The sequence below is a fragment of the Prevotella sp. LMAG:51 genome (assembly GCF_008680225.1).
Lineage (GTDB): Bacteria > Bacteroidota > Bacteroidia > Bacteroidales > Bacteroidaceae > Prevotella > Prevotella pectinovora.
In genome coordinates, this window is sequence record NZ_NALQ01000015.1 from 1 (window position 1) to 57,671 (window position 57,671).

Below are 57,671 nucleotides of genomic sequence, written 5' to 3' on the forward strand. Positions count from 1 at the left end.
TGATAATTACATCGTTTGCCTTGACGGTGCGTTCCTCGGTGTCTACTGTATAATGTGCTTCTCCGCCGAGACATACGGCGAGGAAAATACAGTCCATACGCTTGGGAATGCCGATAACTGGAAGTTCTTCAAAGTCGTCGAAAACCAGCAGGTCGTGCTCGATGGAGGGCCCGTTGTAAACCTGCATGGCTGACTCTACGGAAATGTGGTCTATTTCGTTTATCATAGGTGAATAGATAATCATTGGCGGTGATAAAGCCGATGATTTTGCAAATCTACAAATTATATCCGACATACGCAAGCGTTTCCGGGCATAGAAATTTCTGAAGACGCAATGGTCGGAGGATATATATACGAAAGCTCCCGCCATGGATTCCTGTTTCGGAACCAAAGCGGGAGCTGGATTATGTCATTATATGCCTGACGCCACGGAGGTGGCCACGGCGTTATAATATCAAGGAATTACTTCTTCATGAACTTCTTGCCGTTCTGGATGACGATACCCTTGTAGTCGTCACCCACCTGCTGACCGGCGAGGTTGAACATGCGGTTGTCTGCCGGCTTCTCGTCAACTATAGCATTGCTGATGCCGTTGGAACCTTGAATCAGACGATAAATCTGGAAGTCACCCTGCATACCGGTGTTGGTAGAGAAGAAGAGTCCGGTAGGACTGAAAGCTAAGTTGTTGTTGTCATATCTTGTCTTGGTGAACTGGATAGTGGCATCACCTCCTTCAATGTTGATAGAAGCGAATACGTTCTTGTCAATCTTCGTTGTAGATCCAACGCCGGAAGATGTGGCGCAGAGATATTTGTGGCCGGTAGTGTTGTAACGGATATACCAGTCTGAAGTGTTCTTGGTGAGCTTGAACTCCTGAACCATGCTGTTGCCATATAGTTTGCCGTCCTCGAACTTGGTGTAAACTGCAGTGAAGAGTGTCTTCTTGGCATCTGCTGTTGCAACGCCTGCTGCCTCATTTGCAAATACCACCACGTCGTCTGTATTAAGCTGGCTTACATCGGTAATCTTCTCATAGACACCACCATCTGCTATTGGCTCCGGCTTGGCGTTCTGGTCCTTGAAGCTGATGACGATGCTTCCGTCCGGCTGCTTCATGATGCCGTATACAGGACGGTCGTTCTCTGTGCCACCGTCAAAGTATCTATATTCTGTCTTGTAGTTCACTCCATTGCCGAAGAGTGTGTACTCACTGCCCTGGTCGTCAGAGAGCAATGCTCCATCTGCAGGAACTACCATCGCACGCTTCTTTGTCTGGTTGGTGTTTACCGAGTTATACATCCATGCTGATGGACTATAAGAGATACGGGTGAGCAGGACTCCTGAACCGGAGTCCTCTGGATACCATGTGCCGGGCTGACGGTTCTCGAAGATGAAATACTCCATGGTGTTTTTAGGATTGCGGAACATTACCGCCATATCGCCCTCTGCAGAATTAGGGTTGGCGAGAGTAACGAGACCTGACTCCGGCACTTCCTTGATGTCGAGCCATCCCATGAAGCTGCGCTCATAGGCATTGTATCCGATTGGAGCGTAGGCATAGTCTACGTATGCTCCACCGTCCATCACTGACCAATAGCCGAAAGCCGAATCGCCCTGGTAAGAATATGTCGGATCGTAGAAATCCGGCAGACCCATGGCATGACCGAACTCATGAACGAGCACTCCGATACCCATTGGCAGATACTGCTCTGTTGTTCCGTAAAGCTCATTGCCCACGAAATATGAGCTGAAGATATGTCCGCTCATGTTACCGTATGACAACGGAAGGTCGAGCTCGTGTGGCCAGATGGTGTTGTCGTCGCCACCTGTTGCCTCACCGCAACCTGCATAATATACAACTACGTTAGGAATCTTTCCATTTACCTTGAACTGGTCGAAATTGGCTCCGTTTGCTGCTGCCAGCGAAACAGCCTCTTTTACCATTGCGAGTGCGTTGACATCGCCGGTTCCATGGGCACCGCCTGAGTTCTTGCCATAGTATGCGTATCCTTTAGAGAGCTGCACCTTGTCCAGCACTACGAATTCCGGAGTGAACATTCCACGGCTCTGTGCCTTGAAATAATCACGAACGGAACCTTTCTCCCATTTGTTGTCTTCGGCATATCCCTCGGCATTGAGCATCTTGTCGAGCTTCTCGGTGGTCATCTCGGGCTGGAACTTGGTGTCGGTGTACTCAACCATAATTACAGGTATCTTGATGTTGCCGATTGTCGGAATAGGGCCAGTAGCGCTGGTGCCATACTTTCCGAGACCGTCAGAAGTAGACGAGCCTCCGACCTTCTGTGCGCCGGCAAGTCTTGGTCTTGCGGAAGCAAGCTTGGCGAGTGCCTGGTCTGTAGGCTTCAGCGTATTCGACTGGACGAAAGCGATTTCATCAGCTGTGCGGCTGGTGATGTCGTGAACTACAACGTCGGTAGCAACAAGGTCTGTTCCCACAAGCTTGGCATAGCAGAGTGTGCCGTCGGCATTGCGTACAACGACCTGATGGTCTTCTGTGGTGTAGAAAGCGAGATGACCGTCACCGTTCTTATAGAGCATCACGGTGGTACCATCGCTTTGTTTTACTGGAAACGCCTTGTGGATAGGGCGGATTGCCTGTGCCGACAATGCAAGAGCAAGCGACACAATGGTCAAAGCAAATGACTTTTTCATATTTTTAATTGCAAATTATTATAGATTGCGAAAATAAATTACTCGGCAATATAACATGTTCTTCATTTCAATTTACAAAGATAGCAAGAAATGAGATACGTCAAAATAATTTTAAGCAAAAATAACAAAGAAGAAGAAAAAGAGCACAAAAAAGCCCGTGACAGACGCCACGGGCAATATACTTTTGCCATTTAAGGCAAATATCAGCAAGACTGATTACTTGTTGAAGAACTTCTTGCCGCCACGGATTACCAAGCCCTTAGTATTAGCTGGAACCTCCTGACCGAAGAGGTTGTAAGTCTTAACGTTCTTTACAGAAGTCTCTGTAACGCCATTGATTCCAGCATAACTTGGATCAGCCTTGAATACTCCCTCGTCGAGAGTGATAACATAGTTCAAGTACCAGAAACCATAAGCACTCTGCTCACCTGTTGCAGGGTCATTCCAGAAGTTTGTGAATACAGGGAATGAGTCCATAATGATCTTGTTACCAGAGAGCTTACCATGAACGTAAGAAGGATCACCAGTATCAACCTCTACATAGCCTTCCTCTGCTGAAGGCTTAGTTCCGCAGATCTTGAAATATTTACCAGCTCCTTCATCCTGGATTCCAAATGGTGCTACAGAGAATGCATTCTGTGGACCTGTAAGGAGAACATTCAAATCCTTGTCAATGTCAAGAGGAGTAACAGTGCTCATACCCATACCGCTTGAAGGCTGGAACCATGCGAAACCGTAAACAGAAACGTTATTAGTATAATCCTCTACGTATGCAGCGTGAACGAAATCGTCATAAGTTCCCTGCTGACGACCCGGTCTGCTATATGAGATAACAGCATTGGCTGGCTTCAACTCGAGGCTGAAGAAGAAGTTCCAGATTTGGTTCACACCCTCGATGATATTTGCGAGAGCACCGCCTTCCTCAACGTCGAGCAGGAGATTACCATCCTCATCAACTGTGAATACGAATGGATCCTCAGAGAATGTGAATTGGTCACCAGAAGGAAGGAGAGTACCAACAATGAACTTATAGTCTACAGGACCCTGAGTAGTATTGCCTGAGTATCCACCGCTGTACTGAGCAGGACAAGTAATTGTACCAGCAGCAGCATCATACACACCATAGAACTCAGTAGGAGCGTTCTCAGAGCAGAATTTGAACTTAGTGTTGTAAGTTGTATTAGTCTCCTCGTCTGTAACATTTACCTTCTCTACGATAACGCTGTCGCAGCTCCACTTGTCATCGAGTTCAGTGTAAGCTGAAATATAAAGACCATAGATACCGTCGTGAGCGATGCGGGCAGGAGCTGCCTTCTTAGCGTAAGACTTAACGTTCTTGATAGCCTTGACAGAAGTCATGTCATCAAACTTAACGTTGTTATTCAACACTGTTTTACAGAGAGGTGTCTGCAAAACCTGTGCGCTTGCTGCGAGTGAAACCACTGCTGCGCAAGCAGATAGTAAAAATTTTCTCATAATACTAAAAATTAATTTAAATGTTTTTTTTGCTTTTTGAATAGAGTGAGCGAAACGCGGGTCTCGCCCACCCTATTGTTTATTCACTGATTATTCTTTCTCTTCCTTGTCGCGGTCGCCGAATGGGTAGCCCTTAGACTGAGCCCAAACCTTAATCACGTTAGTAGGATCGTTCAAGTCTGTCAGGATGAGGTAAGACGGATGACGTACATTGTCTGTAGTGATCTGGAATGTGTGGCCAAAGCCACCGCAGAATGGGTCGATTGCCGACATACCACCATACTTGTCATTCTTGTAGTACTTCTTACCAGGGTTGTTACTCTTACCGACATTTGACTTCATCTCAACACGGTCTCCATAGTAACCACCGTTGCCATCAGAAACGGCATTGAATGTCATACCGATGATAACCTGAGACTCAGTGGCTGTAGCCATAAGTAATCCAGCAGGATACTTGTCAGAAACATAACCTACAGCAGCATAGTAGAGGCGTGCACGTTTCTTGTCATTGTCAGCCTTACCGAGCTTCTCGAAGAGAGTCTCCCACTTGCTCTGGCCGTATGTTCCCATGTCATCGTATGTGAGATACCAGAGACCACGCTTGAATGTATCGAACAATGTAGGAACCTCTGTGAAGAGCTTCACGTTCTCAACACCTGTAGCCACGAAGAAGTCCTGAGTGTCACCCTTGGTGAAACCGTTCAACTTGGTATCCTTTACAGTAACCTCCTTATAGAACTTGTATCCCTCTGGAGTTACGATGTAAGGAGCAGCAACAACCTCAACCTTGCCATCTTTGTCAGTTGTGTAGAAATTCAGACAACGATAGGTAGACTGGGTATAGATAGCGTTTTCTGTATCCTCACCCCACTGCAGAGTGTATGTACGTGAAGTCATGAACTCCTCAGCCTCGTCAACCTGCTTCATATACTCACCCCATGACATGTCAGCAGCCATAGGATACATATAGATGCGGGCGCCATGCTTCTTGCCCTTCAACTCGATCTTCTCTGCAGAAGCAGAAACGACGCGGAACTCGAAGTCACCCTCGAAACCGGTACCTGCAGTACCGAAGTCATCATTGTTAGGCTCTGCGAAGTAATGGAAGATGCTGTTATAGTCGTCGAGAGAAAGAACGACACCCATACTCTGCTCCAGCTTGAAGTGAGACTTGCAAGTCAGTGCATTTCCGTTTGCATCATAACCGGCAGCCTGACCCTTGCCAACCTTCTCGCTTGCTACAGTCACGCTGTCACCCTCGAACTTCATGAATACATTGTATCCACCGTATGTGACATCACCATAATATTCAACTCTCCATCCGTTTGGAGCCGACTCCAAAAGAGTCTTTGTCTCTGTAAGAGCTTTCTGCGCACGGTTTGCCGCGCTGTCGCTGAACACGTCGTCTACATCAGACACACATGAAGAGAACGCGAACACTCCCATGATGAAAGCCAAAAGACTTAAAATCTTCTTCATATTTTTATCCTCCTCCATTAATCAAGTTTACGTAAATCAAGAGAAGTTACCTCGTTTGAACGACGGAGAACGACAGAACGCATCGTATCCAGATCGATATTCCAGCTATTGAGGAAATAACTTCTTACAATATCAAGCTTCTTGTTGATGATCTTTGCTCCATTCTCGCCAGCCTGTTCGATGATCTTGTTCCAACCCTCTTCAGACAGTGTTACATAGTAAGCATAGATCTCGGCGAAGTCCTCGTTGTACTCCTGGCTTGCATATCCAGAAACGAATCCCTCTGTAGCAGCATCCTTATCCTTTACGTTGACCCAGTCAGTTGAGTGGTAACCACCGGCACTGATAGTCTGGAAATCAGTTGAGTAGTTCTTGGTCTGAGTAAGGATATGGCAGAACTCATGGTGCATAGTGTGGAAGAACCAGTAGTTCAGGTCAAGAGGCTTTGTGCCCTTTGACTCGTATGGATCAGTAGTGTTCACACGAACGTTGTCGATATCAAGCTCGTTAACGCCGTAGAACATCACCTTCATACCCTGCTCTGCAGTACCGAGCACGATCTGACCGTTGGTGTCATACTTATAAGAACCAGAAAGCTGGATAACTCGTGGAGTATAGGTCTTCAGGAAGTCAGCGCCGGCTACCTCTACATAAGCTCCGAGCCACATGTGCTGCATGAGCTTTGCGATAGCGATGGCCTTGTCTGTCTGTGCAGGAGTAACGTTATAGTTCTGGTCAGCCTCCTTGTCGTTGTAGTGATAGAGGAAGTTGATGTTGAACTCCTGAACATAGTTCTTGAGCAACCAGTTATCGAATTCGGAACGCTGGATAGGATTTGTATCGAAGATGCTCTTTGAGTCAAGGTCGTCCTCACTACATCCCACGAAAGATGCAGTTGCAGCGAACATCATCAGCAGCATTCCTAAATATTTAATCTTTTTCATATTTCCAATTAATTATTTTAATCAACGTGGGTTTGCTGGCAGACCAGCCTTAATAACATCGTTTGGCAACTGAACGGCACCTCTCAAGTCACCTGTCTGGAAGACGAGTGGGTCCTCACGCTGTACGAGGTGAGAGAATGCGATACCGTAACGCTTCAAGTCAGGGAAGCGGAGTCCCTGGAAGATAGTCTCCAGACGACGCATGTGGAGGATGAGGTTGATCATGTTCTCCTGGGTTCCTGTCTCAATTTCGAATCCCTGTGGGTGAAGCTCCTTGCGGATTGTAAGGTCACTCCAGTACTCCAATGTTACAGGAGTATAGTCGAGCTGCTCCATGAACTCGTTGATCAACTCTTCTGTCATCACAGGACGAACCTCGTCACCGCTCTGAGCACGGCAGTGGTTCTCAATCCAAAGATTGATGTCGGCTACAGCCTCAGTGTACATCTTCTTGCGGGCATAAGCCTCTGCACGGCAGAGAAGAGTCTCGTCACCAGTGAAGATCGGGTCAACAATGTGGAGATAACCTGTCTGATTGATCTTGTCGGTGATTTCCATCTGTGGCAACATCTTTGGGAACTGAACAGCAGTGCTGCTACCGTACATCATGTTAGCATAGTAGAGTAGTGCCTTCTGTGCGTCAGTACCTGAACCCTGGCCCCAAGGAGCCTTAGCCCAGAATGTACCGTAAGAGCAAACGCTCTGGTTATGCTGGAAACGTGGATATACAGGGTAGATTACCATGTAACCCTCAGAAGAGTAAGAAGCCAACAGCATGAGGTTAGCCTTCTCGCCAGACTGGATATACTTGTTACCGATATCCTGAGCACCGAACTGAGTGTACTGCTCGAAGTCACGCAGTACAGAACGTGGGTCAGAGCCGAGAACCTCGTTAGCATACTCGATACACTTGTCCATGTTGTTGTAATACAGGTTGAAGCGAGCTGCGAATGCGTAAGCTGCCTTTCTGTTGAAGTGATACTTAGGAACAGTGTAGATAGACTCGTCAATCTTTGGAAGTGCCTCCTCGATATCCTTGTCGATGTTTGCATAGAGCTGACGGAGAGTTCCGCGGTCATACTGGCCGCCGATGAACTTGGCAGGCTCTTTCGGATAAGGAAGACCCATATACTCATCAGCCTTAGACTCGTCCCAAGCCATACAGAAAGTAGTGGCGAGCTGGAACATAGAGTAAGCACGGATCATCTTAGCCTCAGCCTCTACAGCTGCAGACTCCTCAGTAGGAGTAACCTGTCCGAGATACTCGAGCGCCTGGTTGGCAGTAGCCACCGACTTGTAGAGCTGGTTCCATACAAAATATGGAGAGTCGTTACCAGTATCGTCAACGTCCTCGAAGCGATACAGCTCGTCCTTCAACGGAGTAGAAGCATAAGAAGTACCGTTGTCAGAAACGTTGTCCGACATAAGCTCCATAATGGTATTGTTGTTTCCCTCAGGGTATGCAGACGTAAGCAGCTCTTTAACCTGGCTTACCGTCTTCACCTCTGCGCGGTCGTCTGGCAGTCTGTCGAGATAGTCATTACAAGAAGTAAGTGACATTGCGCAAAGCGCCGACACCGCTAAATACTTTATATATTTCATATTATAATCTTATTAATGTATACTAATTGATTAGATACCAAGACGCAATGTGAATGTGAACTGCTTAGACATAGGAGCTGCAACACCACCGGCGTTGAAGAACTCTGGGTCCTGACCGTTCAGCTTGTCGTCGCAATAGATCAAGAAGAGGTTTGTAGCCTGCAGCTTAGCGCTTGCGCTTGTAAGACCGATCTTGCTAATCCACTTGAGAGGGAAGTCGTATGCGAGAGAAATCTCCTTCATACGGATGAAGTCACCCTTTGCAACGCGCTCTGTAGAGAGGTTGTATGCGTTGTAAGCTCTGTTCAGATATGTATCGCTCTGGATTGTTCTGAGGTCGGCGATAGCTGGGATAGTAGTTCTCAGCTCGTCTCCAGGAACCACCCATCTGTTCTTGAACTCCTTAGGCATAGCCGAGAGGTCAGAATATGAGTAAGCGAATGATGGGTCAAGACGTGTAACGTTACCGAACGAGTATGTCATGAAGATGTTCAGGTGCCAGTTCTTGTAAGAGAACACGTTACCGAGAGATCCGGTGATTGTAGGATCTGTAGGACCCTCATACTTCAGATGAGACAGGTCGTAAGACTGGAAGTCGATGTCGCTTGTAGTGATCTCGCCCTTCTCGTTTACGAATGTTGGGAGACCTGAGTTGTTCAGGCCCTTGAAGTCCATAGAGAACAAAGCTCTGTAAGGATAGCCCTTCATTGTAAATCCGTTACCGTAGATAAGGTCGTAGATACGTGTCTGAGCGTCGAGGTCAGTCACACGGCTCTTAGTGTGAGAGAAGATGAAGTCAGTAGACCATGTGAAGTCCTTGGTCACAATGTTACGTGTACTGAGTGTGAACTCCTCACCATGAGACTTCATGGATGCTACGTTGGCATAGTTGAGGATAGAACCCTCTACACCAGTTGTACGCTTCGGACCGATGAGGTCGTAGTTGTCACGAGTATACCAGTCGAACGAGAAGTTGATTCTGTTGTTGAGGAAACCGAGGTCGATACCGAGGTTGAGCTCGTGCTTCTTCTCGTATGTCAGGTCAGGGTTAGCGAAGCTGTTGATCTGCAGACCAGACTCCTTGTCAACAGTGAAAGGACGCCATACGTTGTAGCTACCGATGATTACGTTAGCATTTGTGATGGCAGGCTTGTCACCGGTCAGAGAGTAACTTGCCTTAACAGTAGCGTGAGAGAGAACCTTGTTCAGTTTCTCGAACCATGTCTCCTCATGAGCGTTCCATGCTCCAGAGATGTTCCATGTAGGCAACCAGCGGGCGCTTGTAGCCTTACCCAGACGGTTAGAACCCTCGTAGCGTACAGTACCGTTGATTGTATAACGGCCCTTCCAAGAATATGTAGCAGTACCGAAGAAAGAAACCTCACGGCTGTAGCCGTTGCCTACAGAGTAGTACATTGAGTTCTCCTCGCTTGCCTGCTTGAAGTAGCGGTAGTCGTAGCTTCCGAGCAGACCATTGCCGAAGTTCATACCAACACCGTTGAAGTATGTGCTGTTACGGTCAACGTTGTTGATCTCCATACCACCATATACGTTGATGATGTGGTCGTCCTTGATTACGTCGTTATAAGATGCTGTAGCACGGAAGTCCCAGCTGTTCATCTTATACTTTGTCTCCTGGTAGAAACCACCAGAAGGCAATACTGTGATAGGCAGTGAGTTTGCGCTGTCCGGGTCTTTGTACAACCATGAGTTGTTGTCACGGATTGTAGCGTCGTCCATAGCACGGAATGCAAGTGCCTGGTTAGAGTTCTCAGTGATTGTCTGCACCTGTGTGGTGGTAGAGAACTTGTAAGCACCCAAAACAGAGAGTTCCACTGTGCGGATAGGCTTGTACTTGAGTTCAGCCTGGAGTTTGATGTCAACAACGTCGAAGTTGAGGTAGTTGTTGTCGAGCTCGTGGAAGATGTTGAACGGAGCGTAGTTTCTCTGATACTCTGCATTTGGATCGAGAGTACGAGAGCTGTTCAAAGCGTATGAATATGGGTTGATGTCGAAGTTACGCGACACGTCACCGGTCACACCGTTGATACCGCTTGAGTTTGTGGTACCAGGAGCCTGCTGCTTACGATAAGCTGCATTACCGATCATGTTCAACGAAACCTTCTTGCTGATGTTGTACAGAGCGTTGATGTTAGAAGTATAACGCTTAACGTTGCTCTTCTTGTACCAACCTGGATCATCCATGAAGCTGAATGAAGCATAGTACTGAGCCTTCTCTGTACCAGAACTCATACTGATAGAGTGGTTCATCGAAATCGAGTTGTTGAACAACAGGTCGAACCAGTCAGTGTTGCGATACTCAGCCTGCTGGAGGTAAGCGTTCATAGCCTCTGGAGTGTTGTCGAGACCGAACTTGCCGGTTGCAGGGTCGTACTGGTTCATGAGGTGGTACATATTACCGAACACACCTGAGTTGCTTGCGCGGTATGAGCTTACGAACGAGAAGAAACCGTTGTTCTGCATCTCCTTGAAGATACCCATCTGCTCCTGAGAGTTCATGATGTTGAACTCCTTGTAGCTTGGCTTCAGGCGATAAGAGAACTCACCGGTATAGCTGATCTTAGAGGTACCTGCCTTACCACGCTTTGTGGTAACAACGATCACACCAGCCATGGCGCGTGCACCATAGATAGATGTAGCGGAACCGTCCTTCAGGATCTGGAAGCTTTCGATATCGTCAGAGTTCAGACCAGCGATGGCGCTTGAAATAAGTGTTGCTGCATCACCAGAAGAGAGAGCGTCGGCGTCTACTTCCGTCACGTCCTCCATGATGACACCGTCAACCACCCACAGTGGCTTTGACGAACCGTAAATAGAGGTAGCACCACGCACGCGGATCTTTGGCGCGGTACCGAACGTTCCGGATACGTTCTGCACAGATACACCGGCTGCACGGCCTTCGAGCGAGCGGCTGATATCAGCCACACCGTCAAGTTTTGCCTTGTTTGCATCAATCTTAGTTGTGGCACCAGTAAACAGACGCTTGTCCATCTTCTGCATACCTGTAACTACGACCTCGCCGATCTCTTGTGCATTAGACTCCAAAACAATTTTCATGTTTTTCTTGCCCTTCATGGTTACATCCTTCATACCGACATAAGTCACTATGATGGTTGGATTACTTTGGGTTGATGTCAGCGAGAATTTACCGTCGATATCCGTAACGGTACCTGTCTTAGTGCCCTTCAACATGATTGTAGCACCAATAACGGGTTGACCATCATCGTGAGATATCACGGTACCCGAGACTTCTGTTTGAGCCAGAGCCATTCCTACGAAGAGGAACAGGGAGGCCAACAGCATTGTTAGTCTTTTTTCCATAAATACTCTCTTCCCTAAATTAATGAATGAATAAATTATTGTTACGTTTTTGCAAATTTATATATTATTTCCATTCCAAACAAAACTAAAGGTAATAAAAACTGCTTTTCCCCAAAAATTTAACTAAAATAGAGGTATAAATGTATATTTACAATCATAATTATTCACATTACGGTCCTATTTCTTACACACTGATAGCAATAAGTGTACAACGATGACGGACATATATACACTTATTAATATAACAGATGTTACACGGCTGTAATGGGTGTGAAACAATTGTTTTTGCAGTGTCACAGACTAACAGAATCCAGCTTACCAAGATATTAAGATGCCACGACAGACTGGAGAAAATATGATGACAGCGAAAAAACAAAAAAAATCGTCAGATTGTCTGGTTTTCAGTATAGCGTATTGACATACAGGCAGTTAGCGACCAGACAATTGTTTTCGATTGTCTGGATGGTTTGATGTCAATGGGTAGTTTGTGCAAATAATATAAGGTATGCGCGCGCATACCTTATATATATAGTCTGTTGAATTGTCTGTCATTTTATTTGGAGCGGGCGCATTCGCCGCTGCTCCCCGCCAACGAAGATACTATCAGAGTATCTTCTGGATTTCAGCATCGAGGTCTTTGATCTGCTCGTCACGCTTATAGAGGGTGTTCGTCTTGTCTACGAGGAAGAAGGTCGGCAACTTCTGGATGTTGTAGAGCATTAGGAGCTTGGAGTCCACTCCATCGGCATCACGCACGGATATCCATGGCAACGCTGCGGTCTGTGTCTTCCAGAAATGTTCCTCTGGATCGAGCGACACCTGGAAAATCTCCAGTCCGCGAGAGTGGTATTTGTTGTAGAGTTCCCTTAGTTTCATGATGCGCTGTGTGGAACCTTCGGATGCGAAGACATGGAAATCGAGCAACACTGCCTTGCCTGCCAGGTCGGTGATGCGGCGCATATTGCCATGGTTGTCAGGCAGAGCAATCTCTATGATATTAGAGGTGTGCACCTTCGAGGGGTCGATGCCCTGCTGGCTTTCGGCGAGCTTGTTCTGCATGATTCTCACATTCTTCATTCCCTCGATGGCAATGTTGTGGAGGTTTTCGCCACGAAGCGAACCGGGATAGTATGTATCCCAGCTTGTGGCAACGGCAGCGAACGCCTTGATGTCTTCCTTGCTCTCACGGGGATTGAAGATGAGTCGCTGTCCCAGAGCCTGGAACAGGGCGAAATATGAGGATGCCTTCATCGGCTGCTTGTAGATATAGTTGCGCTTGATGAAATCCTTATACTGTTCTATCACCTTACGGATGGTATCCTCGGCGGCGTCGTATCCGATGGCTGGGTTGTTCTCGATGCCGATGACAAACGACTGGAGGTTTATCTGCTTGATAGCCAGGTCTTTGATGGTGGCACATTCCTCACTTCCGCTCACGGTATATCCTGTTGACATCTTGGGATAGGATGCCTTCACTGTGATGGTCTCGGTGGAGTCTACGCTGAGGTTTATGATCTGGTTTGCTATGCGCAGGCGATAGAATTCCGGCGCTGTCGGCGCATCGTCGCTAAAGCTGAATGATCCGTCGGCAGAGAGTTTCACGGAGTCTATGGCAACCGGTCCGTCGAGACTCATGTTCTCGAAATAGAGCATTGAGTCTTTAGCTTCCGTTATATTTCCGTTCACATGGAATTTCTTTCCTCCGCATGATGCGAGGAATATCACTGCCATAAGTATTGCGAATGATGATATCGTTTTCTTCATAAGTGTTTTTAGCTGATTAATATACGTGCAAATGTACTACAAATAATGCTAATATCAAAATATCGGGGTTAAGATTTCAAGTTGTCCCGCTCATCTGTTGTACTTCACCCTATACGCCAGATATCCCAAAAGACAGCCCAGGGTAGCTCCCGTGGCGTTGGCAAGGAAATCGAGCCAATCGCCACTCCGCCTGCCTCCCGTGCAGTATGCCTGGAGAAGTTCTATCAGTCCGCTCATCATCACCGGAGCGAGCCAAGCCCAGAGGAGCAGGCGGCGCGGACTGGCAGAGGAGCGGTAGCGGCGCAGGTGTTCGAGCCATATCACACTACACGTTCCGGCATACATTGCGATATGTGTCCATTTGTCAATGAACGGCACATCGTCGAGTGATGTATGTGGCGGAGTGCAGAAGCACGCCACCCAGATTATGGCTATGCAGAGCCACGACAAGGGGTAAAAACGCATTAATTGTGGGATTCGTCTCATTTTAATTGATATTTTAATGCAAAAGTAAAAAATATTTGATACATTTGCGACAATTAACTAAATCAATATTACAATTAGGATAGCATATTCATTTCTAAAACCAAAAGAAAGCACAGTTATGGAAAAAGGGAACAGAGCTAATTTCGGTAGTAAACTTGGATTGATACTCGCCACGGCGGGTTCGGCAGTGGGTCTCGGCAACGTATGGCGCTTCCCGTATATGGCGGGACAGAACGGCGGTGCGCTATTCATCATCGTCTATGTGGTCTGCGTGCTTGCGCTTGGCATACCATGTATCATGAGCGAATTCATAATCGGCAGACATTCCGCCTCAAACACGGCGAGGGCTTACCGCAAACTTGCCGGCAAGACACCTTTCGGACTGGTGGGATATCTGGGAGTGCTGACGGGACTCCTCGTCAACGGCTACTATGCCGTGGTGTCGGGATGGTGTTTCGAATATATCTACGCATCGGCGGCAGGACAGCTGAACGGGGACCCGCAGTTTTTTGCCGACTTCTTCAACACCTTTGAGAAAGACCCCGTAAAACCGATATTCTGGGCTGTGACATTCCTGATTGTCACACATCTTATCATCATCAGAGGAGTGAAAGACGGCATCGAGAAGGCTTCAAAGATGATGATGCCGGCACTGTTCGTGCTGCTGATAGTACTTGTGGTGGCATCCTGCATGCTGCCAAACGCATGGGCGGGTGTGGAATACCTGTTCAAGCCGGACTTCAGCAAGGTAACCAAGGAGCTGTTCCTCGGCGCACTGGGACAGGCATTCTTCTCATTGAGCATCGGCATGGGGTGTCTGTGCACCTTCGCCTCTTACTTTTCGAAAGAAACAAACCTTACGAGTTCTGCGATGCAGATAGGCATTATAGACACGGTGATAGCGATTCTCGGAGGACTGATTATCTTCCCTGCAGCATTCAGCGTGGGCGTAAGCCCCGACAGCGGTCCGTCGCTGATATTCATCACTCTGCCAAACGTCTTCCAGGAGGCTTTCGGGGGCATTCCTGTTGTGGAATATCTGGTGGCACTGTCATTCTATATCCTGCTGTCGCTGGCGGCTCTTACATCACTGATTTCCATCCATGAGGTGAGCACGGCATTCGTAGAAGAGGAGTTCAATGTGTCGCGCAACCGTTCTGCTACCATCGTGACGGCTGTCAGCATGGTGATTGCCGTATTGTGCTCTCTGTCGTTGAGCGACTTGGATATCATTTGTCTGGGCGGCAAGTCGCTGTTCGACTGGCTCGACTCCATCACAAGTCAGATATTGTTGCCGTTGGGCGGATTCTTCACCTGTCTGTTCTTGGGATGGTATGTTCCCAAGAAGATAGTGAAGGACCAATACACCAACTGGGGCACGATGCCGGGCAAGTATTTCGGCGTGTATATGTTCTGCATGAAATTCCTCTGCCCCATCTGCATCCTGCTCGTGTTCCTACACCAGTTCGGAGTGATTTAACCCCAAACGGTCAAAAGATACAAGGGCTGACATTTCTTTGTTATGTCGGCCCTTGTTTTCAACCAAAAACTTCATGAAATGGGCAAGCTGCTTGCCCAAGTGGGGCAACGTGCTTGCCCATCATGGGCAACGTGCTTGCCCCTGTTGGGCAGATTTGCTTTCAGACATCTGCCCAATAAGTTCATATTGTAACACCCATATTCCTGTTTCCTGAATTCTGCCAACGCAGGCAATTCCTGTAGTCTGAATTCCTCACACCTGAGAATTCTTTTCACCTGATAATTCTTTTCATCAGCAAACCATCCAGACAATTGCCTGACAATCGAAAGACTGTCAACTGTCTGTTTGTCAGAATATTACGGCTAAAAACCAGATGGTCTGACGGTTTTTTGGAAATTCTTGGTTTTACTAAGAATCAGCGTTATTGGAAACTTTTAACCCAAAACGGTCATTAGTCCGTTCAATGTATAATTTTAATAACTGCTTGCAGTCTTTTGCTTTTTATAAGGCGTCTTTTGCTTGTTTTTAATTCGCAATAGCTCGCTATTACTCATTAAACCCAAAACGGTCATTAGGACGTTTACTTTATTTTTTTATGACTGCTTGCAGTCTTTTGCTTTTTATAAAGCGTCTTTTGTCCGTTTTTAATTCGCAATAGCTCGCTATTACTCATTAAAAGCCAAACAAAATCCACTCTTCTAAAATAACAAAATCCAAGCAAGCCCTAATAACCGATTTGGGTTAAAAGCCAAACAAAATCCACTCTTCTAAAAAAGCAAAATACAAGCAAGCCCTAATGACCGATTTGGGTTTAATCATATTGACCAACACCAAATAATAAAAGGATTGGACAACCGGAGAGTCTCAGCTTCTCCAATTATCCAATCCTTGTTTTATGTGCAGACACGAGGTCTGAATGGAATGTTTCTGAATGTTACTTCACGAGCTTCTTACCGTTCATCACATAGATGCCAGGGCGAAGAGCGCTGACTGACTTACCCATGTAGCGACCGTCGATAGAGTATATCTCGCCGTTCTTTGGCGACTGGTCGGCAGTGGCAGAACTGATACCGGCAAGGCTCACAGGAATTACGCACACATTGTCGATGAACACGCCCTTGTCGTTGGTCTTGAAGCGGATAGCGGCATCACCAGAACCGGTGACATTAGCCTTTACCTCTGTCCACTGACCAGGAACGAGAGCGAACTCTGTGACATCAAGCACGGCGTCGCAACCATAGTTTGCAGCCAGAATCAGCTTGTTGTCTGAGCTGCCTGTGTATGGGGCTGCGAGGAACGAAATCACTACCGGTTCAGAGATTTTGAACGATGGTGTGACGGCGTTTGCCTTACGTGTAGCGTTACCGAGGAGCGCACACTTGTTGGCACCGGTCTTCGGAGTGCCCGACCATCCGTCATTGTCAGGGAAGAAGTCTGCCAATCCCACGTTGTCGCCATCCCAGATGCCGTCATTACCGCCGATGCCGCTGCAGTTGTCGAATGTTTCATAGAGCAATGCTCCCTCCGGCTTGTCCTGCTTTGTGGCGCTCTTTGTGGTATACTCAAACGAGATTGTGCCGTCGGCGTTCTGTTTGATGTTGAGCAGATATTTGTTCATGTAACCCGTGCCGTCGGTATTGGCGTTGTACACGGTGCAAGCCGGACGGGAATAGTTCGTCAGGCTGTTGTTGCCCTGATAAGGCCATGCGTCGCCAGCCTTGTCCTCATCGGTAGAACCGAGGGTGTTGTCGGCAGGAATCACAGTCATGCGCTGACGGGCAGCGTTGTAGTTTACCTGATTGTCTTCCCAGGCGCCCTTGCTGTAGTCCACGTGGAGCACGATGAGTCCCTCGCCTGGCAATGCGGCGTCCCAACCGGTCTTCTGACGGTTTTCGAGCATATAATACTCGTTCTCGTTTCCGTCGTTATAGAAGATGTATGTATCGCCACCGGCAGCGAGAGCCTTCATGCCTTCGATCTTCTGCGGTTCGGCGTTGAGCACTATAGGCTCCTTCCATCCACAGAACATCTTCTCATAGCTGTTGTATTCAGCAGGGAGGAATGTGTTGCCGTTGTAGCATCCGAAACACATGATGTCCCAGAATCCTGTTCCATATCCCCTACCGTTGATGTCGTAGTGGTCTTTGAGTCCCATACAGTGTGAGAACTCATGGCAGAAGGCACCGATACCGTCGATTGCCTCTGTGGCGCCCAGCTCGCAGCTGCAGGCGTAGACGCTGACCTTCACTCCGTCGGCAACGGTCATAGGGTCGATGGCAGACTTGTGAGGCCATACGAGGTCCGGATCCTGAGGATATGTTGCCTGTCCGTGTCCGGCATAGAGGACGAACACCTCTTCAACGAGGCCGTCGCCGTCCCAGTCATACTGCTTCCAGTCTGTCACCTGGTCCTTGGCGAGGTTCACAGCATCCTCCACCATAGGATATACGAGTGCCGCCTGGTCTCTGCCCGAGGCGTCGTTCTTGCCATATCCGGCATATCCCTTCGGCAGGTCTACCGGACCTACCACGTCGAAGTCGATCTCGAACTGTCCGCCACTCTGAGCCTTGAAGTAGTCACGCACGCTACCCTTGAATCCGAGCGTCTCGTCGGAGTAGTTCTCTCCGTTGATGATCTGCTTGTAGAGGTCGAGCGTATGCTCCGGCTTGAACTTGGTGTCGGCGAAGTTGGCAAGGATGACAAGACATTTCTTCTTGCCCTTGAATTTGCTTCCCTCTACCTTTTTCACCGGCATTGATGTGCGTGCCGACTCCAGGATGGCTTTCTCACGGGCTGCCTTCTGCGCCACCACTGCGTCGTATTCACTCTGCAGAGCGGAAAGCTCCACCTTAGAGAACACGCCAGCTGACGGTGTCTGTCTGTAGCAGGCACCGTCGGCAGTGCGCCAATATGTGAGATGCTCGTCGCCCACGAGCTCTGCTTTGACTACTGTGCCGTCGGCGAGAGTGATGTTGCGACATATTCCCGGCTTCACCGGCATTGCCTGGATGGCGATGGCAGCGAGAACCGCGGATATGGATAATAGGATTCTTTTCATTTTCTGTTATTTTAGGATTTTCTTTCCATTCACGATATACATACCGCTCTTGAGCGCCTTCATGTCGGTGCCGAGGAAACGGCCGTCGAGTGTATAGATGCGGTTGTCTGCCTTAGCCTGTGTAGCAGCGTTGACCTCAGCGATGCCGTCAACAACCAGGTTGTCCCATGGATTCGGAGTGTTGCTCAGCTCCACCTCACGCTTGAAGGTGAATCCCATTGTGCCGTCGGCATTTCTGTGGATATCGGTGATAGGCTTGCCCATGAGTTTCTTGCCGTTCACGTTGGCGTGGTTGAGTGTAGCGGCAGGCTCAGAATTGTCTGTCAGACTGTTCACGCTGCCGTATGGGAAGCAGTTGTCGTCTGGATACTGGTCATAGTTGTAACCGTCGGCACAGATGATGGTGTATCTCGCATAGTCGCCGTTGGCGTTAGGAGCCATTCCGGTCCACACTCTCTCATCGTAGTCTACATAGTTCACGAGCAGACCTGTACCCTTGCGCTTTGCGTCCCAACCTACGTTCTGATGGTTTTCGAGGATATAGAACTCATTCTTGTAGCCTTCGTTATAAACGATGAAGAACTCGCCTCCCTCTGAGATAGGGCCCATATTGTTTACAATGGTGTCGTTTGCCAACACCTTGGCGTTCTGCCATCCGGCAATCATACGCTCCAGACCTGTGTAGCAAGAAGGTGTGAAACCGTTGTCGATGTAAGAACCAACGTCCATGAGGTCCCAAGTGCCCATTCCGAAATGTGTCTTGGTTGGGTCGTAGGTATCAGGGAATCCGAGGCAGTGTGAGAACTCGTGGCAGATGGTACCGATACCGCAGATGGTACTGCCTCTCTGCAACTCGCTACTGCAGGCGTAGGTATCGATCTTCACACCGTCGAGGTTGATGGCCTTCTTGTAGTCTGAAGCGCTGAGCTTAGACTCATGTGGCCATATTGTTGTTGCTGATCCGCCATCGTGCTCACCGAGTCCGGCATAGAGCACGAACACCTGGTCAACTTCTCCGTCGCCGTCCCAGTCGTAGTCGGCATAATTTACATCTGCATCTGCTGCCAATACTGCCTCAGCGATCATCTCTCCTGGCTTGGTGTCGTGGGAATAACCCTGGTTGGTGCCGTAATACCAACGCTTGTGGGCAAGCATGTATGGACCTACAACATCGAACTCGATATCGAGCTTGCCGAGACTCTGAGAGCGGAAATAATCTGCAACGCTACCAGTGAAGCCTAATTCCTTGTTGGTGTAGTTCTTGCCGTTGGCAACTTCCTGGAGGAGTTCTCTGGTGTGCTCCGGCTGGAACTGTGCTGACTTTCCGTCAGGATAGTTGACGAGGATGATGAGTCCCTTCTTCTTGCCTCCGGAGATTGCCTTCTTGTGAGAAGTGCTGGCCTGGAGCTGGTTCTGGTTGTAGAGCTTCTTCAGACGGACGGCACGGTCTTGTGCTCTCTGAAGTCTCATCGGCTCTGTTGCCTTCAGCATACGAGCCACGTCAACCGGTTTGAAAATACCGGTCTCACCGTCTTCCACGTATGTCTTGCCATCGGCTGCCTGCCAATAGCTTCCCCATTCGTCGCCCTTAAGCTCTACTCTAACTTCGGTACCGTCAGCGAGACGTACCGTTTTCCATTGTCCCGGTCTTGCGGGAGAAGCAAATGCCGTGAGAGCGGCAAATGCCAGTGCGCATAGTGTGTATATCTTCTTCATACTAAAAAAAAGGTAATGTTTGGGTACAAATTTACTGTTTTTTTAATTACCCTCCTACTTTTCAGCGATTTTCTTACTAATTATTTGACTTTGAGCTGATTTAGACGGAAGGAATGGAGAAGAAAAGTAGGACGGACTGACGAACCGGAAAGAAGACTGACGGACCGGAAAGAAGGAAAGATGGCGAACAGGACAGAAGCCGGGGCTGTGCAAGGAGAAAAACGTCAAAACAGAGAACGGACAAGCCTTCAAGGAGTTTTGCCAACTACGATTGACAATGGGGATAGGTATATGTCAAGACATTAGGCAGTTAAAGCTATTTAGCAGTTTTCTTCTTGTATAATATAAACAGATATTGTAATTTTGCACTCAAAAGAAACGGGATGTCTACAAGACATGCATTCTGTTATACCCGTTATACGGGGTGATGACAGGGACAAGCCTTCCGGTCAACCCGTCAAACTCATCAACTGTCAACCATTTAATATAACACATAAAAATTATCATGGCAAAGAAAGCTTTATTGATGATACTCGACGGATGGGGTATCGGCAAACATGGAAAGGGAGACGTGATCAACAACACTCCTACTCCTTATCTCGATTATCTTACGGCAGTAAGCGCCCATTCACAGCTCATGGCTTGTGGTGAGGACGTGGGTCTGCCTGACGGACAGATGGGCAACTCTGAGGTGGGTCACCTCAACATCGGAGCGGGCCGCATCGTATATCAGGACCTCGTGAAAATCAACCGCGCCTGCGCCGACGGTTCTATTCTGAAGAACCCTGAGGTGGTGAGCGCATTCTCTTACGCACAGAAGACAGGCAAGCGCCTACACCTCATGGGACTGACTTCCACCGGAGGTGTGCACTCTTCTCTCGACCACCTGTTCAAATTCGTGGAAATCTCAAAGGAGTACGGACTGAAGAACACCTTCGTACACTGCTTCATGGACGGACGCGACACCGACCCTAAGAGCGGAGTGGGATTCATCAAGGAGCTGACTGACCACTGCGAGAAGAACGACGCCCACATCGCAAGCATCGTGGGACGTTTCTATGCCATGGACCGCGACAAGCGCTGGAACCGTGTGAAGGAGGCTTACGACCTGCTCGTAGAGGGCAAGGGAACAAAGGCTACCGACATGGTGAAGGCTATGGAGGAGAGCTATGCTGCCGACGTGACCGACGAGTTTGTGAAGCCTATCTCAAACGCCAACGTTGACGGAACGATACAGGAGGGCGACGTGGTGATATTCATCAACTACCGCAACGACCGCGCCAAGGAGCTTACCCAGGTGCTCACACAGCAGGATATGCCTGAGGAGGGAATGCATACTATCAAGGACCTGCAGTATTACTGCATGACTCCTTACGACGCTTCGTTCAAGGGCGTACACATCCTCTTCCCGAAAGAGAACGTGCAGGACACTCTCGGTGAGTATCTCAGCAAGCAGGGCAAGAAGCAGCTGCACACTGCCGAGACTGAGAAATACGCTCACGTGACATTCTTCTTCAACGGCGGCCGCGAGACTCCATTTGAGGGCGAGGACCGTATCCTCGTGCCTTCGCCGAAGGTTGCCACATACGACCTGAAGCCTGAGATGAGCGCATACGAGGTGAAGGACAAGCTGGTGGGTGCCATCAACACCCAGGAGTATGACTTCATCGTGGTGAACTTCGCCAACGGCGACATGGTGGGACACACCGGTGTCTACAATGCCATCGCAAAGGCTGTTCATGCTGTGGACAACTGCGTGAAAGACGTTATCGAGGCTGCCAAGGCCAACGACTACGAGGCTATCATCATCGCCGACCACGGCAATGCTGACAATGCCATCAACGCTGACGGCACTCCTAACACGGCTCACTCTCTGAACCCAGTTCCGTTCATCTACGTTACAGACAACAATTCGGCTACTGTCAAGGACGGCCGTCTTGCCGATGTGGCTCCTTCTATCCTCCACATCATGGGTCTGGAGCAGCCTGCCGACATGACAGGAGAGAACCTCATCGAGGACAACATCCACTAACAAGACAGACTACACAATATTCCCCAAAAGGCGCATCCGGTAATGTTCCGGATGCGCCTTTGTTTTGCGTTGGGGATTGTGGGAAAATATTGTGACTCAAATAAATATTGATTTCTATATGAAATATTTTGAGAATAGGGAAAGAAATTCTAGCTTTGCAATATAACGATAAAATCAAGACATTATGGCAACTTCAGTTTTAAACCCAAATCGGTCATTAGGGCTTGCATGGATTTTGTTTTTTAGAAGAGTGGATTTTGTTTGGCTTTTAATGAGTAATAGCGGGCTATTGCGAATTAAAAACGAGCAAAAGACGCCTTATAAAAAGCAAAAGACTGCAAGCAGTTATTAAAATTATACATTAAACGGCCTAATGACCGATTTGGGTTAAATCCCACTCAGCAACATTTACTGAAACTGTTTTCCTATGATAACAGTGAAGAATACGCCCGTGAAGTACAAGCTGTTCTGACAAAGCATTTCCAACAAGAACTCGATGCCGAATCAGACAAGTTATGGGACGACGGTGTGCTCGACGCTAAACGACTTGAGGAATTAAGATATACTGATTTTCATAAATAACACCATAATCGGACTTGATGACTTTATAAAACAAATTTAAGAATCATTTTTAAATGAAAATGCGCCAGCTATCGTAATGACAGCCGGCGCATTTTCATTTATTATAAATCAGTATGTAGTCCTGGGGGATTACAGTTTCTGCTTAACCTCAATCTCTGTGAACGTCTCGATGACGTCGCCCACCTGGATATCGTTGAAGTTGACGAGCGAGATACCACACTCGAAGGTGACTCCCACCTCCTTGACATCGTCCTTGAAACGCTTGAGGGCGTTGATGGCTCCAGTATGGATAACGATACCGTCGCGGATAAGACGAGCCTTGTCTGTGCGGTGAACCTTGCCCTCGGTGACCAAAGCACCGGCAACCGTTCCGACCTTCGAGATCTTGTATACCTCGCGAACTTCCACCTGACCGGAGACAACCTCCTTGACAACCTTGTCGAGCATACCCTCCATGGCGGAAGTGACATCCTCGATGGCGTCGTAGATGACAGAATAGGTGTTGATCTCCACACCCTCCTGGTCGGCGAGCTTGCGGGCCGCTGCCGAAGGACGCACCTGGAAGCCCACGATGAGAGCATCCGAAGCGTCGGCGAGAGTAACATCGCTCTCTGAAATCTGACCCACGGCCTTGTAGATGACGTTGACCTTGATCTTCTCTGTAGAGAGCTTGATGAACGAGTCGCTGAGAGCCTCGATACTACCGTCGGTATCACCCTTGACGATGATGTTGAGCTCCTTGAATGATCCGAGTGCGATACGATGGCTGATGTCGCTGAGGGTAAGACGCTTCTGAGTGCGCAATCCCTGCTCACGCTGCAACTGCAGACGCTTGTTGGCAATCTCACGAGCCTCCACCTCAGTGTCGAGAACGTGGAAGGCATCACCTGCCGTAGGAGCACCGTTGAGACCCAGGATGATTGCAGGCTCTGCCGGCTTTGCCTCATCGATACGCTGGTTACGCTCGTTGAACATAGCCTTGATACGTCCGTAGCTCGTTCCGGCAATCAGGTTGTCGCCCACACGGAGCGTTCCGTTGCTCACGAGAACAGTAGAGACATAACCGCGACCCTTGTCGAGCGACGACTCTATGACGCTACCCGTAGCCTTGCGGTTTGGATTAGCCTTCAGTTCGAGCATATCGGCCTCAAGGAGCACCTTCTCAAGAAGTTCGTCAACGCCAATGCCCTTCTTGGCACTGATCTCCTGACACTGGTACTTTCCGCCCCACTCCTCTACAAGGAGGTTCATATTGGCGAGGTCTTCCCTGATCTTGTCGGCATTGGCACCCGGCTTGTCAATCTTGTTGATGGCGAATACCATCGGCACGTTGGCAGCCTGTGCGTGGGCGATTGCCTCACGTGTGGTAGGCATCACGCTGTCGTCGGCAGCGATGATGATGATGGCTATATCGGTGACCTGGGCACCACGGGCACGCATGGCGGTGAACGCCTCATGACCCGGAGTGTCGAGGAATGTGATATGTCTGCCGTTCTGCAACGTCACGTTGTATGCACCGATATGCTGGGTGATACCACCTGCCTCACCGGCGATGACGTTGGTATTGCGGATATGGTCGAGGAGAGAAGTCTTACCATGGTCTACGTGTCCCATCACGGTAACGATAGGAGCACGTGGCAGCAGATCGTTCTCATCGTCAGGCTCCTCATTGATAGCCTCCGAAACCTCGGCACTAACGTATTCTGTCTTGAAGCCGAACTCCTCAGCAACGAGGTTGATGGTCTCTGCATCGAGACGCTGGTTGATAGACACCATGATGCCGACGCTCATACAGGTACCGATGACCTGGTTTACAGAGACGTTCATCATGTTGGCAAGTTCGCTGACGGTAACGAACTCCGTAAGCTTCAGTATCTTGCTCTCTGCCTTCTCCTCGGCGCGCTGCTCCTTGAGATGTTCCTGGGCGGCGTCGCGCTTCTCCTTGCGGTATTTGGCTCCCTTCTTGTTCTGTCCCTTGCTGGTGAGGCGTGCGAGCGTCTCCTTTACCTGACGTGCTACATCCTCCTCGCTTACTTCAGCCGGCTTCTGTCCGCCGCGCTTGCGGTTCTTCTTCTTGTTTGAACCTCCGGCGTTCTTCTGACCGCCCTGGGCGTTGTTCTGCTTGGCAGCTGCAGCGATGTCTACACGCTCCTTGCCGATGCGCTGACGCTTCTTGCGCTCGCCATTGGCGTTTGCTCCGCCATGCTGTGCCTTCTCCTCACGCTCCTTGCGGCGCTCCTCCTTGCTCTTCTTCTTAGGACGAGTGCTCTGGTTCAGAGAGTCGAGGTCAATCTTGCCCAACACGTTAACCTTGGGAGCGAGTTTCTTCTCGCTCTTCAGCGTGAACACCTTTGAGTCGTTGTCGGCAGCAGCAGGCTGTGCCGCATTTGCCGGTGATGCCTCTTTAGGCTCATTCTTTGCAGCAGGCTGTGCTGCTGGCTGTGCTGCCTTCACTTCCGACTTTGATGCCACCGGCTCCGGTTTAGGCTGGGCTGGCTTAGGCTGTTCTTGACTTGGCTGCTCTTTGGCAACCGTTTCCACTGGTTCCTGTGCCACGGGCTTCTCCTCGGCTGGCTTGCTGACGGCAGCAGCATTTGCCTTTTTCTCTTCGGGCTTTGCAGTAGAAGCAGCAGATTTCGCTGATGGCTTCTTGCCCAGACTGTCGAGGTCTATCTTTCCTAATGGTGTGTACTTCTGCTGAGGTCTTGGCTCTGTGCTTCGTCCCTCTTTCTTGTCAGAGCGTTTCTTCTCCTTAGGACGCTTCTGCAAGAGCTTCTCTGCCTGTGTGCGCTCCTCCTTGTCCGACTTGTATGCCTCTACGAGAGCATTATACTGTCCGTCGGTGAGCTTGGAGTTAGGACCCTCTGGAGCCTCTCCCAGTTCGCTTCTTTTTTTCAGGAAATCAACTGCCGTTTGAAGTCCTATATTCAATTCACTAATCGCTTTGTTTAATCTGATGCTCATACTATATGTTTTACCCTTCTTCTTTCTTTTCTGTTATTATTCGGCTTGTCCGGAGCGTTCTGACTGCGGAATATTCGTTCTCCGCCCTTGCTTGCGGTCCGCCAGTTTCCGGAACATGCCATTCCCGAATGCTTACACATGCGGCACACCGTTCTGGGGAGCGGCGTGCCGTATGGACTGTATGTATTATTCGAATTCCGCTCTCAGCACCTGGAGCACGTGGTCTACCGTCTCCTCTTCGAGGTCGGCTTTCTCTACGAGCATTTCGCGTGGTGCCTCAAGCACCTTCTTTGCAGTGTTGAAGCCGATAGACTTGATGGCATCGATTACCCACTGGTCTATCTCGTCGGCAAACTCGTCGAGGTAGATGTCTTCCACCTCCTGGCCATCCTCCATGTCACGGAACACGTCGATGGTGTATTCTGTCAGCATACTTGCCAACTTGATGTTCATACCGCCACGGCCGATTGCCAATGATACCTCTTCCGGCTTGAGGAACACCTCTGCCTTGTGGTTCTCCTCGTCTACATTGATGTTGAGGACCTTTGCCGGACTGAGTGCGCGCTGGATGAAGAGCTTGGTGTTTGCGGTGTAGTTGATCACATCGATGTTCTCGTTGCACAGTTCTCTTACGATACCGTGCACGCGGCTACCCTTCACTCCCACGCATGCTCCTACCGGGTCGATGCGCTCGTCGTAGCTCTCAACGGCGATCTTGGCTCTCTCTCCCGGCATACGTGCTATGCGCTGCACGGTGATGAGTCCGTCGGCAATCTCTGGCACCTCCTGTTCGAGCAGGCGCTGCAGGAACACCGGACTTGTGCGGCTGAGGATGATTTTCGGGTTGTTGTTCTCGTTGTCCACACGCAGGATGACAGCCTTTACGGTCTCTCCCTTGCGATACTGGTCGCGAGGAATCTGCTCTCCCTTAGGAAGGATAAGCTCGTTGTTCTCGTCGTCAACGAGGAGCACCTCTCTCTTCCACACCTGATAGACCTCAGCTGTGATTACCTGTCCCACACGGTCTTTGTATTTGTTGTAGAGGCTGTCGTGCTCGAGCTCGAGCACCTTTGAAGCCAAAGTCTGACGCAGGTTGAGGATGGCACGGCGTCCGAACTTGCTGAAGTCCACCTTCTCGCTCACGTCCTCACCCACCTCGTAGTCTGCCTGTATCTTGCGAGCCTCTGTGAGTGTTATCTCTTTGTTGTCGTCATGCTCCACGCCGTCGGCAACGACGGTACGGTTACGGTATATCTCGAAGTCGCCCTTGTCGGGGTTCACGATGACGTCGAAGTTCTCGTCGCTGCCGAAGATCTTCGCGATGACGTTGCGGAAGCTTTCCTCGAGCACGCTCATGAGAGTCGTTCTGTCGATATTCTTCGTTTCCTTGAATTCTTTGAAGGATTCGAACATGCTTACTGTTTCTTCTTCTTTCTTCAATGCTGCCATAGCTTATTTGAAACTTATTAAGTATTTTGTATATTTCACTGTGTTCATGCCGAAGGTCTTGTCAACGTCTTCTATTACCGGGCGCTTGGCTCCTTCCTTCTTCACTTTCTCTTTCACGGTGATGGTGAAATCGTCTCCATCCACACTCTTGAGCAGTCCTTTCCATTTCTTTCCGTCGGCGTCGAGCACTTCCACTTCTTTTCCGATGAAGTTGAGATACTGCTGTCTCACCTTGAAAGGCTGTCCGAGGCCGGCGCTGCCAACCTCCAATTCGTAGTCCTCGTCATCACGGTTGAGGTTGTCTTCTATGAAGCGGCTGAGCTGCACGCAATCCTCAATCCACACGCCATCTGCATGGTCGATCTCCACGACGATTCTGTCGTCTGGACTAATCTCAATGTCAACGAGGAAATAGTCTTTGTCCTCGAGCCACTGGTTAACTAATTTTTCAACTACGTTTTTGTCTATCATAAATAAAATAACTTGTGGTAATTCCCTTGAGGCGGCAAGAGAATGTCATCCATCAGAAAGTGTCGCCTGTCGGGGATTTAAAATAAAATGAGGAGCTCCTTCGGGGCTCCCCATTCCACTGAACGCTGCAAAGTTAACAATTATTATTAACGTGCGCAAAGTTTTATGCATAAAATATGTGGTTTGCATCTGCTTTTTCTTCGTTTTTTAGCATTCTGCCATGAAGTATAGGCATTACCAACCATCAGATTCCGTCTTATTGCCGTTTTCCGGTCCGTTTCCTTTCCGGGGAACCGGATGTTTCCACGTACCGTCCCGACGCCTTCCGGCTGTTTATGCGTCGATGTTGGCGTATGTGGCATTCTGCTCTATGAACTGGCGGCGTGGCTCCACGTCGTCGCCCATAAGCATAGAGAATATCTCGTCCGCCTCGGCGGCATTCTCTATGTTCACCTGCTTGAGCAGACGGGTCTTAGGATTCATTGTGGTGTCCCAGAGCTGCTCCGGGTTCATCTCTCCCAAACCTTTATATCGCTGTGTGTGGATATTCTTGTCGTCGTCCACGCCGTTGCCGTATTTGTCGAGGAACGCCTGACGCTGCTGCTCGGTGTAGCAGTATTCCTTCACTTTGTTCTTGAAGGTGCAGAGATACAATGGCGGAGTGGCGATATAGAGATGTCCCTCCTGTATCACCTTCGGCATGAAACGATAGAAGAGCGTCATGATGAGCGTGTCGATGTGAGAACCATCGACGTCGGCATCGGTCATGATGATGATCTTGTCGTAGCGCAGCTTTTCGGTGTTCGCCTCCTTGTCGTCTTCGCCGTCCACTCCGAAGCGCACGCCGATACTCTGGATGATGTTCATCACCGACTCGCTCTCGAACACCTTGTGCCACATCACCTTCTCCACGTTCAGGATCTTACCTCTGAGCGGCAGGATTGCCTGGGTGTAGCGGTCGCGGCCCTGCTTTGCCGAACCTCCGGCGGAGTCTCCCTCGACGAGGAATATCTCACACTCCTTCGGGTCACGGTTGGAACAGTCGGCGAGTTTTCCCGGCAGTCCGCCTCCGGTCATCGGGTTCTTGCGCTGCACGCTCTCACGTGCCTTGCGTGCCGCGATACGCGCCGTAGCTGCAAGGATGACCTTCTCGCAAACCTGCTTCGCCTCTTTCGGATGCTCCTCCAGATAGTTTGTCAGCGCCTCCGACACGGCCTGCTGCACGGCTCCGGTAACCTCGTTGTTTCCGAGCTTCGTCTTTGTCTGTCCCTCAAACTGCGGCTCTGCCACCTTTATCGAGATTACGGCGGTGAGTCCCTCACGGAAGTCCTCTCCGGCGATTTCTATCTTCGCCTTCTCTATCTGCTTTGAAATCACCGGGTCGCTGTCGGCGTATTTCTTCAGCGTGCGGGTGAGTGCCATACGGAAGCCCATAAGGTGTGTTCCTCCCTCTATGGTGTTGATATTGTTTACGTATGAATGGATATTCTCGCTATAGTCGGTGTTATACATGATAGCCACCTCGATTGGAATACCCTGCTTCTCGGTCTTCAGATAGATGACATCATCGAAGAGGTGGGTGCGATGGCGGTCGACGTAGCGCACGAACTCCTTCAGTCCCTCCTTGGCATGGAACACCTCCTGACGGGTCTTTCCCTCCTCGTCGGGACGCATATCGGTAAGCGTTATGGTGATGCCGGCATTCAGATATGCCAGCTCTCTCATTCGCTTGGCTATGATGTCGTACTTATACGTGGTGGTGGTAAATATGGTTGGGTCCGGCCAGAACTGCTGACGTGTTCCCTGCTGGTCGGTCTCTCCCACTACCTTCACGGAATAGAGAGGCTTTCCCTTTTCGTATTCCTGCTGATAGATCTTGCCGTTGCGGAACACCTGCGAGAGCATCTTTGTGGAGAGTGCGTTCACACAACTCACACCCACTCCGTGGAGTCCTCCGCTGACTTTGTATGATCCCTTGTCAAACTTTCCTCCTGCGTGGAGCACCGTCATTACCACTTCGAGTGCCGACTTGTGGAGTTTCTCGTGCATGTCCACCGGAATACCACGTCCGTTGTCCTGTACCGTGATAGACTCGTCCTCGTTGATGGTAACCTCGATGTGCGTGCAATAGCCTGCCATCGCCTCGTCGATGGAGTTGTCCACGGTCTCGTTCACAAGGTGATGGAGACCTTTCTCACTGATATCGCCGATATACATGGCCGGACGCTTGCGCACAGCCTCAAGACCCTCCAGCACCTGAATGTTACTGGCGGAATAGTTGTTCTCGTTTATCTGATTGTCTGACATTGTTGATTTCTTGATTTTTTCAAGGGGCAAAGATAGTCAATTTTATTGACATAGGGAAATTTTCGGTTTAAAAAGTGTCGCCGTTCCTCTTCACCCTCGACATATTGGGGTTATTTCCAAACTGGCCATCAGATTCCGCATCTGCCAGGCCTTTGTTTTCATACACATAACGCTGCATCATCCTCACGCCACCATCGGCATGCAAAACGGCGATATGCCATAACATAACGATATGCCATAACGCAGAAATGCCACAATCTTCCGATTGCAGCATTCCGTATGATTCAATAACATTTTACATCGCCCCATAGTGCGACTCTTGACTTAGGCTAGGCTATTGATGTGCTGTGCCAAGCTTGACTTGATGTTAGCAGCCTTATTCTTGTGGATAAGGTTAGTCTTAGCCAGCTTGTCAAGAATCTTCTGTACGCTTGGGTACATCTTAACAGCCTCTTCCTTGTCTGTCATAGCGCGCAGTTTACGAACTGCATTACGCATAGTCTTTGCATAATATCTGTTGTGCAAATTCTTTTTCTTATCCTGGCGGATTCTTTTTAGTGATGATTTGTGATTTGCCATCTTGTTATTATCTTTTTATTTTTTATTGTAGTCCCTAGGAGAGTCGAACTCCTCTTTAGAGAATGAAAATCTCTCGTCCTAACCGATAGACGAAGGGACCATAATCGGATTTTGCGGTGCAAAGTTACGTCAACTTTATCATATACACAAATATTTTCAAGAAAAAATATTGAAATTCGTGCTTTTCTTGTTGTTTTTAAGGATTTTACGCCCTTCGAATGAGGTTTTTTGATAATTTTGCCGACAAATATGACTTTCAACATCAATTGCATAGTGCTCCACGCCTTCATGTTCAACGATTCGAAAATGATGGTAGACGTGCTCTCCAGAGAGGAGGGCAGGCTGTCGTGCGTGCTAAACATAGGGCGGTCGAAGGCGGGCCGCGGGCGCCGCCAACTGTTCCAACCCCTGTCGATTCTCGAACTGACTCTCGACCGCAAGGTACCGGGACTACTCGCCACAGTGAAAGACGCTCATGTGGCAGTGGCATTCGCCAATATCCCCTTCGACCCCTACAAACTCGCCATATCGATGTTTCTCGCCGAATTCATTGCCAACGTCACGCGGTCAGAAAAGGAATCGGAGGTTCTCTTCGACTACATATCTGAGAGTCTGCAGTGGCTCGACGGAGCGAGAAAGGATTTTTCGAACTTCCATCTTGTGTTCATGATGCGCCTGACGAGGTTTGTGGGATTCTTTCCCAACCTTGAGGACTACAGCGAGGGATGCGCCTTCGACATGCAGAACGGATGTTTCGTGGACTGGGCACCGCAGCAGAGGGGATTCCTCACGGGCGACGACGCCACCAAGATGCAGACTCTGATGCGAATGAACTACGACAACATGCGACTCTTCAAGATGTCGCACGCCGACCGCAACCGATGTCTCGACGTTATAACAGACTACTACAGGCTGCACGTGGCTGACTTCCGCGAAATGAAGTCGCTCTCCATTCTGAGGGAATTGTTTGCCTGACCTTCATTCCAAGCACCGGTTTTGCCCTTCTATTACCTATTATATATAGAGACGCACACATGCACGGCAATCGGAAAAGGACGGAACATGACACAGCATCGCTAATGCCCCACCCTTCCGGACATACCAGACAAATACATCTGAAACATAATCGTCAGCACTGAAACCGGACAGGACACAAGACTTGTCACCAATCCCAACCATTGCAGCAAGGGAAAACAAACAATGCTTTGGAATTAGAATATTTTAACTCTTTACGGTGCTTAATTGTTAAATCATACAGTTGACAAATATGTATAAAAGTTATACATATTACTGATTCTTAATGACCAGATGGGACTTCAAGCATTTAGTCCGGACCATCAACAGCCAGAGGAGATCTCACTCCATTTTACTCCAAATTCCATATTGGCAAAAAACAATCGCCACAAAACCATCAGGCCATCTGTTTTCAATGCAATACCTATACAAACAGACTACTGACAACCAGATTGTTAACAGCCAGATGATTATCCGCGAGTTATCCGGATGATTCGCAGACAGGAGAAGCTGCCAGACGACAGGAATCTGATGAATTGAATCCGGATGGCAGAAATCAAAACAAAATTCAAATAAGGCCAAATGACCGATTTGGGTTAAAACCGGAATATGAATATTGTGACATACCCCAATTGGGCAAGGCGTCTGATATGTTAAATAATATATCTTCATTTGTGAACTCTTATTAATTTATTTAGTTCCAAAAGCCTCATCTACCCACCCCACCACCTGCCCTCATTAGACACCAAGTAATGAAGAGAAATCAAAAAAAAATACTGAAAAGAGGAAAATTGTGGGGAAAAGTGGCGGAGTGTGGGGGAAAATGTGTAACTTTGAAGCCCAATAACCCATTAAGATGTACGTATGCGATTTTTAGGTAACATAGAGGCAAAGATCGACGCGAAGGGACGTGTGTTCCTCCCCGCAACTTTCCGCAAGGTATTGCAAGCCGGCGGAGAGGAAAACCTCGTGTTGCGCAAAGACGTGTTCCAGCCATGCCTCGTGCTCTACCCGGAAAGCGTATGGAACGAGCAGATGGACGAGCTGCGATCAAGGCTCAACCGCTGGAACAGGGAGCATCAGCGCATCTTCAGACAGTTCGTGAGCGACGTGGAAGCGATATCGCTCGACGGCAACGGCAGATTCCTGATTCCAAAGAGATACGTCGACATGGCTGCGATAAGCGGACAGGTGAAATTCATCGGCATGGGCGACTCGATAGAGATCTGGAGCGAAGGAAACACCGCAGACCCGTTTATGGAGCCCGACGAATTCGGCGCCGCTCTGGAGAGCATTATGGGTGACCCCTCGCCGGCGGATGCCGACAACGGGAAAGTGAATGACAATATTGCTGGAAACTAAAGAAAAAAACTAAATAAAACAATGGCTACCATCATCGATACATATCACGTGCCGGTATTGCTCGAAGAGAGCGTCGGCGGACTTGACATCAAACATGACGGGACATACGTCGACGTGACGTTCGGCGGTGGCGGTCACAGCCGCAGAATACTGCAGGAGCTGGACGGTGGCGGACACCTGTACAGCTTCGACCAGGATGCGGATGCGGAAAAGAACGTGAGTCCGCAGGACAACTTCACATTCGTGAGGAGCAACTTCAGATATCTCAAGAACTGGATGCGCTACTACGGAGTGGAAGGACTCGACGGACTGCTTGCCGACCTGGGGGTGTCGAGCCACCATTTCGACGACGAGACGAGAGGGTTCTCATTCAGATTCGACGCACCGCTCGACATGAGGATGAACAAAAGGGGCGGAGAGAATGCCGCCGACCTTGTGAACGAGAGGTCGGAAGAGGAACTCGCCGACATGTTCTACCTCTACGGTGAACTGAAGAACTCAAGGCGCATAGCGAAAGCCATCGCCCAAGCGAGGGAGCAGAAGCCAATACTGACGACACAGGACCTGATGGATGCCACGCTGCCACTGTTTCCAAAGGAAAGGGGAAAGAAGGACATGGCGAGGATGTTCCAAGCGCTGCGCATCGTGGTGAACCACGAGATGACGGCACTGAAGGAGATGCTCGCCTCTGCCACGGAACTGCTGAAACCGGGCGGCAGGCTGTCGGTGATAACATACCACAGCCTGGAGGACAGGATAGTAAAGAACTTCATGAAGACGGGAAATGCTGAAGGCAAGACGACACAGGACTTCTTCGGAAGGGTGGAGACACCGTTCAGACTTGTCAACAACAAGGTGATAGTGCCATCCGACGAAGAACAGCAGGTCAACCCGCGAAGCAGAAGCGCAAAACTGAGAATTGCAGAGAAAAGAGAACCGGCCGACAAATAGTGGAGACGAACAAAAGAAATGAAAGAAGACTATACTGACATAAACGCCGAAGAGGGAACGACACCGACACTGACAGATACGGACGGACACCGGACGGAACCTCTCGCCAGCCAACACGACGCCAACACCGACGCCGCAACGACTGACACTGCCGACACGACAGCATCCGCCGACACGACGGAAAAGAGGAAGACGGACGTGGAGGCTACCGGCGAAAACCTGGAAAGCCAAGAGGCAAGAAAGGAACTGAAACGCATTGTGGAGGAGATTGCCAGAGAGGACGAACGGCCGATGTCGTCGAACTTCTCGCTCAAGAAAATCCTCGGCGGCGAATTCCTGCAGGCAAAGATAATAAAGCAGTACAAATGGCTCATCGTGATAATCGTGGGCTTCATGATAGTATATGTGTCAAACAGATACAGCTGCGACCAGAAGAGAATACAGATTTCAAAGCTCAACAAGGAGCTGGAAGAAGCGAAGTTCAGGGCGATGACGACAACAAGCGAACTGACGAAGATAAGCCGCGAGAGCAACGTGCTGCAGATGCTGCAGAACTGCAAAGACAGCGTGCTGCATATTCCTAACCAGCCACCTTATATTATAAACGTACCGGAACAATGAATACAAACAGACAGCAAAACTTGGCCAAATCGGTGAAGAGATACAGGATAATAGCCTGGATTGCCGTGCTTATCTGCCTGTTGATCATCGGAAAGGTGGTTTATGTGGGCACTCTGAAGCGTGAATACTGGATGAAAGTGGCGGAACAGAAAAAGGTAAAGGAAAAGCCGGAACCTGCCGAACGCGGAAACATACTGAGCTGCGACGGAAGGCTGCTGTCCGGAACACTGCCGGAATATGACCTTATAATAGACTTCAGCGTGTGTCAGGAGTGGCGCGACTCCATGTGGAGAGCCGATTTCCCGAAAATCTGCGCCGGGCTGCACCGTATATTCCCTGACAAAAGCGAGGAGTATTTCCGCGACAGACTGCAGGAGGGATACGACAAGAAGAACAAGAGCTGGAAAATAATAAAGAGGCGAGCTACCTTCGAGGAGATGACGGAGGTGAAACGGCTGCCGGTGTTCAGAGAGCCAAGACTGAGAGGAGGATTCCACGAAGTGGAGCATACGACGAGGAAGAAGCCCTTCGGGTCGCTCGCAAGCCGAACAATCGGTGACCTAATAATAAGTAACGGGCAGCCGAAATGCGGACTGGAACAGTCGTTCAACAAATACCTGAGCGGCACACCGGGAAAGAAGCGCATACGCAAGGTGTTCGACAAGACGATACCTGAGATAATCGTGCCGCCGGTGGCCGGATGCGACATCATAACGACAATCGACGTGGGAATGCAGGACCTCTGCGAGAGGGCGCTCCTGGAGAAGCTGAAGGAAATCAACGGCAACGTGGGAGTGGCTATCGTGATGGAGGTGAGCACCGGCGACATCAAGGCAATGGTGAACATGTCGAAACTCGCAAGCGGCGACTATGCCGAGATAAAGAACAACGCCGTGTCTGACCTGCTCGAACCGGGTTCGGTGTTCAAGACGGCATCGATAATGGTGGCACTCGACGACGGAGTGGTGGACACTACTTATATGGTGGACACCGGAGGCGGAGTATGGGACATGTACGGAGCGAAGATGAGAGACCACAACTGGTCATCAGGCGGTTATCAGACGATATCACTGCCTCGCACGCTGGAGGTGAGTTCCAACATCGGAGTGAGCCGGATTATCGACAGATACTACGGCAAGAACCCGGAGAAATTCGTTGAGGGACTACGACGCATCGGAATGGGAGCACCGCTGAACCTGCCGTTCAAGGGAGCGGGAAAGGCGCAGATACGCATGCCGAAGAAAAACAAACGTGGGCAATACACCAACTGGTATGGTACCACGCTGCCGTGGATGAGTATCGGATATGAGACTCAGGTGCCGCCGATATACACGCTGACCTTCTACAACGCCATCGCAAACAACGGAAAGATGGTGGCGCCGAGATTCGTGAAGAGCGTGGTGAAAGACGGACAGGTGGTGAAGGATTTCCCCACCGTGGTGGTGAAGGAGAAGATCTGCAAGGAGAAGACTCTCAAGGAAATGCAGACAATCCTATACCACGTGGTGAGTCAAGGACTGGGCAAAGCTGCCGGTTCGGAATCGTTCAAGGTGGCCGGCAAGACAGGTACTGCACAGATTTCAAAAGGACGGTCGGGATACAAGAGCGGACCGATGAACTATCTCGTCAGCTTCGCCGGATATTTCCCTGCCGACGCTCCACGATACAGCTGCATCGTATGCATACAGAAACCGGGACTGCCGGCATCGGGAGGAAGACAGAGTGGTGCCGTGTTCCACAAGATATCGGAGGGCATAATGGCTCAAAGCCTGAAGCTGCTCGCATCCGATGCACGCACACCGGACGCTCTGCTGACGCCGGAAGTGAAAAACGGCAACATGCTTGCCGCCGACTATGTGCTGGCACATCTCGGTGTGAAGACCAACGAGGGATGGAACGGCAGCTATGCAAACGGAAACCCGATATGGGGAAAGGCCGAGAGCAACAACAGGATGGTGACGCTGACCAAGGGAAAGGCGTATGCCAAGAACCTGATGCCAGACGTGATAGGAATGGGAGCCCGCGACGCCGTGTACATCACGGAGACAAGAGGTCTGAAGGTGACTATCTATGGCAGAGGAAAGGTGTATGAGCAGAGTATAGCGGCTGGCTCGAAGATAAGGAAGGGACAGCGATGCGTGATAAAGCTCAGGAACTGACATTGACACCCTAATGAATGAAGTTTGACACCCTAATGTACAGAAGGGCAGACTACGGAGGGGGAAATCAAGGACAATAAAGAAAACAACATAACATATATAAAGAAAGACTATGGTACTGGAAGAACTTATCAAAGGACTGAAGACGGTCAGCGTCTGCGGTCAGACAGACATAGAGATAACTGGCGTGAACATCGACTCACGCCGAATCAAGGAGGGACACCTGTTCATCGCACAGCGCGGAACCCAGGTGGACGGACACAAGTTCATACCTAAGGCTATCGAACTTGGCGCAAAGGCTGTACTCTGCGAGGTTTTGCCAGAGGAGAAAGCCGAGGGAGTGACTTATGTGCAGGTGGAATCCACTGAGGACGTGGCAGGAAAGGTTGCCACGATATTCTATGGTGACCCATCGAGGAAACTGAAACTCGTGGGAGTGACGGGAACGAACGGCAAGACGACGATCGCCACATTATTATATAATATGTTCCGCAAGTTGGGATACAAATGCGGACTGCTGTCTACCGTGTGCAACTACATCGAGGACGAGGCGGTTCCTGCCGACCACACCACACCGGACCCTATCGAGCTGAACTATCTGCTCAGCAGAATGGTAGACGCCGGATGCCAGTATGCCTTCATGGAGTGCAGCTCCCATGCCATAGCACAGAAGCGCATCGGAGGACTGGACTTTGCTGGAGGACTGTTTACAAACCTGACACGCGACCATCTGGACTACCACAAGACGTTTGAGAACTACCGCAATGCAAAGAAGGCATTCTTCGACCAGCTGCCGAAGACAGCGTTCGCCATAACGAATGCCGACGACAAGAACGGCATGGTGATGGTGCAGAACACGAAGGCTACGGTGAAGACATACTCCACACGCACAATGGCTGACTTCAAGGCAAAGATCCTTGAATGTCACTTCGGCGGCATGTATCTCGAAATCGACGGCAGAGAAGTGGGAGTGCAGTTCATCGGTAAGTTCAACGTCAGCAACCTGCTCGCCGTATATGGTGCTGCCGTGATGCTGGGCGAGAAACCGGAGAACGTACTCCTCGTGATGAGCACGCTGAAGAGCGTGAGCGGAAGACTCGACCCTATACAGTCGCCAGAGGGCTACACGGCTATCGTGGACTATGCACACACTCCTGACGCACTGGAGAACGTGCTCAATGCCATACATGAAGTGCTCGAAGGAAAGGGCCATGTGATAACGGTCTGTGGCGCCGGCGGAAACCGTGACAAGGGCAAGCGTCCTTTGATGGCGCAAGAGGCGGTGAAGCAGAGCGACAAGGTGATAATAACGAGCGACAACCCAAGATTTGAGGAGCCGCAGGATATAATCAACGACATGCTTGCCGGACTGGACGACCAGCAGATGAAGAAAGTGGTAAGCATCGTTGACCGTCGTGAGGCCATCCGCACCGCCTGCATGCTGGCACAGAAGGGCGACGTGATACTCGTTGCCGGAAAGGGCCATGAGGACTATCAGGAAATAAAGGGAGTGAAACATCACTTCGACGACAAGGAGGTGCTGAGAGAGGCTATGGGCATCAAATAAGGATGCGGAAAGCAAAATACTCACATCACCGAAGCAATCCCTGACGCCTGACGGAAGACAGACTACGGGACAAACAAAAAGTGAAACGAATATAATATATCATGTTATACTATCTATTCAGATTCTTAGACCAGTTCGGCATTCCGGGAAGTCACATGTGGGGATACATCTCGTTCCGCGCATTGCTCGCCCTGATTCTCTCGCTCGCCATCTCGGCTTGGTTCGGAGAGAAGTTTATAAAATACTTGAAGAGCAAGCAGATAACAGAGGTGCAGCGCGATGCCAAGATAGACCCGTTCGGGGTGAAGAAAATCGGCGTGCCTTCAATGGGAGGCATCATCATCATTGCCGCCATACTGCTGCCGGTGCTGCTGCTCGGACGAATGAGGAACATTTATCTCATCCTAATGATCATCACGACGATATGGCTGGGATTCCTCGGCGGACTCGACGACTACATCAAGATTTTCCGCCACAACAAGGAGGGACTGCCGGGCAAGTTCAAGATCGTGGGACAGATAAGCATCGGACTCATCGTGGGACTGGTGTTGTGGCTGAGTCCTGACGCCAAAATAAACGAGAATCTGAGCATGAAGAAGATGAACGGCACGGAGGTGGTGGTGAAACACCGCCCTGAAGCACAGAAGTCACTGAAGACGACGATACCGTTCGTGAAGGGTCACAACCTGGACTACTCCAACATCATGTCGTTCTGCGGCAAATACAAGACGGCGGCAGGATGGATTCTCTTCGTGATAATGACAATCCTCGTGGTGACGGCTGTTTCCAACGGTGCTAACCTGAACGACGGAATGGACGGCATGTGTGCGGGAAACTCCGCAATAATAGGTGTGGCGCTGGGAATATTCGCCTATGTCAGCAGTCACATAGAATATGCGGCATATCTGAACATCATGTATATACCGGGCTCACAGGAGCTTGTGGTGTTCATGTGTGCCTTCGTGGGAGCGTTGGTGGGATTCCTTTGGTATAACTCGTATCCGGCCCAGGTGTTCATGGGCGACACGGGATCGCTGACCATCGGCGGCATCATCGGTGTATGTGCCGTAATTATACACAAGGAACTGATGCTGCCGATACTGTGTGGCATATTCTTCGTGGAGAGCCTCAGCGTGATACTGCAGGTCTACTACGCCAAGTTAGGAACAAGGAAAGGCGTGAAGCAACGACTGATAAAGCGTGCTCCTCTGCACGACACGTTCCGCACCACGGACGACCAACTCGACCCGAACATCAAGTATGTGTTCAAAAAGCCTCACACGGCTATCCATGAGTCGAAGATCACCATCCGCTTCTGGATAATGACAATCATCCTGGCTGCAATGACCATCATCACGCTGAAGATGAGATAAAAAGGGAGAAGAAAAGAATAAAATATAAGGTATTATATAGCAAAAGTAATATGAAAAGAATTGTTATACTTGGAGCTGGCGAGAGTGGAGCCGGAGCTGCCGTATTGGCAAAGAAAGAGGGTTTCGACGTGTTCGTGTCTGACATGTCGGCCATCAAGGACAAATACAAGAAGCTCCTTGACGACCACGGCGTGGAATGGGAGGAAGGCCACCACACCGAGGAGAAGATTCTCAACGCTGACGAGATAATAAAGAGTCCGGGCATACCGAAGGAGGCGCCGATGATAAGAAAGTGTATGGAGAAGAACATACATATCATCAGCGAGATTGAGTTCGCCGGAAGATACACACACTCCAAGATGGTGTGCATAACGGGAAGCAACGGAAAGACGACTACAACGTCGCTTATCTATCATATATTCAAGAACGCAGGTTATGACGCCGGACTGGCCGGCAACATCGGAAAGAGCCTGGCGCTGCAGGTGGCGGAGGAGCCTCATGAATACTATATCATAGAACTCAGCTCCTTCCAGCTTGACGATATGTATGACTTCAGGGCAAACATCGCCATCCTGCTGAACATCACACCGGACCATCTGGACCGCTACGACTTCTGCATGCAGAACTATGTGGACGCAAAGATGAGGATTCTGCAGAACCAGACACAGGAGGACTCTTTCATCTACTGGAACGATGACCCTGTGATAAAGAAGGAACTCGACAAATATGACATCAAGGCTGTGAAGTGTCCGTTCTCTGAACTGAAGGAGAAGGGTTCCATCGGTTATATCGAAGAGGGACAGTACAAGATTGAATACCCCACTCCGTTCAACATGGAGCAGGAGGAACTGAGCCTCACGGGCAAACACAACATTTATAACTCTTTGGCTGCCGGTATCGCATCAAACATCGCCGGCATCAAGAAGGAGGAAATACGCAAGAGCCTGAGCGACTTCCCCGGTGTGGAGCACAGACTGGAGAAGGTTGCCACCGTGGGGGGCGTGCTCTACGTGAACGATTCGAAAGCTACCAACGTGGATGCATGCTGGTATGCCCTCGAAAGCATGAAGACACCTACCATCCTCATCATCGGAGGAAAGGACAAAGGCAACGACTACAACGAGATAAAGGATTTGGTGAAGAAGAAATGTGCGGGCATCGTATATCTCGGTGCTGACAACAAGAAACTGCATGATTTCTTCGATGGAATGGGTATTCCGGTGGCTGACACGCATTGTATGAAAGACTGCGTGGAGGCATGCGAGAAGATGGCAAAGCCGGGATATACGGTACTGCTGAGTCCTTGCTGCGCAAGCTTCGACCTATTCAAGAACATGGAGGACAGAGGCGAACAGTTCAAGACTCTCGTCAGGAACTTGTAAATTCCATATATTACACAATAAACTGATAGCATAGGAGACATAGGCAGAAAATGGCAGAAGAGACTACGACAGAGAAAAAAGTTGCCACAAGGAAGATAAAGGGCGACCCTGTGATATGGGGAGTCTTCATCATGCTGTGTATAATAAGCATCATCGAGGTGTTCAGCGCTTCGAGCAACTTGACCTACAAGACTTCCAACTACTGGGGACCGATATGCAAGCATGTGTTCCTGCTCGGATGGGGAGTGTTGTTCATGCTGGCAACGATGAACCTGAAATGCAAATATTTCAAGCTCGTCATGCCGCTGGCATTGCTCATATCGTTCGTATTGCTCATAATCTGCTTTTTCGTAGGTGCCGTGAACGATGGCCACAGATGGATTCCAATACCGGTAATCGGCATGAAATTCCAACCCTCTGAAATGGCTAAAGGAGCCGTGGTGCTCGCCGTGGCAACAATACTGAGCGCCATGCAGACGGATACGGGTGTCGACAAGAGGGCATTCAAATTCATCATCACCGTCAGCGGCGGCTTCATAATTCTCATAGGATTGGAAAACCTCTCTACGGCAGCACTGCTGGGTGCTGTGGTGCTGATGATGATGTGGATAGGAAGAATTCCCAAGAGGCAGTTGGGCAAACTGATGGGATCTCTTGCCATTTTGGCAGTGGGTGGATTGATCATCGTAATGGCCTTCGGACACGACAAGGAGAAAGAGGCTGAAGAGGACCCGAGGATGGCTATGGTGGACAAGAACAAGGTCAAGGCAACAGACAAAGAAGATAGCAAAGAACCGAAATTGTTCCACCGCCTTGACACTTGGAAGAGCCGTATAGACAAGTTCCTCGACGGCAAAGATGTTCCGCCGGAGAAATTCGACCTCAACAATGACGCACAGGAGGGATATTCACAGATTGCCATAGCATCATCTAACATGATGGGCAAAGGACCGGGAAACTCCACGATGAGAGACTACCTGCCACAGGCTTTCAGCGACTTCATCTACTCCATAATCATTGAAGAGATGGGACTGATAGGTGCCGTGGGTGTGTGTCTGCTGTATATAATACTGCTGTTCCGCACCATGACGATAGCGAGCAGATGTGCCAACACCTTCCCGGCACTGCTGATAATAGGAATAGCACTGATGCTTGTCACACAGGCTCTGTTCAATATGGGCGTGGCTGTGGGATGGCTGCCGGTGACCGGTCAGCCGCTGCCGCTGATAAGCAAGGGCGGAACTTCTTCTATAATGAACTGCGTGTATATCGGAATGATACTGAGCGTGAGCCGGTCGGCAAAGAAGAAGAACGAAACAGCTCACATTCCCACAGCAACGCCGATAGCAGCATAAGCATTGAAACGACCGGCAAAGGTCATGAAAAAGATCAAAGGGAAAGATAACCGGTAAAGGTTGATAAAGGAAAAGACATCTGCGAGACAGCATATCTACTGCGGATGAAGTAACAAAGAAACAAAATTTCGGAACAATGGATAATGAACTGAGGATTGTAATCAGCGGTGGCGGCACTGGAGGCCATATATTCCCTGCCGTATCTATCGCAAATGCCATAAAGGCGAAGCGCCCGGAGGCAAAGATTCTGTTTGTCGGAGCACTTGGCAGAATGGAAATGCAGCGTGTGCCGGCAGCAGGATACGAAATCAAAGGTCTGCCCGTCAGAGGACTGATACGTCCACTGTGGTCGCCGAAAAACATCGGTGTGCTCATAGATTACCTGAAGAGCAAGGGTATGGCGAAGAAGATCATCAAAGACTTCAAGCCGATGGCTGCAGTGGGAGTGGGAGGATATGCAAGTGGAGCGACTCTCGACGCGGCACATGCCCTGGGCATCCCAAGTCTTATCCAGGAGCAGAACTCATACGCAGGAAAAACCAACAAGATGCTTTCGACGAAGGCTGACAAGATATGCGTTGCCTACGACGGCATGGAGCGTTTCTTCCCTGCTGACAAGATAATGATGACGGGAAATCCCGTCAGACAGAATATCGTGAATGCGGAGATAAGCCATGAGGATGCGGTGAAACAGTTCGGACTCGACCCGGAGAAGAAGACGATACTCATAGTGGGTGGCAGCCTCGGAGCACGCACCGTGAACGAGAGCGTATTGGCTCATCTCAAGGAGATAAAGGAGTCGGGAGTGCAGTTCATATGGCAGACCGGCAAATACTACCACGAGAGCATCATGCAGAAAATGGCATCCCACAATGACATGCCGATGCTGAAGGTGATGGACTTCATATCCGATATGGGAGCGGCATACAAGGCTGCCGACCTCGTGATAAGCCGTGCCGGAGCAAGCAGTATCTCGGAATTCTGTCTGATAGGCAAACCTGTGATACTGGTGCCATCGCCAAATGTGGCAGAAGACCACCAGACAAAGAACGCCATGGCACTGGTGGAGAAGGACGCCGCGCTGATGGTGAAAGATGTGGAGGCAAAGGACAATGTTATAAAGCTCGCACTGACAACAGTGGGCGATGCGGCAAAACTGGAGAGCCTTGCAACAAACGTGAAGAAACTCGGTCTGCCCCACTCCGCCGACATCATTGCCGACGAGGTGTTGAAACTGGCGGAAAACAAAAAATGACAAACAAATACAAATCCCTGACAATACAGTAGCTGAATCGGAAGGCTAATTCCTGAAAGCAGCTTGGAAAGGCTGACGCTATTGTGGAGAAAAACAAAGAAGCAATGGAACTGAAAGATATAAAAGCAGTATATTTCGTAGGAGCCGGCGGCATCGGTATGAGCGCCATAGCTCGCTATTTCATACATAAAGGACTCGTGGTGGCCGGTTACGACAAGACACCATCGAAACTGACAGAACAGCTGGAGAAAGAGGGTATGCTCATCCACTATGAGGAAAACGTGGACGAGATTCCCCATGCATGCAAGAAACCGGCATCGACTCTCGTTGTTTACACACCAGCCATTCCGCAGGAACACAAGGAACTGGTATATTTCCGCGAGAACAACTTCGACGTGGAGAAGAGAGCACAGGTGCTCGGTATGCTGACACGCACTCACAAGGGGCTTTGCGTGGCAGGCACTCACGGCAAGACAACGACATCAACGATGTGTGCCCATATCATGCATCAGAGTTCTATAGACTGCAACGCTTTCCTCGGCGGCATATCAAAGAACTACGGCACAAACTATATCCTCAGCGAAAAGAGCGACTACGTGGTGATAGAGGCCGACGAGTTCGACCGCAGCTTCCATTGGCTCCGTCCTTGGATGAGCGTGATCACCTCTACCGACCCTGACCACCTCGACATATACGGCACCAAAGAGGCTTATCTCGAAAGCTTCCGCCACTACACCACTCTGATACAGCCAGGAGGCGCACTCATAATCCACAAAAACCTGGAGATGAAGGCTGACGTGCAGGATGGAGTGAAGGTGTATACATACAGCCGCGATGAAGGTGACTTCCATGCGGAGAACGTGAAGATCGGAAACGGAGAAATCACTTTTGACTTCATATCGCCGGTGGAAAGCATCAAGAACGTGAAGCTCGGACAGCCGGTGCCTATCAATATAGAGAATGGTGTGGCTGCTATGGCTATGGCTCAGCTTAACGGCTGCAATGCAGAGGAACTGAAATACGGAATGAAGACTTATCATGGAGTGGACCGCCGGTTCGACTTCAAGATAAAGACCGACAAGCTCGTGTTCATGAGCGACTACGCACATCACCCTAAGGAGATATACCAGAGTGCTAAAAGCATGAGGGAACTATATAAGGACAAGAAGATAACTGTTATCTTCCAGCCTCATCTCTATACAAGGACAAGAGACTTCTACAAGGACTTCGCCGACAGCCTCAGCCTGCTCGACCGCGTGGTGCTCTGCGACATCTATCCTGCCCGTGAGGAACCGATACCTGGTGTGACATCGAAACTGATATACGACAATCTGAAACCGGGAGTGGAGAAGGAGATGATACACAAGGAGGACGTATTGAAGTTTGTAGAAGACAACGATTTCGAGGTGCTCGTCGTACTTGGTGCTGGCGACCTTGACAACTACGTGCCTCAAATAGAGAAGATACTGGAGAAAAGGAAATAAACACTACCTGCCGGCGAGCGTCCCTGACTGTCAAGGAAGCGGCTCGCTGGCAGGCTGAATGGAAATGCGACCAAAATACAAGAAACTAATACTGCTGATGCTCGATGTCATACTCTTGGTGTATGTCTTCGTAGCGATGATCTCGTTCAACAAACCGGACGAGAGCAAAAACGTGTGCACAGAGGTGAACATCGTTATCGCCGACCAGAATGCCAACGGCTTCCTCACCGCCAACGAGGTGAAGAAGATGATGAAGGACAGCAGGATGTATCCTCTGAACTTCAAGATGACGGACATACAGCCAAGGCTGATAGAAGACCTGCTGTGCAAGAGCCCGTTCGTGAAGACAGCGGAATGCTACAAGACGAAAGACAACAAGGTGTTCGTGAGCATCACGCAGCGACTGCCGGTGATAAGGATAAAGAGCGAGAGGGGCGACGACTACTATCTCGACGACAAAGGAGGAATAATGCCCAACACCAGCTATACCTCTGACCTGATAATAGCCACGGGCAACATCAGACAATCGTTCGCACGCAACTACATCGCGCCAATGGCAAATATCATAATGGCAAACGACCTGTGGAAGAACATGATAGAGCAGATCAACGTGCTGTCGGACGGTGGAATAGAAATAGTGCCGCGAATCGGAGACCACGTGGTATTCCTCGGATACATGCCTCAGACAAGATATGCATCCAAACGGAAGGAGAAGATTGCTGCATTCGTGGATACGAAACTCACACGACTGGAGAAATTCTACAAATATGGTCTGAGCCAAGTGGGATGGAACAAATATCCGTATATAAACCTGGAATTCGACAACCAGATAATCTGCAAGAAGGACAGGAACGCCAAAGGCAATCAGGAGACCGCCCCGCAAGCGCCTCAGCAGGAACAAAAGCCTGATGCCAACACTCCTGCCGCCCAGCAGTCTGGCGACAGTCATCAGGAAAAGCCGCAGAACGACAGACAAAAGACTGAAAAGAACGAGGCTGAGAAGAACAGTCATAATACAAAGGACAAAAAGACTGAAAGGAAGGAGAACAACCGGAAAAAGTCGGATAAAGCTGCTGACAAAAAGAAGACCGACGGCAAGAGGTCGGACAGGAAGAAAGCTGCAGACAGGAAGTCTTCCGAGAAGAAAGCAGACAAGAAGAAGTCTGCCGAGAAGAAATCGGGAAGCAAAAAGTCTACCGACAAGAACAGACGGTCATAAACCAAGAAACAAATAAAAGCAACCCCATAAAAAATAAGCAATATGCCAGCAAAGGATTTTATAGTAGCAATAGAACTGGGCTCGTCGAAGCTAAGAGGAATAGCAGGACGAAAGAACAATGACGGAAGCATCAGCGTTTACGCCATGGCCAGCGAAGACTCCTCAACGTATATCAAGAAGGGAACGGCACACAACCTGGAGAAGACAATCCAGGGCATCACCAACATCATCGGAAAGCTGAAAGCCGCCCTCAACAGGGAGATTTCGCAGGTGTATGTAGGAGTCAGCGGACAGTCAATCTTCAGCGTCAAGAACGAAATCGTGCGCGACCTGCCGAAAGACACGCTCATCACACAACAGATGGTGAACGAACTGATGGACACTAACCGCAACAAGACATATTCAGACAAGCAAATCCTTGATGTTGCCATACAAGAATACAAAGTGGGCAATGACTACGAGAACGACCCCGCAGGAATTCAGGCTGACCAGCTGACTGGAAACTTCCTCAACATCCTGTGGCGCAAATCTTTCTACGACAAGCTCACCAACTGTTTCGACAAGGCAGGGATAAAGATTGCCGAACTCGACATCGCTCCGCTGGCACTTGCCGACTGTATTCTCGATGATACACGCAAGAGGGCTGGCTGCATGCTTGTGGATATGGGTGCGGCAACGACCACAATGCTCGTATACCACAAGAACATACTGCGCCACATCGCCGTGATTCCTCTCGGAAGCAGCAACATAACCAAGGACATCGCCTCGGCAAACATCGAAGAGGATGTGGCTGAGAAGATGAAGATAAAATACGGCAGCGCATATACCGAACTGGAAGAGCGAGACAAGACGATGGAATACTCCGTCACACCGGAGCAGACCATCTCAAGCGAAAAGTTCCAGCAGATTGTGGAAGCCCGCATACAGGAGATAATAGAGAACGTGTGGGCACAGGTGCCTACAGAATACAAGAAGAAACTGAACGGCGGCATCGTAATCACCGGCGGTGGTTCCAACATGAAGAACATCACCAAGGCTTTCAGCAAGAAGACGGAGATTGACAAGATAAACATCGTGCAGTTCATCAACGACACCGTGACGACGACCAAGAACATCAACCTCCCCCACGACGGTACGCTGAACACCCTGCTGGGACTGCTCATGAAGGGCGACCAGAGCTGCGACGGAGGCGAGATAAAGACTTCTCTCTTCAATGAAAGCAACCAGCCCGAACAACCTGCTCTGACAAAGACACAGCCTACGGAGCCAAACTATGTGGCTGGTGGAACGGCAGGAGTGAGGACTCCGGCAGAAATTGCCGCTGCTGCGGAACTGCAACGCAAGCAGGACAACGACGAATGGACAAAGGCCGTTGCCGACAACACCATCGGTGCATACCAGAGCTACAAGGAGAAATATCCTAACGGACTGCACACCGAAGAGGCTACAAAGATAATCGAGGAGATTCAGAACAAAGAATCCAAGCCGAAAGACAATATAATCAAGAGGGGCATCTCGGTATTCAAGAGGTGGATTACTGAAGAAAACGAAGAATAATACTACCGACATAAACGAGACATAAGAGAGAGAAAAGACAAAACTGGTAAACAACGAAAGTATATAAGAGATATGGCAGACGATAAGAAAATAGGCATGATGGCATCAGCCTTCGGCGAGCCGGACAAGCCAAGCAGCATAATAAAAGTCATCGGAGTGGGCGGTGGCGGCGGCAATGCCGTAAACCACATGTACCGCGAAGGTATACACGACGTCACATTCGTTCTCTGCAACACCGACAAGAAGGCCCTTAACGACTCTCCTGTCCCCGTGCACCTGCAACTCGGAAAAGAGGGACTGGGAGCCGGAAACAAGCCTGAGAAGGGACGCCAAGAGGCAGAAGACAGTGAGGAGGAGATAAAGCACATGCTCAACGACGGCACCAAGATGGTGTTCATCACTGCCGGAATGGGTGGCGGCACCGGTACGGGTGCCGGTCCTGTAGTGGCACGCATCGCCAAGGAGATGGGTATCCTCACCGTGGGCATCGTGACCATCCCGTTTGAATGGGAAGGCAAGAAGAAGATTCTGCAGGCACTCACCGGTGTTGAGAAGATGGCACAGAACGTGGACGCCCTGCTTGTGATAAACAACCAGCGCCTCTTTGACATCTATCCTGAACTATCGCTCATCGACGCCTTCGGCAAGGCAGACGACACACTGAGCGTGGCGGCAAAGAGCATCGCCGAGATAATCACGATGCACGGAATCATAAACCTCGACTTCAACGACGTGAAGACCGTATTGAAGGATGGCGGAGTGGCTCTGATGAGTACCGGCTTCGGCAAGGGAGAGGACCGTCTGAAGAAGGCCATCGAGAATGCCCTCCATTCTCCGCTGCTCAACGACAACGACGTGTTCAACTCGAAGAAAATCCTTCTCAGCGTATCGTTCTCTTCGGAGGGCGAAGACAAGAAGAACGAGCTGATGATGGACGAGATGAAGGCCATCAACGAGTTCATGGACGGCTTCGACGACGACATAGAGACGAAATGGGGAGTTTCCATCGACCCGGAACTGAAGGAGAACGTGAAGGTGACCATCCTCGCCACCGGCTTCGGCATGAAGGTGGAAGACGGCAAGATGAACATCACCGACAAGAACGAGCAGAGTGTGGAGGAGATGCGCAAGTCCCGACAGAAGAAGGACGCCGAGGATGCTCTCATCGACAGCTATTATGGCAAGGGCAGCAACAACAAGGAGAGACCACAGGTGCGCTGCTTCATCTTCGGCAACGACGATCTGGACAACGACAACCTCATCTCTGCCATTGAGTCGATGCCTACCTACAGCCGCAGCAGAACGCAGAACAACGAGCTGATAAAGCTCTCTAAGGGCGATGTGGACAGCGTTTCGCAGACGAAGGTGGGAACGACAACTTCGGGCACTATAAAGTTTGCATAGAATTCAAACACAAAAAAAGTAATAACAATGTTATACGATCAAGTAAGCAACGACATCAAGGAGGCAATGAAAGCCCGCGACAAGGTTCGCCTGGAAACCCTCCGCAACATCAAGAAAGTATTCATAGAGGCAAAGACAGCACCAGGTGCCAACGACACTCTTGAGGACGCTGCCGCCCTGAAGATTCTCGCCAAACTGGCAAAACAGGGCAAGGAGTCTGCCGACACCTTCATCGCCCAGAACCGTCAGGACCTCGCCGACGAGGAACTGGCACAGGTAAAGGTGATCGAGGAGTATCTGCCTAAGCCTCTCAGCGCCGATGAGATTGAAGGCATCGTGAAGGGCATCATCGAGCAGACCGGTGCTTCGAGCATGAAGGACATGGGCAAGGTGATGGGAATGGCAAGCAAGCAGATGGCTGGCAAAGCCGACGGTAAGGTGATTTCAGACATCGTGAAGAAACTGCTGGCTTAATCACAAAGTCACGTACAAACAGAATATATGAGTTTCCCCTCATATCCCGGACAATATCACAAAGGAAGCATCACTTCCATGGTATCGTCGGGGATATGAGGGGAAATCTGTATCCGGACCATCTATGGACAATCATTAATCTGATTTACTATAGACCATAATTCATCTGATTATCTTATAGACTATAATTCATTTGATTGTCCACTACAATCATTCATTTGTCCTCAAGCCAGAATAACTCTCGCGGAACTCTGCCGGTGTCATGCCATAACGATCCTTGAAAAGGCGCTGGAAGGTGCGCACGGTGGAGAATCCCGATGCCTTGGCAATGCTGTCGATGGTCTGCTTGTTGTCCAAGTCGCGCAGCATACGATAGGCATATTCCAGTCTGTAGTTGTTGATATAGGCTGAGAGATTGGAGAAACCGCTGAAATCCTTTATCACACGCCCCACCCTGTTCCTGTCTGAATGGAACATGTCAACAAGCGTCTGGCGCTGGAAGTCGGGATTAAGATACAATCTTTCGTCGCGGATGGTGCGGTCTATCTGTTCAAAGAGGCTACTTGCATCTTCAGAGTTGTCAGGAGATGCGTCATTTGCGTTTTCAGCCTCTTTGGCAGCCACTGCTGACAATTCCTCGTCCAGACCGGCATTGTCGCCTCTAAGGGCGATTTCCTTGCCTTTTGCGGTTCTCTGTATGGCAACTCTCATCATCTCGCTGTTGCGTTCAGCTTCGCACGCCCTGTTTTCAGCATCTTCAAGTGCCCTTTCTGCCATCTCATACCTGTCTTTATATTCCAATGCCTTCTCTATGGAACTCACAAGAGCCTTGTTCTTGAGCGCCACCACTTGTTTCTGCTTATACAGGCGGAACATATATACCACTACGAATATCACTATTGCCGCGAGCGCCACCAGTGCCACGAGCATTAGCTTGGCGGCAGCCTTGGCATCCTGAGCCTTCATCTGCTCGTCCTGCACCTTGTATACTGACAGTGTGTGTGCCATCAGCGCCATGTTCTGTGCTTCATGCAGCGTGTCTTCAAGATTCAGCGCCCTCCTCAGGTAATGACGCTCCAGCTCGCGGTTCCCCTTGGCAGAAGCGGCACTCGCCTTCAGTTCGAGTTCATCCCTATAGCTTTCGGTTATAGTGTCACCACCGTCTTCCTTGTCAATCTTGGCATATACTGCGAGCATCCTGTCGAAGAGCTTCAGTTCTCCGAGAGCCGGCACTATCATACGCTGGCTGTCGAGGGATTTCGACTGTTCCGACTGGTCAAATTCCTTCAGGCTCTGCATAGCCAGGTCTCTGTTTCCCATTTCGGCATGGGCATTAGACAGGAAAGCCAGCATCTGGGTGCGGTAGAGTTTCAGCATCACGGCGAAGGATTCCTTGTCTTTCTCCCATGCCAGCGGCTTGTCCTTTATTCCTTCCGGATGGGCTATACCCTTGTCGAGCAGGGCAATGACCTTTTCACACAAGTCCACCACATCAGCCGGTCTGTTGAGAATATGCAGTGCCACCACCTTGAGTTTAGATACTATCAGATAACTGTTCAAGCAGTTCCACGAATCGTATTTCATCAGATCGGCAAGAGCCTGGTCTATCATTTTCAGTCCTTCTTCAGAGTTGCCGAGAAGCACCATACCATATCCCACGGTGGCCTTCATCTCGAATTCCTTGTCCTTGCGTCCCAGTTCCTGGGCGAGCGTCTCTGTGGCTGAGGCATACTGCAGCATCGCCGCATTGTTTTCCGAAGCCACTGCCGAGTTTGTCATGAGTGCATAGATGCAGTATGTCAACGTCTTGTCGCCCTTGGTGTCAGAAGCGTCAAGAGCCTGCTGGCAAATTTCCATCACGGAGTCGAAGCGTGCCTCAGCCCGATACACCACGATGGCTTCGAGATATTTCTTCTGTCCCTCGCCTATTCTCTCCTCGTCGTATGCCTTCTTTATCATCCCTTTGGCATGCGACAGGTCGGCGCTGGTCACGATATTTTCATAAATATGGTTGAAATCGGTGTTCACGTCAACATATGGCGACGTTCTTCTGCCGTTGCCTCCGCAAGCGGCAAGAAGCACCATTACCATCGAGAGCACTGCCAGTGGCAACATTCTGAGGTCCATGATCTTCAGTCTGTTGATCATTGCTCAATAATCTCCATAAGTTAATAAAACACTATTGATATCTGATAAAAGGCAAGTCTTGCCTCTGTGGGCATCAACCCAACACTCCGTCGAAGAATGTATGGAGTGCCTGGCGTACGGAGCGTAGTCCGAACTGTTCGGTATGTATCTCCGACAGTGGCAGCCAGAAACATTCGGCGGCATCGTCGGAAGCCTTGAGCTGCGTCTCGTCTGCCACCTTGCAGAGGAAGAACATGTCAAGGGTACGTACGTCGAAACCTGAGAATCTATAGACGTTCGGCTGACTGAACTGGTATTTCATATCCACCACGTCGAGTGCCGTCTCTTCCTTTATCTCTCTTTTCATCGCCTGTTCCACGGTCTCGCCCATGTCGCAGAATCCACCGGGCAGGTCGAGCATCCCCTTGGCTGGCTCCAGCTTGCGACGCTCCACGAGGAGCTCGTTCTTGGAGTTAAGGATGAAGGCGGCAACTGCTGCAGCCGGATTGAGATAGAATTCAAAACCGCAATTTTCACACTTTCTGCTCTTTTCACTTGCTTCCACGAAATGCGAACTGCCGCATTTCGGACAGTATCTGAATTGTTCCAATACGTGCATAATGTATGTTTTTAAGTGATGCTGACAATGGCCGTCGTAGCCTTTGCGACTGCAATATTACAAAAAAAATGTTTAAATCAATGTGAATGGAGGGAGTTTCTTGCGTATGTCAGTTTTTTTTGCGAATATTGCATTAGCAAACTGCTACTCATGTCGTCTTCCGACATGGGGAATAATCAAAATACGACAACTACGGAAATGAAAAGAGCAAGAATGATTCTGACTGCCCTCCTTGTGGCAGGCACGGCTTGTGTGGCCAACGCCCAGAAGGGCATCAGCATGAACTTATGGAACAACAATGCGCCGAACGACAACGGTGACGCCCAGGACACTGCAAAGGTGTGGGTATACAAGCCGGCAAAGGCTGACAACACCGGCAGATGCGTGGTGATATGCCCGGGCGGAGGATATTCGCATCTGGCAATGGAGCACGAGGGACACAACTGGGCTCCGTTTTTCAACAATATGGGCATCACGGCGGTGGTGCTGAAATACCGCATGCCTCACGGCAACTGCGAGGTGCCCATAGCGGATGCTGAAGAAGCGCTGAAACTCGTGCGCAGAAACGCTGCGGCATGGGGAGTGAAGGCTGACCAGGTGGGTATAATGGGATTCTCTGCCGGCGGACACCTTGCCTCCACTATTGCAACTCATTCAAAAGGTGAAGCCAGACCCGACTTCCAGATTCTCTTCTATCCCGTGATAACGATGATGCCTGACATCACTCATCAGGGCAGCCACGACAACTTCCTCGGCAAGGATGCCAAGAAGAAGGATGAGAAACTGTATAGCAACGACGCCCAGGTGTCGCGAACCACACCACGTGCCATCATCCTGCTTGCCGACGACGACAGGGCCGTGCTACCGGCAAACGGAGTGAACTACTATAACGAACTATACCGCCACGATGTGCCGGCAAGCCTGCATGTCTTCCCGTCGGGTGGCCACGGCTTCGGAATAAGGGAGTCGTTCAAATACCACACCGAAATGGAACTCATGCTGAAGGCGTGGTTGAGAAGTTTCTGACACCAACGGCAGGAAACGTCAACCCAGCAGCTGCTTCAGCTGCTCGAAGGAATCTGCAATCTCGATGTGCCTGTGGTAGTCGCCGCGGATCATTCCGCGCTGCTGCAGGTCGTCGAGCAGTGCGATGAGGGTGTTCCAGAAGCCGTTGATGTTATAGAGTATCACCCTCTTGTTGTGATAACCTATAGTTGAAGAAGCTGCCACGGTGAAGATCTCGTCCAAGGTGCCGAGTCCGCCGGGAAGCGCCACCACTACATCGCTCTTGAGCAGCATCAGGTCCTTGCGGTCGCTGAGATTGTCGCAGGGTATCTCCACACTGAGGTATTGGCTCACGTGTCCGTTCTCTTCTATTTTCGACGGCACCACGCCGATTGTCATGCCGCCGGCATCATAGGCTGCCTTGGCTACACACTCCATCAAGCCCATGTCGCAACCGCCAAACACGATGGAATCGCCGTTTTTTGCAAGCCATTCCCCTAACTCTCTCGTTTTCTCAAAATAAACCGGCTCTATATTATCATTTGCCGAACAGAATATCGCTACTTTCATATTTCCGTGATTTTTTCCTTTGTGCCGTCTGCTGATGTGCCCAATATCTCCAAGCGGCAGGGTATCCCACCGGAGAATACTTGCTCCGCATCCCCACAGTAACGGCTAAGATTTTGTTGTCGGGTGTAAAGGTAATACATTTCTTGCTGATATGGGCACGCTTTTCTCCACGTTTTTGTAACTTTGCACAAAATAACCGTTTTCTATATGAATTGGAAAGAACTGATTTCTAACAAGCGCCTCGGACAGGAAGACCGCCACATAGAGCGCCATGACGACCGCAGCGAGTTCAAACGCGACTACGACCGTCTGATTTTCTCTGCTCCCTTCCGCCGCATGCAGAACAAGACTCAGGTGTTCCCGCTGCCGGGAAGCATCTTCGTTCACAACCGTCTCACACACAGTCTGGAGGTGGCGAGCGTGGGAATGTCGCTGGGCAACGACGTGGCGGCGGCGATAATAGGAAAGCAGCCGGAACTGGACAAGACGCTGTTTCCGCAGATCGGCACGATTGTGAGCACGGCATGTCTCGCCCACGATATGGGAAACCCACCGTTCGGACATTCCGGTGAGAAAGCGATACAGACGTTCTTCACCGAAGGAAAGGGGGCTTTCCTCAAAAACGAGATCAGCGAGGGTACATGGAACGACATTACCCACTTCGAGGGTAATGCCAATGCCTTCCGTCTGCTTGCCCACAGATTCAAAGGGCGTCGCGACGGTGGATTCGTGATGACATACTCCACGCTCGCCTCAATAGTGAAATATCCGTTCGAATCGGCTCTCGCCGGAGACCACGGCAAATTCGGATTCTTCTGCACGGAGAAGGAGATATATCAGAAAATAGCCGATGAATTGGGCATTATCCGTCATTCTCAGTCTGGCGCTCCGCTTGCCTATGCCCGTCATCCGCTGGTGTATCTGGTGGAAGCGGCTGACGACATCTGTTATGAGATAATGGACATTGAGGATTCTCACAAGCTGAAGATTCTTTCGTTTGAGCAGACAAAGGACCTCCTGCTCGGATTCTTCGATGAAAGCGTGAAAAACAGTATCGAAAAGCGTATCAAGGACGAAGGTATCACCGACGACAACGAGAAGGTGATTTACATGCGTGCCTGCGTGATAGGCAAATTGGAGAACGTGTGTGCGAGGGCATTCATCGACCACGAGAAGGAGATTCTCGACGGCACTTTCAAGGGATGTCTCATCGACCACATCCCGGAACCTCAGCGAGAAGCATACAAAAGGTGCACAGAGGTGTCGTTCAACAGAATATACAAGAGCAAACCGGTGCTCGACGTGGAACTGAGCGGTTTCAAGATTATGGAAACGCTGATGGAGATAATGACCGAAGCTGCAGTATATCCCGACAGGTTCTACTCCAAGCAGCTGATAAGCAGGGTGAGCAGCCAGTATGACATCACGTCGCCGAATCTGGAGACGAGAATCATGGCGGTAGTCGACTATATCAGCGGCATGACCGACGTGTATGCTCTGGACATTTACCAGAAGATCAACGGTATAAGCCTGCCTATAGTATAGGCATTCGAAAGACTAGTGAATTGGTAGTCTAATGAATATTTTGCACCTTTATATGTAAAAACCAAACAGTTACAAAGATATTACCCCAGTTCGGGATAAGCAACCTCAACCCCATTCATCAGAAGTCTTCAGAAACCATCAGGCAATCTGGTTTCCGGATGATTTCAGAATTCAAAGTCGAGTGTCAGCTCTTCGGGAGGCAGGAGAGTGAAAGAACGGCGATGGAATGGTGTAATACCGCATTCACGGATAGCCTGACGGTGTTTCTTAGTTGGGTAGCCCTTGTTGCTCTTCCAGTCATACTGCGGATAGTCTTCCGCCAGACGGTCCATATAGTCGTCGCGGTATGTCTTGGCGAGGATGCTCGCCGCAGCGATGGAGAGGTATTTGCCGTCGCCCTTCACGATGGTGGTGTATGGAAGGTCGCGGTAGGGCTTGAAGCGGTTGCCGTCTACTATCATCGCTTCGGGACGCACCTTGAGCTGGTCTAAAGCACGGTGCATGGCGAGGATACTCGCATTGAGAATGTTTATCTCGTCAATCTCTCCAGGCTCCACGATGCCCACAGCCCAGTCCACGGCATCGTGTTCTATTATCTCGCGAAGCTGCTTGCGCTTGCGGTCGGTGAGTTTCTTCGAATCATTGAGCAGTTCGTTCTCATAATCGGGTGGCAATATAACGGCGGCAGCGAAAACGCTTCCGGCAAGACAGCCTCTGCCGGCTTCGTCGCAGCCTGCCTCAACGAGACCTTCGTAATAATGATTTTCCAGCATTGTATACTTCTCTTTTTGTTTCGGACAATATCTTTATATCTTTCAAAGTATAAAGGTACAAATTATTTCCGACATATCAAAAAGATACACAGCGAGTTTTATCTTTTAGCCAGAATGACCGATTTGCGTTAGTCTTGTATAAGAAACCTGTAAGATTAGCCAAATAATAAAGGTGACTAAATATATGCCAGAAATCCCCCCACACCGTGGGGAACGGAACCCCCTAATGTGGGGTTTGATTCCCCACGACAGGGGGAGATTTCGAAGGTTATGCTTAAGATGACAAATTATGGCTCTACGTCCCACTGAATAGGCACGTTCTTCATCGTGATGTATCCTCTGATTGCCGCATCAACATACAGTCCGAGCTTCAGCACCTGCATCACCTTGGCGGTCTTCTTCACATTCTCGAATCTTGTATAGGTACCATCGAGCTTCAGTTTAACATAAACTCCCTCACTGACGTCAAAAGAGTCAGATGTAGTGCCGCCGTCTGGCGTATAAGATTCACCGTCTTGGTCAACGAACATTGTTACGCTGCGAAGGTCTGAATTAGGAAAATCTCCAACACCGCCGAGACTGATACGCGACTTGTCGGCTATCATCTTCACTTTCAGCACGAGGGTCACGGTGCCGTAGTTCTCTGAGGTGCTCTTGCCATAGGCACCAACCAACTGGATGTCTACATCCTTGCTGAACGGATTGATGACGGTGGCTCCAGACTCTGATGTGGTGGTAGTACCGACGAACTGTGGCGGCATATCCTTGCTGGCTGCTGGATCTGTCCGTTTGATCTTGGCGTCCTTCTTAGATACCGTGTCCAGAGTTTTTGTCACCTTCTTCAGGATATTCCCAAACTGTGCGTCTGCCGGTTGTGCAGCAAAGAAGAAAGCTGCGAATGCCACGAAGATTCTGAATAGATTTCTTTTCATAATAATATAGTTTTTAGTTTAACAATAAAGCAGTGAAGCTTGCTTGATTTATATTTGATTGTTCTTGTATTGACAATGGGGCATCCATTTCCTGCCGGCAAAATTAACGGAAGAATATGTTTTTCAGGGTTTCAAAGAGTAAATAGATGTGTCATTACGTACAAAGTTCTATGCGTATTGTCCTGTTTTTCTTCTATCTCTATTGAAATATAACGACACCAGCCAACTCATTGACCAATAAATTGACCACAAATGGGCACGATGCTTGCCCAAGTGAGGCAAGGTGCTTTCTCAAGTGGGGCACGCTGCTTGCCCCTGTTGGGCAGATTTGCTGTCAGACGTCTGCCCAATAAGTGAATGTTGTTATACCTATACTCCTGTTTTCTGGATTCTGCCAACGCATACTATTCCTGTAGTCTGAATTACATACCCACAGCTGACATTTCTTTCAGCTGACAATTCCTATCATCTGATAATTCCTCACATCTGACAATTCCTTTCATCAGCAAACCATCCAGA

General features: G+C 49.7%; 41 protein-coding genes, 1 tRNA gene and 1 pseudogene. 20 read left to right on the forward strand and 23 right to left on the reverse strand.

Features of this window, described 5'->3' with window-relative positions; translation table 11 throughout:
• The 9 genes and pseudogenes from CCC32_RS04360 to CCC32_RS04400 all read right to left on the reverse strand — a co-directional run.
• A pseudogene (locus tag CCC32_RS04360) lies at positions 1-226 on the reverse strand (AraC family transcriptional regulator); the annotation flags it as partial.
• 236 nt (positions 227-462) lie between these two features.
• The gene (locus CCC32_RS04365; protein ID WP_287072585.1) at positions 463-2,673 is read right to left on the reverse strand and encodes a M6 family metalloprotease domain-containing protein; all 2,211 of its coding nucleotides are present in this window, start codon (positions 2,671-2,673) and stop codon (positions 463-465) included.
• Between the two features lie 216 nt (positions 2,674-2,889).
• Positions 2,890-4,062, reverse strand: a complete 1,173-nt coding sequence (locus CCC32_RS04370; protein ID WP_287072587.1) for a hypothetical protein — start codon at positions 4,060-4,062, stop codon at positions 2,890-2,892.
• Positions 4,063-4,239: 177 nt separating this feature from the next.
• Complete coding sequence (locus tag CCC32_RS04375) at positions 4,240-5,628, reverse strand: DUF4302 domain-containing protein (protein WP_044073909.1); 1,389 nt, start codon at positions 5,626-5,628, stop codon at positions 4,240-4,242.
• A 17-nt stretch (positions 5,629-5,645) separates the two neighbouring features.
• Complete coding sequence (locus CCC32_RS04380; protein WP_044072906.1) at positions 5,646-6,572, reverse strand: zinc-binding metallopeptidase; 927 nt, start codon at positions 6,570-6,572, stop codon at positions 5,646-5,648.
• 21 nt (positions 6,573-6,593) lie between these two features.
• Positions 6,594-8,174 (reverse strand): RagB/SusD family nutrient uptake outer membrane protein, encoded by a 1,581-nt coding sequence (locus tag CCC32_RS04385; protein WP_042517941.1) that lies wholly within the window; start codon positions 8,172-8,174, stop codon positions 6,594-6,596.
• A 30-nt stretch (positions 8,175-8,204) separates the two neighbouring features.
• On the reverse strand, positions 8,205-11,516 hold the full coding sequence (locus tag CCC32_RS04390; protein WP_287072594.1) for a SusC/RagA family TonB-linked outer membrane protein: 3,312 nt from the start codon (positions 11,514-11,516) through the stop codon (positions 8,205-8,207).
• Between the two features lie 603 nt (positions 11,517-12,119).
• On the reverse strand, positions 12,120-13,280 hold the full coding sequence (locus CCC32_RS04395) for a DUF4369 domain-containing protein (RefSeq protein ID WP_044080361.1): 1,161 nt from the start codon (positions 13,278-13,280) through the stop codon (positions 12,120-12,122).
• Positions 13,281-13,370: 90 nt separating this feature from the next.
• The gene (locus tag CCC32_RS04400) at positions 13,371-13,766 is read right to left on the reverse strand and encodes a VanZ family protein (RefSeq protein ID WP_022316834.1); all 396 of its coding nucleotides are present in this window, start codon (positions 13,764-13,766) and stop codon (positions 13,371-13,373) included.
• Positions 13,767-13,884: 118 nt separating this feature from the next.
• Here CCC32_RS04400 and CCC32_RS04405 point away from each other — a divergent pair, with 118 nt between their 5' ends.
• Positions 13,885-15,246: a sodium-dependent transporter gene (locus CCC32_RS04405; RefSeq protein WP_042517935.1), complete on the forward strand. Its 1,362-nt coding sequence runs from the start codon at positions 13,885-13,887 to the stop codon at positions 15,244-15,246.
• Positions 15,247-16,180: 934 nt separating this feature from the next.
• On the opposite strand, the gene CCC32_RS04410 is transcribed toward CCC32_RS04405, so the two are convergent.
• Both CCC32_RS04410 and CCC32_RS04415 read right to left on the reverse strand, forming a co-directional pair.
• Positions 16,181-18,304, reverse strand: a complete 2,124-nt coding sequence (locus CCC32_RS04410) for a M6 family metalloprotease domain-containing protein (RefSeq protein ID WP_287072600.1) — start codon at positions 18,302-18,304, stop codon at positions 16,181-16,183.
• Positions 18,305-18,310: 6 nt separating this feature from the next.
• The gene (locus CCC32_RS04415) at positions 18,311-20,020 is read right to left on the reverse strand and encodes a M6 family metalloprotease domain-containing protein (RefSeq protein ID WP_287072602.1); all 1,710 of its coding nucleotides are present in this window, start codon (positions 20,018-20,020) and stop codon (positions 18,311-18,313) included.
• A gap of 505 nt (positions 20,021-20,525) precedes the next feature.
• On the opposite strand from CCC32_RS04415, the gene gpmI reads away from it, so the two are divergent.
• Together gpmI and CCC32_RS12775 are read left to right on the forward strand one after the other, a co-directional pair.
• Positions 20,526-22,052 carry a 2,3-bisphosphoglycerate-independent phosphoglycerate mutase gene (gene gpmI / locus CCC32_RS04420; protein ID WP_044074233.1) on the forward strand — a complete coding sequence of 509 codons (1,527 nt, stop codon included), beginning with the start codon at positions 20,526-20,528 and terminating at the stop codon, positions 22,050-22,052.
• Positions 22,053-22,412: 360 nt separating this feature from the next.
• On the forward strand, positions 22,413-22,634 hold the full coding sequence (locus tag CCC32_RS12775) for a DUF8507 family protein (RefSeq protein ID WP_287072826.1): 222 nt from the start codon (positions 22,413-22,415) through the stop codon (positions 22,632-22,634).
• 129 nt (positions 22,635-22,763) lie between these two features.
• Here CCC32_RS12775 and infB read toward each other — a convergent pair whose 3' ends face one another.
• The 7 genes from infB to CCC32_RS04460 all read right to left on the reverse strand — a co-directional run bounded on the left by infB (position 22,764) and on the right by CCC32_RS04460 (position 30,504).
• A complete protein-coding gene (infB, locus tag CCC32_RS04430; protein ID WP_287072603.1) occupies positions 22,764-25,598 on the reverse strand; it encodes a translation initiation factor IF-2 in 2,835 nt (944 codons plus the stop codon).
• Between the two features lie 186 nt (positions 25,599-25,784).
• Positions 25,785-27,047, reverse strand: coding sequence for a transcription termination factor NusA (gene nusA / locus CCC32_RS04435; RefSeq protein ID WP_042517916.1), 1,263 nt, complete (start codon positions 27,045-27,047; stop codon positions 25,785-25,787).
• 3 nt (positions 27,048-27,050) lie between these two features.
• On the reverse strand, positions 27,051-27,518 hold the full coding sequence (gene rimP, locus CCC32_RS04440) for a ribosome assembly cofactor RimP (RefSeq protein WP_042517913.1): 468 nt from the start codon (positions 27,516-27,518) through the stop codon (positions 27,051-27,053).
• A 333-nt stretch (positions 27,519-27,851) separates the two neighbouring features.
• Positions 27,852-29,825, reverse strand: coding sequence for a DNA topoisomerase (ATP-hydrolyzing) subunit B (gene gyrB / locus CCC32_RS04445; RefSeq protein WP_287072607.1), 1,974 nt, complete (start codon positions 29,823-29,825; stop codon positions 27,852-27,854).
• A gap of 67 nt (positions 29,826-29,892) precedes the next feature.
• The gene (locus CCC32_RS04450; protein WP_156132463.1) at positions 29,893-30,051 is read right to left on the reverse strand and encodes a hypothetical protein; all 159 of its coding nucleotides are present in this window, start codon (positions 30,049-30,051) and stop codon (positions 29,893-29,895) included.
• Between the two features lie 98 nt (positions 30,052-30,149).
• Complete coding sequence (gene rpsT / locus CCC32_RS04455) at positions 30,150-30,404, reverse strand: 30S ribosomal protein S20 (RefSeq protein WP_022316040.1); 255 nt, start codon at positions 30,402-30,404, stop codon at positions 30,150-30,152.
• A 28-nt stretch (positions 30,405-30,432) separates the two neighbouring features.
• Positions 30,433-30,504, reverse strand: a tRNA-Glu gene (locus tag CCC32_RS04460).
• A 149-nt stretch (positions 30,505-30,653) separates the two neighbouring features.
• On the opposite strand from CCC32_RS04460, the gene recO reads away from it, so the two are divergent.
• The 15 genes from recO to CCC32_RS04535 all read left to right on the forward strand — a co-directional run bounded on the left by recO (position 30,654) and on the right by CCC32_RS04535 (position 49,581).
• Positions 30,654-31,379 (forward strand): DNA repair protein RecO, encoded by a 726-nt coding sequence (gene recO, locus CCC32_RS04465; RefSeq protein WP_287072611.1) that lies wholly within the window; start codon positions 30,654-30,656, stop codon positions 31,377-31,379.
• Positions 31,380-32,282: 903 nt separating this feature from the next.
• The gene (gene mraZ, locus CCC32_RS04470) at positions 32,283-32,780 is read left to right on the forward strand and encodes a division/cell wall cluster transcriptional repressor MraZ (RefSeq protein ID WP_022316038.1); all 498 of its coding nucleotides are present in this window, start codon (positions 32,283-32,285) and stop codon (positions 32,778-32,780) included.
• A 21-nt stretch (positions 32,781-32,801) separates the two neighbouring features.
• On the forward strand, positions 32,802-33,731 hold the full coding sequence (rsmH, locus tag CCC32_RS04475; protein WP_022316037.1) for a 16S rRNA (cytosine(1402)-N(4))-methyltransferase RsmH: 930 nt from the start codon (positions 32,802-32,804) through the stop codon (positions 33,729-33,731).
• Positions 33,732-33,749: 18 nt separating this feature from the next.
• Complete coding sequence (locus CCC32_RS04480) at positions 33,750-34,352, forward strand: FtsL-like putative cell division protein (RefSeq protein ID WP_287072614.1); 603 nt, start codon at positions 33,750-33,752, stop codon at positions 34,350-34,352.
• The gene (locus CCC32_RS04485; protein WP_287072616.1) at positions 34,349-36,511 is read left to right on the forward strand and encodes a PASTA domain-containing penicillin-binding protein; all 2,163 of its coding nucleotides are present in this window, start codon (positions 34,349-34,351) and stop codon (positions 36,509-36,511) included. Before CCC32_RS04480 ends, CCC32_RS04485 begins: the two co-directional genes overlap by 4 nt.
• Positions 36,512-36,623: 112 nt before the next feature.
• Positions 36,624-38,078: a UDP-N-acetylmuramoyl-L-alanyl-D-glutamate--2,6-diaminopimelate ligase gene (locus CCC32_RS04490; RefSeq protein ID WP_022316034.1), complete on the forward strand. Its 1,455-nt coding sequence runs from the start codon at positions 36,624-36,626 to the stop codon at positions 38,076-38,078.
• 101 nt (positions 38,079-38,179) lie between these two features.
• Positions 38,180-39,451: a phospho-N-acetylmuramoyl-pentapeptide-transferase gene (locus CCC32_RS04495; protein ID WP_044074238.1), complete on the forward strand. Its 1,272-nt coding sequence runs from the start codon at positions 38,180-38,182 to the stop codon at positions 39,449-39,451.
• Between the two features lie 50 nt (positions 39,452-39,501).
• Positions 39,502-40,833 (forward strand): UDP-N-acetylmuramoyl-L-alanine--D-glutamate ligase, encoded by a 1,332-nt coding sequence (gene murD, locus CCC32_RS04500; protein WP_022316032.1) that lies wholly within the window; start codon positions 39,502-39,504, stop codon positions 40,831-40,833.
• A gap of 50 nt (positions 40,834-40,883) precedes the next feature.
• Positions 40,884-42,188 (forward strand): FtsW/RodA/SpoVE family cell cycle protein, encoded by a 1,305-nt coding sequence (locus tag CCC32_RS04505; protein WP_287072619.1) that lies wholly within the window; start codon positions 40,884-40,886, stop codon positions 42,186-42,188.
• Between the two features lie 136 nt (positions 42,189-42,324).
• Positions 42,325-43,443 (forward strand): undecaprenyldiphospho-muramoylpentapeptide beta-N-acetylglucosaminyltransferase, encoded by a 1,119-nt coding sequence (gene murG, locus CCC32_RS04510; protein WP_022316030.1) that lies wholly within the window; start codon positions 42,325-42,327, stop codon positions 43,441-43,443.
• A gap of 104 nt (positions 43,444-43,547) precedes the next feature.
• Positions 43,548-44,927, forward strand: coding sequence for a UDP-N-acetylmuramate--L-alanine ligase (gene murC / locus CCC32_RS04515; protein ID WP_042517901.1), 1,380 nt, complete (start codon positions 43,548-43,550; stop codon positions 44,925-44,927).
• Between the two features lie 64 nt (positions 44,928-44,991).
• Positions 44,992-46,146, forward strand: coding sequence for a POTRA-like domain-containing protein (locus CCC32_RS04520; RefSeq protein WP_287072622.1), 1,155 nt, complete (start codon positions 44,992-44,994; stop codon positions 46,144-46,146).
• Between the two features lie 42 nt (positions 46,147-46,188).
• Positions 46,189-47,703: a cell division protein FtsA gene (gene ftsA, locus CCC32_RS04525; protein WP_022316027.1), complete on the forward strand. Its 1,515-nt coding sequence runs from the start codon at positions 46,189-46,191 to the stop codon at positions 47,701-47,703.
• A gap of 72 nt (positions 47,704-47,775) precedes the next feature.
• Positions 47,776-49,107, forward strand: a complete 1,332-nt coding sequence (ftsZ, locus tag CCC32_RS04530; protein ID WP_044074240.1) for a cell division protein FtsZ — start codon at positions 47,776-47,778, stop codon at positions 49,105-49,107.
• 27 nt (positions 49,108-49,134) lie between these two features.
• Positions 49,135-49,581 (forward strand): GatB/YqeY domain-containing protein, encoded by a 447-nt coding sequence (locus tag CCC32_RS04535; protein ID WP_022316025.1) that lies wholly within the window; start codon positions 49,135-49,137, stop codon positions 49,579-49,581.
• A gap of 210 nt (positions 49,582-49,791) precedes the next feature.
• Here the strand turns inward: CCC32_RS04535 and CCC32_RS04540 are convergent, their stop codons facing one another.
• Positions 49,792-51,729 (reverse strand): helix-turn-helix domain-containing protein, encoded by a 1,938-nt coding sequence (locus CCC32_RS04540; protein WP_287072625.1) that lies wholly within the window; start codon positions 51,727-51,729, stop codon positions 49,792-49,794.
• A gap of 73 nt (positions 51,730-51,802) precedes the next feature.
• Positions 51,803-52,327 carry an NUDIX domain-containing protein gene (locus tag CCC32_RS04545; protein WP_042517895.1) on the reverse strand — a complete coding sequence of 175 codons (525 nt, stop codon included), beginning with the start codon at positions 52,325-52,327 and terminating at the stop codon, positions 51,803-51,805.
• A 198-nt stretch (positions 52,328-52,525) separates the two neighbouring features.
• Here CCC32_RS04545 and CCC32_RS04550 point away from each other — a divergent pair, with 198 nt between their 5' ends.
• A complete protein-coding gene (locus CCC32_RS04550) occupies positions 52,526-53,353 on the forward strand; it encodes an alpha/beta hydrolase (protein ID WP_044072919.1) in 828 nt (275 codons plus the stop codon).
• 18 nt (positions 53,354-53,371) lie between these two features.
• Here the strand turns inward: CCC32_RS04550 and CCC32_RS04555 are convergent, their stop codons facing one another.
• A complete protein-coding gene (locus CCC32_RS04555; protein WP_287072628.1) occupies positions 53,372-53,902 on the reverse strand; it encodes an LOG family protein in 531 nt (176 codons plus the stop codon).
• 207 nt (positions 53,903-54,109) lie between these two features.
• Between CCC32_RS04555 and dgt the strand changes: the two genes are divergently transcribed.
• The gene (gene dgt / locus CCC32_RS04560) at positions 54,110-55,447 is read left to right on the forward strand and encodes a dGTP triphosphohydrolase (RefSeq protein ID WP_287072630.1); all 1,338 of its coding nucleotides are present in this window, start codon (positions 54,110-54,112) and stop codon (positions 55,445-55,447) included.
• Positions 55,448-55,611: 164 nt separating this feature from the next.
• Here the strand turns inward: dgt and rnhB are convergent, their stop codons facing one another.
• Positions 55,612-56,220: a ribonuclease HII gene (gene rnhB / locus CCC32_RS04565; protein WP_042519778.1), complete on the reverse strand. Its 609-nt coding sequence runs from the start codon at positions 56,218-56,220 to the stop codon at positions 55,612-55,614.
• A gap of 287 nt (positions 56,221-56,507) precedes the next feature.
• Positions 56,508-57,152, reverse strand: a complete 645-nt coding sequence (locus CCC32_RS04570) for a hypothetical protein (protein ID WP_044080373.1) — start codon at positions 57,150-57,152, stop codon at positions 56,508-56,510.
• Between the last annotated feature and the right edge of the window lie 519 nt (positions 57,153-57,671).

Coding starts and splice junctions, on each gene's coding strand:
- CCC32_RS04555 (WP_287072628.1), bottom strand. CDS start 53,902: ATGAAAGTAGCGATATTCTGTTCGGCAAATGATAATATAGAGCCGGTT.
- CCC32_RS04570 (WP_044080373.1), bottom strand. CDS start 57,152: ATGAAAAGAAATCTATTCAGAATCTTCGTGGCATTCGCAGCTTTCTTC.
- dgt (WP_287072630.1), top strand. CDS start 54,110: ATGAATTGGAAAGAACTGATTTCTAACAAGCGCCTCGGACAGGAAGAC.
- murC (WP_042517901.1), top strand. CDS start 43,548: ATGGAACTGAAAGATATAAAAGCAGTATATTTCGTAGGAGCCGGCGGC.
- ftsA (WP_022316027.1), top strand. CDS start 46,189: ATGCCAGCAAAGGATTTTATAGTAGCAATAGAACTGGGCTCGTCGAAG.
- CCC32_RS04375 (WP_044073909.1), bottom strand. CDS start 5,628: ATGAAGAAGATTTTAAGTCTTTTGGCTTTCATCATGGGAGTGTTCGCG.
- CCC32_RS04540 (WP_287072625.1), bottom strand. CDS start 51,729: ATGATCAACAGACTGAAGATCATGGACCTCAGAATGTTGCCACTGGCA.
- CCC32_RS04480 (WP_287072614.1), top strand. CDS start 33,750: ATGAAAGAAGACTATACTGACATAAACGCCGAAGAGGGAACGACACCG.
- rpsT (WP_022316040.1), bottom strand. CDS start 30,404: ATGGCAAATCACAAATCATCACTAAAAAGAATCCGCCAGGATAAGAAA.
- rnhB (WP_042519778.1), bottom strand. CDS start 56,220: ATGCTGGAAAATCATTATTACGAAGGTCTCGTTGAGGCAGGCTGCGAC.
- CCC32_RS04410 (WP_287072600.1), bottom strand. CDS start 18,304: ATGAAAAGAATCCTATTATCCATATCCGCGGTTCTCGCTGCCATCGCC.
- CCC32_RS04395 (WP_044080361.1), bottom strand. CDS start 13,280: ATGAAGAAAACGATATCATCATTCGCAATACTTATGGCAGTGATATTC.
- recO (WP_287072611.1), top strand. CDS start 30,654: ATGACTTTCAACATCAATTGCATAGTGCTCCACGCCTTCATGTTCAAC.
- mraZ (WP_022316038.1), top strand. CDS start 32,283: ATGCGATTTTTAGGTAACATAGAGGCAAAGATCGACGCGAAGGGACGT.
- CCC32_RS04495 (WP_044074238.1), top strand. CDS start 38,180: ATGTTATACTATCTATTCAGATTCTTAGACCAGTTCGGCATTCCGGGA.
- CCC32_RS04450 (WP_156132463.1), bottom strand. CDS start 30,051: ATGTTATGGCATATCGCCGTTTTGCATGCCGATGGTGGCGTGAGGATG.
- CCC32_RS04550 (WP_044072919.1), top strand. CDS start 52,526: ATGAAAAGAGCAAGAATGATTCTGACTGCCCTCCTTGTGGCAGGCACG.
- CCC32_RS04485 (WP_287072616.1), top strand. CDS start 34,349: ATGAATACAAACAGACAGCAAAACTTGGCCAAATCGGTGAAGAGATAC.
- CCC32_RS04405 (WP_042517935.1), top strand. CDS start 13,885: ATGGAAAAAGGGAACAGAGCTAATTTCGGTAGTAAACTTGGATTGATA.
- gpmI (WP_044074233.1), top strand. CDS start 20,526: ATGGCAAAGAAAGCTTTATTGATGATACTCGACGGATGGGGTATCGGC.
- CCC32_RS04535 (WP_022316025.1), top strand. CDS start 49,135: ATGTTATACGATCAAGTAAGCAACGACATCAAGGAGGCAATGAAAGCC.
- infB (WP_287072603.1), bottom strand. CDS start 25,598: ATGAGCATCAGATTAAACAAAGCGATTAGTGAATTGAATATAGGACTT.
- CCC32_RS04520 (WP_287072622.1), top strand. CDS start 44,992: ATGCGACCAAAATACAAGAAACTAATACTGCTGATGCTCGATGTCATA.
- nusA (WP_042517916.1), bottom strand. CDS start 27,047: ATGGCAGCATTGAAGAAAGAAGAAGAAACAGTAAGCATGTTCGAATCC.
- CCC32_RS04400 (WP_022316834.1), bottom strand. CDS start 13,766: ATGAGACGAATCCCACAATTAATGCGTTTTTACCCCTTGTCGTGGCTC.
- CCC32_RS04415 (WP_287072602.1), bottom strand. CDS start 20,020: ATGAAGAAGATATACACACTATGCGCACTGGCATTTGCCGCTCTCACG.
- CCC32_RS04385 (WP_042517941.1), bottom strand. CDS start 8,174: ATGAAATATATAAAGTATTTAGCGGTGTCGGCGCTTTGCGCAATGTCA.
- gyrB (WP_287072607.1), bottom strand. CDS start 29,825: ATGTCAGACAATCAGATAAACGAGAACAACTATTCCGCCAGTAACATT.
- CCC32_RS04365 (WP_287072585.1), bottom strand. CDS start 2,673: ATGAAAAAGTCATTTGCTTTGACCATTGTGTCGCTTGCTCTTGCATTG.
- CCC32_RS04390 (WP_287072594.1), bottom strand. CDS start 11,516: ATGGAAAAAAGACTAACAATGCTGTTGGCCTCCCTGTTCCTCTTCGTA.
- CCC32_RS04505 (WP_287072619.1), top strand. CDS start 40,884: ATGGCAGAAGAGACTACGACAGAGAAAAAAGTTGCCACAAGGAAGATA.
- rsmH (WP_022316037.1), top strand. CDS start 32,802: ATGGCTACCATCATCGATACATATCACGTGCCGGTATTGCTCGAAGAG.
- murD (WP_022316032.1), top strand. CDS start 39,502: ATGAAAAGAATTGTTATACTTGGAGCTGGCGAGAGTGGAGCCGGAGCT.
- CCC32_RS04490 (WP_022316034.1), top strand. CDS start 36,624: ATGGTACTGGAAGAACTTATCAAAGGACTGAAGACGGTCAGCGTCTGC.
- rimP (WP_042517913.1), bottom strand. CDS start 27,518: ATGATAGACAAAAACGTAGTTGAAAAATTAGTTAACCAGTGGCTCGAG.
- CCC32_RS04545 (WP_042517895.1), bottom strand. CDS start 52,327: ATGCACGTATTGGAACAATTCAGATACTGTCCGAAATGCGGCAGTTCG.
- CCC32_RS04380 (WP_044072906.1), bottom strand. CDS start 6,572: ATGAAAAAGATTAAATATTTAGGAATGCTGCTGATGATGTTCGCTGCA.
- ftsZ (WP_044074240.1), top strand. CDS start 47,776: ATGGCAGACGATAAGAAAATAGGCATGATGGCATCAGCCTTCGGCGAG.
- murG (WP_022316030.1), top strand. CDS start 42,325: ATGGATAATGAACTGAGGATTGTAATCAGCGGTGGCGGCACTGGAGGC.